The organism is Haladaptatus sp. AB643 (assembly GCF_024136975.1).
Classification (GTDB): domain Archaea; phylum Halobacteriota; class Halobacteria; order Halobacteriales; family Haladaptataceae; genus Haladaptatus.
This window is the reverse complement of record NZ_JAMYJW010000010.1, coordinates 108,835-164,178: the sequence shown is the minus strand read 5'-3', so window position 1 is coordinate 164,178 and position 55,344 is coordinate 108,835. Positions and strand designations below refer to the sequence as shown.

The 55,344-nt window shown below is 61.2% G+C and carries 60 protein-coding genes (2 of these 60 cut by a window edge); 27 read left to right on the top strand and 33 right to left on the bottom strand.

The features are described 5' to 3' along the window. The 11 genes from NKF25_RS18425 to NKF25_RS18375 form a co-directional block, all read right to left on the bottom strand. Positions 1 to 224, bottom strand: the beginning of a protein-coding gene (locus NKF25_RS18425) for an oligosaccharyl transferase, archaeosortase A system-associated (protein ID WP_253228106.1). Its footprint begins 2,824 nt before the window's first position; only the first 224 of its 3,048 coding nucleotides appear in the window; its start codon is at positions 222 to 224; its stop codon lies off the left edge, out of view. Between the two features lie 59 nt (positions 225 to 283). After that, positions 284 to 1,756: a polysaccharide biosynthesis C-terminal domain-containing protein gene (locus NKF25_RS18420; RefSeq protein ID WP_253228105.1), complete on the bottom strand. Its 1,473-nt coding sequence runs from the start codon at positions 1,754 to 1,756 to the stop codon at positions 284 to 286. 31 nt (positions 1,757 to 1,787) lie between these two features. Continuing rightward, positions 1,788 to 3,104: a sulfatase-like hydrolase/transferase gene (locus NKF25_RS18415; protein ID WP_253228104.1), complete on the bottom strand. Its 1,317-nt coding sequence runs from the start codon at positions 3,102 to 3,104 to the stop codon at positions 1,788 to 1,790. Positions 3,105 to 3,109: 5 nt separating this feature from the next. Then, positions 3,110 to 4,033: a hypothetical protein gene (locus NKF25_RS18410; RefSeq protein ID WP_253228103.1), complete on the bottom strand. Its 924-nt coding sequence runs from the start codon at positions 4,031 to 4,033 to the stop codon at positions 3,110 to 3,112. Further along, positions 4,030 to 4,713, bottom strand: coding sequence for a glycosyltransferase (locus tag NKF25_RS18405; protein ID WP_253228102.1), 684 nt, complete (start codon positions 4,711 to 4,713; stop codon positions 4,030 to 4,032). The genes NKF25_RS18410 and NKF25_RS18405 overlap by 4 nt, the downstream gene beginning before the upstream one ends. Then, complete coding sequence (locus NKF25_RS18400) at positions 4,713 to 5,837, bottom strand: glycosyltransferase (RefSeq protein ID WP_253228101.1); 1,125 nt, start codon at positions 5,835 to 5,837, stop codon at positions 4,713 to 4,715. The genes NKF25_RS18405 and NKF25_RS18400 overlap by 1 nt, the downstream gene beginning before the upstream one ends. Positions 5,838 to 5,931: 94 nt before the next feature. Continuing rightward, entirely contained in the window at positions 5,932 to 7,074 is a 1,143-nt protein-coding gene (locus NKF25_RS18395) for a glycosyltransferase (RefSeq protein WP_253228100.1), read from the bottom strand. Between the two features lie 66 nt (positions 7,075 to 7,140). Further along, a complete protein-coding gene (locus tag NKF25_RS18390) occupies positions 7,141 to 7,341 on the bottom strand; it encodes a hypothetical protein (protein WP_253228099.1) in 201 nt (66 codons plus the stop codon). Positions 7,342 to 7,455: 114 nt separating this feature from the next. Further along, positions 7,456 to 8,373, bottom strand: a complete 918-nt coding sequence (locus tag NKF25_RS18385; RefSeq protein ID WP_253228098.1) for a hypothetical protein — start codon at positions 8,371 to 8,373, stop codon at positions 7,456 to 7,458. Positions 8,374 to 8,479: 106 nt separating this feature from the next. Continuing rightward, complete coding sequence (locus NKF25_RS18380) at positions 8,480 to 9,043, bottom strand: hypothetical protein (protein ID WP_253228097.1); 564 nt, start codon at positions 9,041 to 9,043, stop codon at positions 8,480 to 8,482. Between the two features lie 216 nt (positions 9,044 to 9,259). Then, positions 9,260 to 11,047: an SLC13 family permease gene (locus tag NKF25_RS18375; RefSeq protein ID WP_253228128.1), complete on the bottom strand. Its 1,788-nt coding sequence runs from the start codon at positions 11,045 to 11,047 to the stop codon at positions 9,260 to 9,262. Between the two features lie 243 nt (positions 11,048 to 11,290). On the opposite strand from NKF25_RS18375, the gene NKF25_RS18370 reads away from it, so the two are divergent. The 5 genes from NKF25_RS18370 (at position 11,291) to rqcH (ending at position 15,793) form a co-directional block, all read left to right on the top strand. After that, positions 11,291 to 12,157, top strand: a complete 867-nt coding sequence (locus tag NKF25_RS18370; protein WP_253228096.1) for a universal stress protein — start codon at positions 11,291 to 11,293, stop codon at positions 12,155 to 12,157. Between the two features lie 43 nt (positions 12,158 to 12,200). Continuing rightward, entirely contained in the window at positions 12,201 to 12,791 is a 591-nt protein-coding gene (locus NKF25_RS18365) for an SHOCT domain-containing protein (protein ID WP_253228095.1), read from the top strand. Between the two features lie 167 nt (positions 12,792 to 12,958). Continuing rightward, complete coding sequence (locus NKF25_RS18360; protein ID WP_253228094.1) at positions 12,959 to 13,102, top strand: hypothetical protein; 144 nt, start codon at positions 12,959 to 12,961, stop codon at positions 13,100 to 13,102. A gap of 92 nt (positions 13,103 to 13,194) precedes the next feature. Then, the gene (locus tag NKF25_RS18355) at positions 13,195 to 13,659 is read left to right on the top strand and encodes a VOC family protein (protein WP_253228093.1); all 465 of its coding nucleotides are present in this window, start codon (positions 13,195 to 13,197) and stop codon (positions 13,657 to 13,659) included. Between the two features lie 52 nt (positions 13,660 to 13,711). After that, positions 13,712 to 15,793, top strand: coding sequence for a ribosome rescue protein RqcH (gene rqcH, locus NKF25_RS18350; protein WP_253228127.1), 2,082 nt, complete (start codon positions 13,712 to 13,714; stop codon positions 15,791 to 15,793). A 111-nt stretch (positions 15,794 to 15,904) separates the two neighbouring features. Here rqcH and NKF25_RS18345 read toward each other — a convergent pair whose 3' ends face one another. Next, positions 15,905 to 16,795 (bottom strand): DUF6544 family protein, encoded by an 891-nt coding sequence (locus tag NKF25_RS18345; RefSeq protein WP_253228092.1) that lies wholly within the window; start codon positions 16,793 to 16,795, stop codon positions 15,905 to 15,907. Between the two features lie 172 nt (positions 16,796 to 16,967). Here NKF25_RS18345 and NKF25_RS18340 point away from each other — a divergent pair, with 172 nt between their 5' ends. Then, positions 16,968 to 17,660, top strand: a complete 693-nt coding sequence (locus NKF25_RS18340; protein WP_253228091.1) for a DUF4013 domain-containing protein — start codon at positions 16,968 to 16,970, stop codon at positions 17,658 to 17,660. Positions 17,661 to 17,698: 38 nt separating this feature from the next. Here the strand turns inward: NKF25_RS18340 and NKF25_RS18335 are convergent, their stop codons facing one another. After that, positions 17,699 to 18,391, bottom strand: coding sequence for a DUF4013 domain-containing protein (locus NKF25_RS18335; protein WP_253228090.1), 693 nt, complete (start codon positions 18,389 to 18,391; stop codon positions 17,699 to 17,701). 107 nt (positions 18,392 to 18,498) lie between these two features. Between NKF25_RS18335 and NKF25_RS18330 the strand changes: the two genes are divergently transcribed. Then, positions 18,499 to 19,584 (top strand): mRNA surveillance protein pelota, encoded by a 1,086-nt coding sequence (locus NKF25_RS18330; protein ID WP_253228089.1) that lies wholly within the window; start codon positions 18,499 to 18,501, stop codon positions 19,582 to 19,584. 64 nt (positions 19,585 to 19,648) lie between these two features. Then, positions 19,649 to 20,185: a hypothetical protein gene (locus NKF25_RS18325; RefSeq protein ID WP_253228088.1), complete on the top strand. Its 537-nt coding sequence runs from the start codon at positions 19,649 to 19,651 to the stop codon at positions 20,183 to 20,185. On the opposite strand, the gene NKF25_RS18320 is transcribed toward NKF25_RS18325, so the two are convergent. Further along, positions 20,182 to 20,916, bottom strand: a complete 735-nt coding sequence (locus NKF25_RS18320) for an MBL fold metallo-hydrolase (protein ID WP_253228087.1) — start codon at positions 20,914 to 20,916, stop codon at positions 20,182 to 20,184. The two genes, NKF25_RS18325 and NKF25_RS18320, sit on opposite strands and share 4 nt — an antisense overlap. Positions 20,917 to 21,193: 277 nt before the next feature. Between NKF25_RS18320 and NKF25_RS18315 the strand changes: the two genes are divergently transcribed. From NKF25_RS18315 to NKF25_RS18305, 3 genes are all read left to right on the top strand, one after another. Next, a complete protein-coding gene (locus NKF25_RS18315; protein ID WP_253228086.1) occupies positions 21,194 to 21,613 on the top strand; it encodes an SRPBCC family protein in 420 nt (139 codons plus the stop codon). Positions 21,614 to 21,794: 181 nt separating this feature from the next. Beyond that, positions 21,795 to 22,130 (top strand): hypothetical protein, encoded by a 336-nt coding sequence (locus tag NKF25_RS18310; protein WP_253228085.1) that lies wholly within the window; start codon positions 21,795 to 21,797, stop codon positions 22,128 to 22,130. Between the two features lie 61 nt (positions 22,131 to 22,191). Further along, the gene (locus NKF25_RS18305; protein WP_253228084.1) at positions 22,192 to 24,897 is read left to right on the top strand and encodes an ATP-dependent helicase; all 2,706 of its coding nucleotides are present in this window, start codon (positions 22,192 to 22,194) and stop codon (positions 24,895 to 24,897) included. 7 nt (positions 24,898 to 24,904) lie between these two features. Here the strand turns inward: NKF25_RS18305 and NKF25_RS18300 are convergent, their stop codons facing one another. Beyond that, the gene (locus NKF25_RS18300) at positions 24,905 to 25,078 is read right to left on the bottom strand and encodes a hypothetical protein (protein WP_190303737.1); all 174 of its coding nucleotides are present in this window, start codon (positions 25,076 to 25,078) and stop codon (positions 24,905 to 24,907) included. A 232-nt stretch (positions 25,079 to 25,310) separates the two neighbouring features. Between NKF25_RS18300 and NKF25_RS18295 the strand changes: the two genes are divergently transcribed. Beyond that, complete coding sequence (locus tag NKF25_RS18295; RefSeq protein WP_253228083.1) at positions 25,311 to 26,933, top strand: SLC13 family permease; 1,623 nt, start codon at positions 25,311 to 25,313, stop codon at positions 26,931 to 26,933. Positions 26,934 to 26,945: 12 nt separating this feature from the next. Here the strand turns inward: NKF25_RS18295 and NKF25_RS18290 are convergent, their stop codons facing one another. The 6 genes from NKF25_RS18290 to NKF25_RS18265 all read right to left on the bottom strand — a co-directional run bounded on the left by NKF25_RS18290 (position 26,946) and on the right by NKF25_RS18265 (position 34,120). After that, positions 26,946 to 28,175 carry a lactate racemase domain-containing protein gene (locus NKF25_RS18290; RefSeq protein ID WP_253228082.1) on the bottom strand — a complete coding sequence of 410 codons (1,230 nt, stop codon included), beginning with the start codon at positions 28,173 to 28,175 and terminating at the stop codon, positions 26,946 to 26,948. 33 nt (positions 28,176 to 28,208) lie between these two features. After that, positions 28,209 to 30,863, bottom strand: a complete 2,655-nt coding sequence (locus NKF25_RS18285) for an AAA domain-containing protein (RefSeq protein ID WP_253228081.1) — start codon at positions 30,861 to 30,863, stop codon at positions 28,209 to 28,211. A gap of 151 nt (positions 30,864 to 31,014) precedes the next feature. After that, positions 31,015 to 31,209, bottom strand: coding sequence for a hypothetical protein (locus NKF25_RS18280; RefSeq protein ID WP_253228080.1), 195 nt, complete (start codon positions 31,207 to 31,209; stop codon positions 31,015 to 31,017). 46 nt (positions 31,210 to 31,255) lie between these two features. After that, on the bottom strand, positions 31,256 to 32,236 hold the full coding sequence (fen, locus tag NKF25_RS18275; RefSeq protein ID WP_253228079.1) for a flap endonuclease-1: 981 nt from the start codon (positions 32,234 to 32,236) through the stop codon (positions 31,256 to 31,258). A 154-nt stretch (positions 32,237 to 32,390) separates the two neighbouring features. Continuing rightward, entirely contained in the window at positions 32,391 to 33,452 is a 1,062-nt protein-coding gene (locus NKF25_RS18270; protein WP_253228078.1) for a thioredoxin domain-containing protein, read from the bottom strand. A gap of 113 nt (positions 33,453 to 33,565) precedes the next feature. Then, entirely contained in the window at positions 33,566 to 34,120 is a 555-nt protein-coding gene (locus NKF25_RS18265) for a GNAT family N-acetyltransferase (protein ID WP_253228126.1), read from the bottom strand. 88 nt (positions 34,121 to 34,208) lie between these two features. On the opposite strand from NKF25_RS18265, the gene NKF25_RS18260 reads away from it, so the two are divergent. From NKF25_RS18260 to NKF25_RS18250, 3 genes are all read left to right on the top strand, one after another. After that, positions 34,209 to 34,799, top strand: a complete 591-nt coding sequence (locus NKF25_RS18260; RefSeq protein ID WP_253228077.1) for a methyltransferase domain-containing protein — start codon at positions 34,209 to 34,211, stop codon at positions 34,797 to 34,799. A 22-nt stretch (positions 34,800 to 34,821) separates the two neighbouring features. Further along, positions 34,822 to 35,241: a DUF3054 domain-containing protein gene (locus tag NKF25_RS18255; protein WP_253228076.1), complete on the top strand. Its 420-nt coding sequence runs from the start codon at positions 34,822 to 34,824 to the stop codon at positions 35,239 to 35,241. A gap of 72 nt (positions 35,242 to 35,313) precedes the next feature. Beyond that, positions 35,314 to 35,712 carry a TIGR03618 family F420-dependent PPOX class oxidoreductase gene (locus tag NKF25_RS18250; RefSeq protein ID WP_253228075.1) on the top strand — a complete coding sequence of 133 codons (399 nt, stop codon included), beginning with the start codon at positions 35,314 to 35,316 and terminating at the stop codon, positions 35,710 to 35,712. Between the two features lie 24 nt (positions 35,713 to 35,736). Here the strand turns inward: NKF25_RS18250 and NKF25_RS18245 are convergent, their stop codons facing one another. Then, positions 35,737 to 36,378: an SdpI family protein gene (locus NKF25_RS18245; protein ID WP_253228074.1), complete on the bottom strand. Its 642-nt coding sequence runs from the start codon at positions 36,376 to 36,378 to the stop codon at positions 35,737 to 35,739. 87 nt (positions 36,379 to 36,465) lie between these two features. On the opposite strand from NKF25_RS18245, the gene NKF25_RS18240 reads away from it, so the two are divergent. From NKF25_RS18240 to NKF25_RS18230, 3 genes are all read left to right on the top strand, one after another. After that, positions 36,466 to 37,713, top strand: a complete 1,248-nt coding sequence (locus NKF25_RS18240; protein WP_253228073.1) for an OFA family MFS transporter — start codon at positions 36,466 to 36,468, stop codon at positions 37,711 to 37,713. 324 nt (positions 37,714 to 38,037) lie between these two features. Continuing rightward, complete coding sequence (locus NKF25_RS18235; protein ID WP_082837779.1) at positions 38,038 to 38,259, top strand: hypothetical protein; 222 nt, start codon at positions 38,038 to 38,040, stop codon at positions 38,257 to 38,259. A 129-nt stretch (positions 38,260 to 38,388) separates the two neighbouring features. Beyond that, positions 38,389 to 39,387, top strand: a complete 999-nt coding sequence (locus tag NKF25_RS18230; protein WP_253228072.1) for an ornithine cyclodeaminase family protein — start codon at positions 38,389 to 38,391, stop codon at positions 39,385 to 39,387. Here the strand turns inward: NKF25_RS18230 and NKF25_RS18225 are convergent, their stop codons facing one another. From NKF25_RS18225 to NKF25_RS18195, 7 genes are all read right to left on the bottom strand, one after another. Beyond that, positions 39,388 to 39,810: a hypothetical protein gene (locus tag NKF25_RS18225; protein ID WP_253228071.1), complete on the bottom strand. Its 423-nt coding sequence runs from the start codon at positions 39,808 to 39,810 to the stop codon at positions 39,388 to 39,390. A 55-nt stretch (positions 39,811 to 39,865) separates the two neighbouring features. Beyond that, complete coding sequence (locus tag NKF25_RS18220) at positions 39,866 to 40,135, bottom strand: hypothetical protein (protein WP_253228070.1); 270 nt, start codon at positions 40,133 to 40,135, stop codon at positions 39,866 to 39,868. A gap of 47 nt (positions 40,136 to 40,182) precedes the next feature. Then, the gene (locus NKF25_RS18215; protein ID WP_253228069.1) at positions 40,183 to 41,520 is read right to left on the bottom strand and encodes an ATP-grasp domain-containing protein; all 1,338 of its coding nucleotides are present in this window, start codon (positions 41,518 to 41,520) and stop codon (positions 40,183 to 40,185) included. 73 nt (positions 41,521 to 41,593) lie between these two features. Further along, complete coding sequence (locus NKF25_RS18210; RefSeq protein WP_253228068.1) at positions 41,594 to 42,625, bottom strand: presenilin family intramembrane aspartyl protease PSH; 1,032 nt, start codon at positions 42,623 to 42,625, stop codon at positions 41,594 to 41,596. Between the two features lie 78 nt (positions 42,626 to 42,703). Beyond that, on the bottom strand, positions 42,704 to 42,931 hold the full coding sequence (locus NKF25_RS18205; RefSeq protein ID WP_253228067.1) for a Gar1/Naf1 family protein: 228 nt from the start codon (positions 42,929 to 42,931) through the stop codon (positions 42,704 to 42,706). Continuing rightward, a complete protein-coding gene (srp19, locus tag NKF25_RS18200; RefSeq protein WP_066142943.1) occupies positions 42,931 to 43,212 on the bottom strand; it encodes a signal recognition particle subunit SRP19 in 282 nt (93 codons plus the stop codon). The genes NKF25_RS18205 and srp19 overlap by 1 nt, the downstream gene beginning before the upstream one ends. Positions 43,213 to 43,427: 215 nt before the next feature. Beyond that, positions 43,428 to 44,522 (bottom strand): PGF-CTERM-anchored ABC transporter substrate-binding protein, encoded by a 1,095-nt coding sequence (locus NKF25_RS18195; protein ID WP_253228066.1) that lies wholly within the window; start codon positions 44,520 to 44,522, stop codon positions 43,428 to 43,430. 62 nt (positions 44,523 to 44,584) lie between these two features. On the opposite strand from NKF25_RS18195, the gene btuC reads away from it, so the two are divergent. Together btuC and NKF25_RS18185 are read left to right on the top strand one after the other, a co-directional pair. Then, positions 44,585 to 45,694 carry a vitamin B12 ABC transporter permease BtuC gene (btuC, locus tag NKF25_RS18190; RefSeq protein WP_253228065.1) on the top strand — a complete coding sequence of 370 codons (1,110 nt, stop codon included), beginning with the start codon at positions 44,585 to 44,587 and terminating at the stop codon, positions 45,692 to 45,694. After that, positions 45,691 to 46,959 (top strand): ATP-binding cassette domain-containing protein, encoded by a 1,269-nt coding sequence (locus NKF25_RS18185; protein ID WP_253228064.1) that lies wholly within the window; start codon positions 45,691 to 45,693, stop codon positions 46,957 to 46,959. Before btuC ends, NKF25_RS18185 begins: the two co-directional genes overlap by 4 nt. Before the next feature lie 65 nt (positions 46,960 to 47,024). Here the strand turns inward: NKF25_RS18185 and NKF25_RS18180 are convergent, their stop codons facing one another. Beyond that, a complete protein-coding gene (locus NKF25_RS18180; RefSeq protein WP_253228063.1) occupies positions 47,025 to 47,333 on the bottom strand; it encodes a hypothetical protein in 309 nt (102 codons plus the stop codon). A gap of 375 nt (positions 47,334 to 47,708) precedes the next feature. Between NKF25_RS18180 and crtI the strand changes: the two genes are divergently transcribed. From crtI to cruF, 3 genes are read left to right on the top strand one after another with little or no spacing between them, the layout of a single operon-like run. Then, entirely contained in the window at positions 47,709 to 49,196 is a 1,488-nt protein-coding gene (crtI, locus tag NKF25_RS18175) for a phytoene desaturase family protein (protein ID WP_253228062.1), read from the top strand. 34 nt (positions 49,197 to 49,230) lie between these two features. Further along, on the top strand, positions 49,231 to 50,058 hold the full coding sequence (locus NKF25_RS18170) for a prenyltransferase (protein ID WP_253228125.1): 828 nt from the start codon (positions 49,231 to 49,233) through the stop codon (positions 50,056 to 50,058). Between the two features lie 19 nt (positions 50,059 to 50,077). Beyond that, entirely contained in the window at positions 50,078 to 50,908 is an 831-nt protein-coding gene (cruF, locus tag NKF25_RS18165) for a bisanhydrobacterioruberin hydratase (RefSeq protein WP_253228124.1), read from the top strand. Positions 50,909 to 50,918: 10 nt separating this feature from the next. On the opposite strand, the gene NKF25_RS18160 is transcribed toward cruF, so the two are convergent. From NKF25_RS18160 to NKF25_RS18150, 3 genes are all read right to left on the bottom strand, one after another. After that, complete coding sequence (locus NKF25_RS18160) at positions 50,919 to 51,272, bottom strand: spore germination protein GerW family protein (protein WP_253228061.1); 354 nt, start codon at positions 51,270 to 51,272, stop codon at positions 50,919 to 50,921. 302 nt (positions 51,273 to 51,574) lie between these two features. Beyond that, positions 51,575 to 51,889, bottom strand: a complete 315-nt coding sequence (locus NKF25_RS18155) for a hypothetical protein (RefSeq protein ID WP_253228060.1) — start codon at positions 51,887 to 51,889, stop codon at positions 51,575 to 51,577. 36 nt (positions 51,890 to 51,925) lie between these two features. Beyond that, positions 51,926 to 52,798 (bottom strand): winged helix-turn-helix domain-containing protein, encoded by an 873-nt coding sequence (locus tag NKF25_RS18150; RefSeq protein ID WP_253228059.1) that lies wholly within the window; start codon positions 52,796 to 52,798, stop codon positions 51,926 to 51,928. A 100-nt stretch (positions 52,799 to 52,898) separates the two neighbouring features. Here NKF25_RS18150 and NKF25_RS18145 point away from each other — a divergent pair, with 100 nt between their 5' ends. The 4 genes from NKF25_RS18145 to NKF25_RS18130 all read left to right on the top strand — a co-directional run. Continuing rightward, complete coding sequence (locus tag NKF25_RS18145; protein ID WP_253228058.1) at positions 52,899 to 53,240, top strand: hypothetical protein; 342 nt, start codon at positions 52,899 to 52,901, stop codon at positions 53,238 to 53,240. A gap of 83 nt (positions 53,241 to 53,323) precedes the next feature. Next, positions 53,324 to 54,103, top strand: coding sequence for a GHMP kinase (locus tag NKF25_RS18140; RefSeq protein ID WP_253228057.1), 780 nt, complete (start codon positions 53,324 to 53,326; stop codon positions 54,101 to 54,103). Between the two features lie 61 nt (positions 54,104 to 54,164). Next, positions 54,165 to 54,836, top strand: a complete 672-nt coding sequence (locus tag NKF25_RS18135) for a TIGR00266 family protein (RefSeq protein WP_253228056.1) — start codon at positions 54,165 to 54,167, stop codon at positions 54,834 to 54,836. 54 nt (positions 54,837 to 54,890) lie between these two features. Beyond that, a protein-coding gene (locus NKF25_RS18130; RefSeq protein WP_253228055.1) for a heme-copper oxidase subunit III crosses the window boundary here: on the top strand, positions 54,891 to 55,344 show its 5' portion. It continues 377 nt past the right edge of the window; only the first 454 of its 831 coding nucleotides appear in the window; it begins with the start codon at positions 54,891 to 54,893; its stop codon lies off the right edge, out of view.

Sequence of the window (55,344 nt, the reverse complement as noted above, 5' to 3'; positions counted from 1 at the left end):
TGATTGACTGTATACTGTACTTGTCTGAGATGATACCACGCGTCGTTACCGGAGAGGTACACCTTCCCATTGATAAGGAAGTTGTCGTACGATTGGAGGCGTACCCACAACATGAATCCCAGTAACAGTACGAGTACAGGGATGTGGTACCAGTGTTCGATATAGTCGAGGACTGAAGTAGCCGACGTGGAGGTGTCCTCGACCTGTTCGGTGCCTTGGCTCATCTGGTGGAGAATTTGGCAAAACGCGCATAAGCCTTATGATAGTACAACGAGTTATCGGATTACCACTCTAGTACGGGATTCGGGACGAATTGCTCTATTTGGGAGCCTCGGAGGACGCTCCCGATAGTAGAACGGAACAGATCGCTCATTATGATCAGAGATATTGCATATATTCCTGATCCAGTTACAAGATGGATAGTGAGACCAAACCATGATCGGATTGGTACCATCTGATGGATTACCAAAACAGCCATAGACATAATTACTCCCGAACCGAATTGTTGCCATATCGTTCGAGGGATAAGATTCATTCCAGGGATGTATTTTCGAATGATGAGCGATAAGAGGATGTATCGAGCAAGCTCTGCGATGAGTGTCGCTATGACGACACCGATTGGACCAAGACGGAGAACCAATAGGACGCCAATGGCGATATTTATCGCAAGTGTGGTACCGGATACATACATCGCTCTTTCCGGCATATCTAAACCATTGATAACTTGTGTCAGTGGTGCGTTCTGAGATTTGAATACATTATAAGCTGAAATTCCAATTAAAAATGGTGCTGCCGGTGCATATTCCGGTCCATACAGAGTCACAACGAGTTCCTTGGGAAGCACAAGAGTTCCGAAGAAGATCGGGACTGCAAGTACGCTTGCAAACGCTAACGTATTTTCAATATCCTCAGTAATATCCTGCCGTTTGCTTCGATAGAAGCTCACACGCGTCATTAAACCGCTTGCGGCAGCAGTACTAACAAAAAGAGATGGAAGCGTTAACTTTGCGGCTACTTCGTAGTAACCGACTGAAATAGATGATGTTAAGAGAATTCCAAGCAGAAGAACGTCGAATCGGTCGTAAATTGTGCTGAAAAAGCTAGATGGGATACTATACCTTGCATATATTGCTAAACTCCGAAGGATGGAAAGGGAAGGGAAAGTAGGCGATACTGCGAGGAAATAAACCACGACAGGGATCGTAATCAGTGTTCCTCCTGCCAGTCCAAAAACCATACCTGCCGCACCGAACCCGGAGAGTATGAAAAATATCTGTAACGGAAGTGTAAGATAGGAACGAACGGCATCTAACCAAGCTGCCAACCCGATTTGACCTCTCGCCTGAAGTAACTTTTCGAACGGTTCGTACAGTGGTTCTGAAGCAAGTAGAATGAAGAATAACATCGGTGCGTTTTTCAGTCCCGTGTACTTTCGAAGCTGGAACGAGAGAGCGAACGATACAGTCGCAACAACAATGAGCCAAACTGCAACGAATACTACCAGTGCACCAACAACCGAGCTCTCGGAGGATTCGTATTCGGAGAACCGCTTTTTAGCGGCGATCGACCATCCGTGTATCGGTCTATCGGCGATTTTTACGACGCCCAGTAAGAGATAGAATCCTCCGAGCGAAGTAGGGCCTAACAACCGTGCAAACAATATCATCCCGACAAAACCGCTTGCCGCCATTGCGAACTTCGCGACAGTCGCCTTCACGGTTTCTCCGCCAAGATTGACCTCGGATATATCCGTCATTATCGTCTTTAATTGGAATGTACCACGTCTTTTATGCGTACCCGAGATCTTGTAGTTGCCGAAGAACACTATCGTCAATCCCCTTTTCTTGCTTGGCTGATCTCTTATTCAGCGATTCGACGACTTCTTTGAGCCGTCCTTGCGGTCGCTCATGAGTGCCAGATCCGTAGCTCTGAAATCCGTCAGGTGTTTCGTATCCGTAGTAGCTACCATCTATGAGCCCGCTTAGCTCCTCTTGAAGGAAGTCAATGTCGGAAAAACCATGCGCGGCCATGGATTCGTAGTGACGATCGCTGATACCATGATACTCGCTTATGAATTCTCCGTCCTCAACGACATTCCGTAAATCACGCCCTCTTGACGGTGCATCGATACCCGCCTCTGATAGAATCGTTGCGTGTACATCAAGGAGGCTAACGGATTCGTCATATACGTGGCCATTAGATCCATCATATATTGAGAACGGGACGTGTGTGAGTTCAGGGTATACTCCGAACGCGTGTTCCCATGCGTTGTGCTCCCCAAGCAATTCACCATGGTCACTCACGGTTATGATCAAGTCAAAATGGCTCTGAAGTTCTTCAAATATTTTTTCGTACATTACAGAGAGATATCGGGAAGCATCTGAATACCCTTGCTTGATTCGATGTGGATCGTCCTTTGGTCCACCGTTCAATGTTGCGAACAGACCGTTCAACGATGGGGGTTCAACGGTTTGAAATTCGGCAGGGGGATGGTACGGTGTGTGTGCCTCCACTAGGTTCATAAAAAGAAACTCTTGATCGTGGAAATTCGTTTTTCGAACGAAATCCAACGCTGCTGTCGCACCGTCATCACGGGTTTTCTCGCCGATTCCTATGTCACGAAGTTTCAACAGAGCACCACGTTTTAACGACGATATCGTATCACAGTCATCAACGAGACAACGATAAAGTGCCTTCACGTAGCGTTGTGGGCCTTCATGCTGTGTTTCGGCGATAAAACCATCCCAGTCGAAGACGTTCTCGGACATTGCTTTCAGACGCCAGCTTCCAATGAATTCATCAAAACCTCGATGATATTTAAACGCCTTTGAAATATTCACGTTCCCTGAGAATGCTCGCGTTGAGTACCCGTTCTCAGATAACCGTTCAGCAAGCACCGTTTCCTCACAGTCCAACGATTCTGCGTTGGCGTACACTCCTACCTCGCTAGCATATTTTCCAGTGAACATTGATGTATGTGCTGGTACTGTCCAATGGGAGGTGCTAAATGCACGCTCGAATCGATGGCCCGGTAGCCAATCGAAATAGTCATCAAATCTATCCTTTCGTAATGTGTCTAGAACAACAAGTGCAATGTTCGACATAGTGGTCACTTGTAGCCAAGTGATTCGAGTTTTTCGGTTACATTCCCCATTTCATCGTCTGGTTCGATGGTCGGTTCATACGTTTCGTTATCTGATGCACTGGAAACATACCAAGGAACGCGTCTCAGAGATGGTATCGGAACGGGCCACGGATGTCCATATAATCCCCATTCACCCATCAACTCCCCGTGATCTGCGGATATCACTACTTTTTTGGCATCAATATTGTTGAGAAGTACTGCAACGCTGTTGAGAACATATCTTAGATTTTCTTTGTACGATTTCCACACGCGTTTCCTCGCTAATTCTCCGGATCTTAGCCTATCTAACGACGATTCTGGAGACGCAAGAGTCGTATCTGGATTCCCCGTCATTCCTTCGCCTAGCGGATCTGGCACTGACGGCGTGTGTGGTTGCATATAATGAACGATCAACCGATCAACCTCTCTGCTTCTATTTATCTCGATTGCTCTGTCCGTTATCGTCTCTGCCAGAACCGTTCCATGTCCGTCGTCCCAACCGTATTTCCACACTTCATCTAACATGGCGAATTCGTTTGGCTCCGCGTACCGACGTGTGAACACGTTACCAGAGACATATGTAGTCCGACTCACTTCTTCCTGGAAGTCGTCACAAAAGTTTTTATTCATCCATTCTTCTGAGCCGCTCCCAAGAGAAACAAATCCTTCATTTTCACACAAGAAATCGTACTCGTCATCGATTTCCTCGATGAGATCACATCGACACGCATCGAGAACAATCAATAAGTCCCAATCCCGCTCAAATATTGACTCACCCGTCGATGAAAATCGGCCAAGTCGCCGCCATCCTCCGACGTAGAATTGGTACATCGCCTCAGAAACACCTCTTCGAATTCCATCTTCCCGGGTTTGCTTGACGCTAGCTTTGATCCACTCAGATATAGTCATGCAAACCACCCATATCGAACTCGGTCAACGGCGTTCCAAAATCCCCTGCGCCAGAGCCAATCGTTGACTCGACCATGAATGGTGTCTGGAACGATGACTCGCTCATATTTTCGTGGGTATTCCCGTTTCAATCGTTGTTCATTTGATCTGACAATCGTTGAGCGCGACTGTGGTGGATGTCTCATTCGAACGTTTTCTGAGAACAAAAAATCACCAACTTCCTCCAATCTCCATCCGAATTCGGTATCTTCCCTCCAGTACTCGAATTCTTCCCGAAAACCACCAACACGAAGCGCGGCATCGCGACGAACGGCGAGGTTACAGGTCGGATACATTTGCCGCCCGTTGTACGTCAATCCTCCTCCAACGGGTCCCTCAAGACACACTAATGTTTCGTTGTCTGAGAAATGTGCAACGATATTTTTGAGCCAGTCGGACGGCGGCTCGCAGTCGTCGTCGGTGAACGCCACGATATTTCCATTGGCCCGACGGAGTCCAACGTTTCTCGCCTTACAAACACTAATCGTCTTGTCTTCCACCACTATTATCTCGAAATTCGAGTACTCCGAGGATTCGAGATGGGCGATCACATTCGAATGATCGTTCGATGGTATCGTCGGGATGATCACGCTCACGGTAGGGTTTTCCGCAGTAATCGGTCGTAAGACAGGGTCTCCCATTATGAATCGTCTTCCTTTAGATTTTTGATCACATCTCTTAACCGTTGCTGAAAAACCTCGTACTGATATTTTTTCGCTTGGTCTCGAATCGTATCGCCATCATACTCCATCGAATCGAACCCTCGAACGATCTTCCGTATCGAGTCCACGTTCGGCTCGAACAACTCGCCGGTCACGCCTTCCTCGACCTGATATTTCGTGAACCCTTCGTTCACGCCGAGAAGCGGCTTTCCTGCCATCAGTGCTTCGGCACCGACGAGTCCAAAGTCCTCCTGCACCGGCGCGTAGATGACTGCCGTTGAACGTGCTACGAGCGATTCAATGTCCTCGACGAATCCTCTGATTTCAATGTTGTCGTGACCTCGTGCGATGCGTTCAAGCTTCGTCCGGTCCGCACCGTCTCCGGCGATGACGAGACGTTCGTCCAGCTCGGTGAACGCATCTGCGAGCAGCGGCATCCGTTTTTCCGGCGCAAGTCGTGACCACGTCACGAAGTAGCCGTCGTCCCCTTCGTTGCGCCAATCGCCGGTCACGGGGGGATAGACGACTTCCGCCTCACGGTCGTAGTACCGCTCGATGCGGTCCCGAATCAGTTCACTGTTGGCGACGAACGTATCGACGTAATCGTTCGCCTCCTTGTCGAGCGCGCGCCACCACTTCGCGTAGGTCTTCAGCGCGAACCGGACACCAGGGTAGTCGAACGATTCCATTCGGTCCCGGTAGAGGTCGTACAACCACCGTGGCGGGCTGTGCGGATAGTGGACTATCCGCTGGTCGACAGTCGGGACGTAATGTTTCGACAGCGGAGCGCTCTCCAGAATAACATCGTACTCCGTGAGATCGGGATGCGCATCGGTCATGTCCATCGCCACCGAAAGCGTTTCGAGGGGGTTCGATCCCTCGTTTTTCCACGCGAGTAGGCGGCCCGATAGCCCACGCGTGTATTTTTTCTGTTTGATAGGAACCACCCGAACGTCGTTCGGAATTTCGGTACCGGGGTAGACGTACATCGTATAAATCGGCGCATCGAGCGTCCGAGCTGCCTCGATAGCGAATTTTTCCCCACCACCGATTTGGGGGAATCGGTCGTGAAGAATAGCAACCGAGGGTAATTTGTCCGACATTCCTTACGATTTTCCAGTCATCTTAGAATATATAAGCCTTCTTACTCGCTCTCTTAACGATTACTTTCGGATAATTACGTCCTCAGTTGTCGTCTCACTCGAACGCCTCCCGCAATTCTTCGTCTATTTCCCACGTTCCGTCGCCTTCGCCACGTAACAACTCCAAACTCGCGCGGAACAGCGAGACTTGCGTGTCGAAGATGGCGTATATCGGCTGAAACGGGCCGAGTCGATCGCTCCCGCCGAGTTTGACGAACGCACCGAGCACACCGGGGACGACGAGACCGAACGGTCCCGCCGCGACCAGTGCGGCCCCGGTCAGCAGTCCGATTCCGAGCGCGAGTAGCCACGGCGAGACGATCATGAACCACCAGTTGAAAGGAAGCACGACGCCGCCGTATTTTCCGTGTTTCCCGAGCGCATCGCGGTGTTGGACGAGCAGCCGAATCAATCCCATACCGCGGCGATCCTTCTGGAGACGTCGTTTTCGGAAGTCCGAATGTGACGCTTCACTGTAGCGGATCTCCGGGTCGAAGATCACGCGCTTGCCGTTGCGACGAATCTTCAACGCGAGTTCCGTGTCGTCGGCGAGCGACTCCGGGTCGATGGGAACGATGGCGTCGTTCTCGAACGCCGAGAACGGCCCGTGGAATATCAGCGTCGAGTCGAGATGCGATTCGAGCGTCTGGATGTGTGCTTGGACGCCACGATAGCCCGCCTCGACTTCGCTCCCGCCGAGCACGTCCGCGTTCTGCCCGGTCACCGCGGCAACCTCCGGGTCGGCGAGGTTCGCGGCCGCGACGCGAAGCACGTCGTTCGCGGTGTATGAGTCACAGTCGGTCTTGACCACCATCTCGTTCTCGGCGGCGGCGTAAGCGTCGTTGAGCGCGGGTGCGAGTCCGCGCCGCTCGTTCTCTTCGATGAGGTTCAGCGACGGGTGTTCGCGGTCGGCGAAATATTCGCGGATCAACGCGGGCGTCTCGTCGTCGCTCGAATCCACGACGACGAGTTCGACCTTCTCCATCGGGTAGTCGAGTTCGAGCAGGTCGTCTAGTTTCTTCTCGATGATGTCCGCCTCGTTGTATGTCGGAAGAATGATGCTTACGGTCGGTTCAGCCTGCCGTTTCCGGGCGGGTGAGCCGTCCGGGCGAAGGAATCCGTACAGCGCGAGGAAGCAAAAATACGGAATCGCGGCGACGGCGATGACGACCGCCGCAACCTTTGCGAGCCGGTTCATGTCCGATCGTTGGGCGTTTTGTTTTAAACATCTATGGATTGGTGGCGGGTGGTTCGTCCGTCGAAATCAGCGTGTGATTCTGCTCAGATACCACGTCAGTAGAACGCCGAGGATGAGACCGCCGACGATCGCACCGACGAGAACGACCGGCGTCGCCCCGCCGTGAAAGGCGATGAGACCGCCGGACACGCCGACCAGCAGGACGATGGCGATCTTCAGGCGTAACATCGCGGACGAGCGTTCCTCCTTCGAAGTCGGTCCGACCATTATCGCACCCGATCCGTCGGCACTACTGGTATGTCGTCACTCGAATGTACTGCCCGCATGAAAGGAACGGAGCGAGCGAGATGCTTAAATCCTGGCGAGATGGTGCGGACTGGACTACTGTCGATACCGTTCGACGGTCTCGAACAGTTCCTCGAACGCGGGGTGGCTATCGTAGCGAATCGTTCCCGTCCGTTCGTCGTAGTCGATGAGGTGAAGGTCCCACAGTTTCGGCAGGGTTATGTGCCGGAGGTTGGTTTCGAGCGAGCGCTTTCGTAGTTCGTCGGTAGCGGTTAGCTCCTCGATCGTGAGGACACCGTCCGGTGCGTTCATCGCCATTCGAAGCACGTACCGACAGTTCCTGTCAGCGAGAACTTCGAGCCAATCATCGACCACGCCGGAAGGTGCTTGGATCCCGTCGGTAGCGATAGCTCTCTCGGGAATGGCAGGAAGTTCGTCACTGTCCGTGTCGGCGGCGAGGGGTGGCCTCGAATCGTTCGAACCGGCCGAACCGGTCGCGTTCGGCAAATCGGTCGAACCGCTCGGGTTCGTCGAACCGGTCCCAGTACCCGAGGTGTTCGAATCGTCGTTCGACTCGTTCGACGCCCCACCTTTCGACCCGGTGCGAAGCGGTGCGACCATCCCGGCGACGCCGATAACGAGTCCCAACAGCGCGCCGCTCGTTACCATCGTTTGGACGAGGAAATAGGGGTTCGAGATGTGCCACCCCGAGACTTTCGCGGTGACGATGACGCCCGCCGCGAACCCGCCGAGTGCGAGCATTCCCTTGAAACAGGAAACGTCCACTTTTTGGAGCGTTTTCGCATCGATGTCGCTTCGCGTGAGTCGATAGCCCACGTAGATCAGCATCGCTGAGAGCGTCATCTCGATGATAAACTCCGGGAACCACACCGACCCGGAACGAACGAGTGGGTCGATGACGACGACGATGGACAACAGAATGCCGATGAGTGCGATCACTCGGCCGCCGTTTCTTCCATCGGGCACTGCGATGTCGGGGGGAGTCACGCGCATCCGAAGGTCACTGAGTGTCGTACTCGCTCGACACTACTATCGGTTTCGCCACCCATGAGAAATCCAACCTGTTTCGCGCGAGTGAAATACCATTCGGCCCGCCGAACTACTGGAACCCGCGTCCGACCTCGTCCTCGTCGATGAGGTCGTCCAGTTCCTCGTTCAGGAGCTTTTCGGACTCCTCGAACGTCTCCTCCAGATCCGAGACGGTCTCCGGACGGTCGTACCCGTCGAACTCCATCGGTCCGAACGCCGGGCTCTCCAGAGCCTCCATCACGTCGTCGAAGAGGTCGGCACCGGACGTCGGCGCGTCCGCGTGTGCCTTGATGGTCTCTTCGACGCGCTTTGCCCGTGCCTCCATCTCGTCTTTCTCCGGATGTTTCTCCTCTGGATTCTGGACCGCGAACCGTCCGCCACGGTACTCCTTTTCCGGAAGGAAGTTTCCGATTTCGTCATCCAGCTTCCGGGCGACCTGCGTGCCGACGCCTCGGACCTGGTAGGGGTTTTTCGCGTACGTCTTCAAATGGTAGAGGCCTGCCTTCGGATGGCCGAGATACAGATCCTCGCCGACACCACCTGCCCGCTTTCCCCCCGCGGCTCGCCACCCTTCAGGGTCGACTCGGCGGTCAACAACGTCCTGTAAGACATCCTGCCATTCTCGAACCCGCATAGGTACACCGTGTCACGCCGAGGAGATTAACGTGTCGTTTTTTCGGATTCGGAGACGGACGGGGGCTTTCGGGGTAGTATTCTCGGTGATTGCAACCGTGAACCGATCAAAATCACCGGTTCGTAGCGAACCGCTGTGACTCTTCGATCCGTTTCTCCCGGCAGCGACGCTCACGAGAAAACCGAACCCACCCCGTCGTCACAGCCCAACTCGCCGTCACAGCCCGAAATAGAGCGCGATCGTTATCGGCGTCACGATCGCCAAAATGATCTGCAACCACACGCCGACGCGGGCGAAGTCGGTGAATCGGTACCCGCCGGGGCCGTAGACGAACAGGTTGGTCTGGTAGCCGACGGGGCTCATGAACGCGGCGCTGGCGGCGAACATCACGGAGAGGAGGAACGCGAGCGGATTCACCCCGATCTCCCTGGCGGCGTTGATGGCGACGGGGACCATGAGCGCGACGGTGGCGTTGTTGCTGATGATGTTGGTCAGGACGACAGTCGTCACGTAGAACACCCCGAGAACGGCGATGGTCGGGAGAAATCGACTGGAGGTGGCGACCAGTGCGCCGAGGAACGCGGCGGTGCCGGTGTTCTCCATGGCGATGCCGAGCGGGATTACGCCCGCGAGCAGGAAGATGACGGTCCAGTCCACGCCCTCGTACAGTTCGGTCGGCGAGAGCGTCCCGGAGAGGACCATCGCCACGACGCCCGCCAGCGCGGCGACCTGAATCTCGAGGAATCCGAGCGCCGCCAACCCGACGACGGCCGCGAGAATGGCGATGGCGACGGGTATCTTGTCGTAGCGGTAGTCCTCCCGCGGGAGTTCGCGGGCGACGATGAGGTCGCGCGTTTCGGCCACGCGCTCCAGTTCGTCGGCGGGCAGTTGGAGCAACAGCAGGTCCCCGACGGTGAACTCGGCTTCGCGGACGCGCGGCAGGCGAACGTCACCGCGCTGGAGGGCGACGAGCGTCGCGTCGTAACGCCGGAGCGTCGTGCTCGTCGCGATGGTCTCGCCGATGAGCGCGGAATCGGTCGGGACGACGACCTCGATGAGGACGCTTTCCGCACCGTCGTCCGGCATCTCTTCGGTGACTGCGGGTTCGCGTCCCACCGTCGGCAACGGGTTCAACGCCTCGGCTTCGATGAGCGATGTGAGATCGGGCCGACTCGCCGTGATGAGAAAGAGGTCGTCCGGTTCCACAGGCTTGCTGGAAAACGGCGAGAGGACGGTATCCTCCCGGACGACCTCCTTCACTTCGCCGCCGAACCCGGCTTCCGTCGGCACGTCCGCGATGGGCGTCCCGACGAGCGGCGAGTTTTCCGGCGCGACGAGTTCGGCCAGATACTCCTCGACTTCGTACTCCTCCAGGAGCGTCTCGCGGGGCCGAACACGCTCCGGAAGCAAACGTGGCGCGATGAAGACGAGGTAGAGCGCCCCGGTGATGAGGACGACGACGCCCACCGGCGTGAACTGGAAAATGCCGAGCGAGCGCCCCAACAGTTGCTGTGCGAGGCCGCTCGCCAACAGGTTCGTGGAGGTACCGATAAGGGTGAGTGTGCCGCCGAGCATGGCCGCGTAGGAGAGCGGAATCATCAATTTCGACGGCGACGTGTTGCCCCGATGGGCCAGGTCCGAGGCGAAGGGCACGAGCAGGGCGACGACCGGCGTATCGTTGATGAACCCCGACACGGACCCGGCGATGCCGACCGTCGCGAACACCTGTCTGAACTGGCTGTCGCCGACGACACCCGCGACGCGATGGCCGAGCAGTTGTACCGCACCCGTTTGGCGCACGCTCTCGCTGAGGATGAGCATGGCGAGGACCGTGATCGTCGCCTCGTTGGAAAACCCGGAGAGTCCCTCCGTCGGCGACACGTGGGTCCAGTGGCCGAACACCATCAGAACGACGAGGATGATGAGCGACGTCACGTCCACGGGAAACAACTCGGTGACGAAGAGGACGAACGCGAGGAGGATGATTCCCAAGACGACGAGCATACTGTTCGTTATCGGTGGGATTTGGACACCTGTTTGAAGCGGAACCAACATTCATACACCCCCGTGGACGCGTCGCACTGCTCACGTGCCACCCCACTGTTCATTCGACGGAACCGGACAAATCCCTACCTCAATCGTTCACGGTGTGACGACAAAATCCATCGAACAGGCTCGTTGGTGTATCGTGCCGCCCGCATACCGGGGGAAATCGATTGAAGTCCATCGCCGTAGAATCCCACGACGATGGACGATTCGATTCTCATACCGACCGACGGCGCGGAGGCGACGGACGCGGCCATCGAGCACGGGTTACGACTCGCGGCGAAAACCGGCGCGACGGTCTACGCGTTGTACGTCATCGACATGCCGCAACTGGGAGTGGCGAACGCCGACGAGGGGCTTTCCGGCCTCGTCGATCTGCTCGAAGAGGAAGGGAAAGAGGCGACGGCCGCAGTCGCCGAGCGCGCGCGCGAGTACGACGTCCCGGTGACGGAAGCGATGGAGGCGGGCGTTCCCTTCCGGGAAATCCTCGACTACGCCGACGACCACGACGTCGGCCTGATTTCGATGGGGACCGGTAAACACGGTCGCCTCGAATCCTACGTCGTCGGGAGCACGGCGCGCAAAGTGAGTCGACTCTCGGAGTGCCCCGTCTTGACGGTTCGGACGACCGACGAACCGACGACGACGGAGTACGAGAACGTCCTCCTCCCGATCGACGGAACCCAAGGATCGGAGCGAGCGATCGACGAGTGTGCCGAGTTCGCCGCCGAGTACGACGCGTTCGTCCACGTCCTCTACGTCATCGATTCGCGGGTCGCCCGATCAGGGTCGCTCATGGAACTCATGGAGAGCGAGAGCAAGCGCGCGTGCGATGACGCCGTCTCGCGGGTCACGAGCGGGGGTGCGCAGGCCAGACAGGAAACCCGTCACGGACGCCCTGCCGAGCAAATCCTCGACTACGTAGACGACCACGACGTAGACTGCATCGTCATGGGAACCCACGGTCGAACCGGCATCGACCGGTTCGTGATGGGGAGCGTGGCCGAGACGGTGCTCAGACGGGCGACGATTCCCGTGCTCACCGTGCGCGATTCGGGGGAGGAGTGATCGCGCCGATTCGTTTTTATCCAATCACATTGACGGTTCGGTAATGACCGATTCGGAAACCAAGAGCGGATTCCAATCCTTTGGGCTCACCACGCTCTTCGTCTTCGGTCTCGGAGTCGTGACGTTTCTCGCCGGGAATCTGACGCTTGCTGTGGTGTTTTGGATACTCATGGTTCTCCCAGTCACGCTGTCTATTGTAGCAAGAGATTTGGGGGGTGACGAACGATCCGCTCGTTTCACGGATACTCGATACGACGAGTCGAAACGAAATTCCCCGGAATCGGTTTCACCAGAATCGGAATCGTCTGTAACGGGTTCACCGGAATCGTCTTTTCCAAGGTCGTCGCGTCCCACACACGCGACGGACGAGGCACTCGCCCATCTCCGCCGTCAGTACGCCGACGGAGCGGTTAGCGAGGCCCAGTTCGAACGCGGCATCGAACGACTGTTGACGACGGAGACGGAGGACGAGGCGGTCGTCGCGCTCCGGAACCGGTACGCTCGCGGCGAACTCACCGACGAACAGTTCGACCGGAAGTACGACCGACTGCGAGCGACGAGCACCGTCGAAAATGCCGAAGAGTCGATCGAACGGGGCGCGTTCTCCGGGGACGAGTACGAGACGGAATCGTGACGAATACGCAACGGAATCGTAACTCGCAAGGAGACGACAAGACATATAGCCAATCGTTTCGACCGTCTCTCATGGCCGGAATTCACATCGTCATCCCGTGGTTCCTCGCGATTCCGCTCGCCGTTATCTGTGCCGTGTAGATCTATCGGGACGCGAAAGGCCGCGGTATGGAGACAGCCGACATGTGGGCCGTGGGCATGTTCCTCGCCTTTTTCATTCCGCCCATCATCGGTGCCATCATCGTCTACGCCTTCTACCTCCGGAAACGGAAGCCACGGCGAGGGCATCCCTACGCCGTGCCCGGGGAGTAACGAACCCGCGTCGAAGTGGTGGATTCGAGCGTGCTACCCCTTCTCTCGGTCGGACAATCCTTATCCTCCATCCCGGAAAACCTCGGGTCACCATGTCGAATACCGATCACGATATCTATCCGATGCCGCTGTTTCCGCAGTTGACCGTCTCGAACGTCGAGGAATCCACGGCGTGGTACGAGACGCTGGGATTCGAGGTCATCTACTCGATGCCCGTGATGTCCCACGTTCGGTACCGCAAGTACGCCGACATCATGCTCGTCGCGGAGCGGGACGACGGGGACGAGGAATCCGCGTCCGGAGACGCGGATTCCCCGCAAACACCCGCTCGCGGGAACGGCGTCGCCACGTACATCACCGTCGAGGACGAGTCCGTCGACGACGTGGCGGAGCGGGCCGAGGAGAACGGTATCGAGATTTCCGTCCCGCCGCACGAGACGAACTGGAACACGCGCGAAACGACGGTTCACGACCCGGACGGCTACGAACTCGTCTTCTCGGAGCGGGCCGAGACGGACAGGGATTTCGAGGACGTGATGGGGTCGGTCGAGGAGTAGTACTGTGCCGTCGAACGACACGCCTTTCCTGCCGCCCGAGAAATCCACGGGCATGGACAGAAAGCGGGAGCTTTCGAGCATCGACCTCGCCGCGGTCTCGCGGGAGTTGAACTCCTTCGAGGGTGCGAAGGTCGATAAAGCGTATCTCTACGGCGACGACCTGTTGCGCCTGAAGATGCGCGATTTCGACCGCGGTCGCCTCGAACTGCTCGTGGAAGTGGGCGAGATAAAACGCGCTCACACAGTCGCACCGGAACACGTCCCGCCCGCGCCGGGCAGGCCGCCGAACTTCGCCATGATGCTGCGAAATCGCCTCTCGGGGGCGGACTTCGCGGGCGTCGAACAGTTCGAGTTCGACCGCATCCTCCAGTTCCACTTCAAACGCGAGGACGGCGACACGACCATCGTTGCGGAACTGTTCGGACAGGGCAACGTCGCGGTGCTGGACGAGAACAACGAGGTCATCGACTGTCTCGACACCGTACGGCTCAAATCCCGTACCGTCGCGCCGGGGTCACAGTACGAGTTCCCCAGTTCGCGGGTGAACCCGCTCGATATCGACTACGAGGAGTTCGAGTTCCGGATGAACGACTCGGACACCGACATCGTGCGGACGCTGGCGACGCAACTCAACTTCGGCGGCCTGTACGCCGAGGAAGTCTGCACCCGTGCGGGCGTCGAGAAGGCGAAGGACATCGCGGACGCGACGGAGGAGGAGTACGAACGCATCTTCGCCGCTATCGAACGAGTCAAAGAACCGCTGGAGACCGGCGACTTCGACCCGCGCGTCTACTACGAGGACGACGTGCGCACCGACGTGACGCCGTTCCCGCTCGAAGAGTACGAGGACAGGGACTCGGAGGCGTTCGACTCGTTCAACGCGGCCGTCGACGACTACTTCACCAACCTCGATCTATCCGAGAACGAGGACGCGGGCGAACCGCAGAAGCCGGATTTCCAAGCCCAGATAGAGAAACAACAGCGCATCATCGACCAACAGGAGGGTGCGATCGAGGGCTTCGAACAGCAGGCGGACGCCGAGCGCGAGAAGGCCGAACTGCTGTACGCCAACTACGGCTTCGTGGACGAAATCCTCTCGACGGTGCGGAGCGCCCGCGCCGAGGACACGCCGTGGGCCGACATCGAAGCGCGGTTCGAGGAAGGTGCCGAGCGCGGCATCGAACAGGCCGAGGCCGTGCAGGGAATCGACCCGAGCGAGGGAACCGTCACGGTTCGAATCGACGACACCGACGTCACGCTGTTCCCGGACGACGGCGTCGAGAAGAACGCCAACCGCCTCTATCAGGAGGCCAAGCGAATCGAGTCCAAAAAGGAGGGCGCACTGGCCGCCATCGAGGACACCCGCGAGGAGTTGGAGGAGGTCAAACAGCGCGCCGAGGAGTGGGAAGCCGAACCCGAGGAGGAGCGGACGGAACCGGAGAACATCGACTGGCTCTCGCGGGCGTCGATTCCGGTTCGAAAGCAGGAGCAGTGGTACGAGCGGTTCCGCTGGTTCCGCACTTCGGACGGGTTTCTCGTCCTCGGCGGACGCAACGCCGACGAGAACGAGGAACTCGTCAAGAAGTACATGGACCGAAACGACCTGTTCTTCCACTCGCAGGCACACGGCGGCCCCATCACCATCCTGAAAACGTCCGACCCGAGCGAGCCATCGAAGGACGTCGACGTTCCGGACCAAAGTAAACGGGAGGCCGCCCAGTTCGCGGTCTCCTACTCGTCCGTTTGGAAGGACGGCCGCTTCGCGGGTGACGCCTACATGGTCAACCCCGATCAGGTGTCGAAGACGCCCGAGAGCGGCGAATACCTCGAAAAAGGTGCGTTCACGATTCGCGGCGACCGGACGTACTTCGACGACACAGCGGTCGGCGTGGCGGTCGGCATCACCGTCGAACCGAACACGCGGGTCATCGGCGGCCCGCCGTCGGCCATCGAGAAGCAGGCCGAGACCGTCATCGAGGTCGAACCGGGCCAGTACGCCCAAAACGACGCGGCAAAGCGACTCTACCGGGAGTTCCGCGAGCGGTTCGAGGACACGTCGTTCGTCCGCAAGGTGGCGAGTCCGGACCTGATTCAGGAGTTCCTCCCGGCGGGCGGCAGTCGGATGAGAGACTGATTCAGTTTTTGTTCGAAAACGTTTTCGACCGGATATCGATGGAATCGGTTTAGGCGGGATGTGGTCTGTCGCGTAGTTTTACGGTCTCGATGAACGAACAGCGACGCGAACTCACCCCATCGGTTCCGTGTGATGTTCGATCCGTTCGATGCTGGCTCGCCAGTATCTCAGGTCCCCCTCGGGCAGGTTCCACTCGACGGTTGCGTCGGTCGGAATGCGGAGCCCGTTTCGAACCTCGTAGTCGGAGAACCGTCCGGTCCACGGGACGAACGAATCGTCCTCCTGTCGATAGCGCTCGGTCGTGACGCGTTCCACTTCGTCCCGCTCGTTGAAATGAAAGACCAGCGACGCCGATACACCGTCGTGTTCGAGCGTCGCCCTCGCGGAGCGTTCGTCGATTGCCTCCCATTCGACCCCGCTCGCGGGCAATAGCGCGGTCGGGAACCAGACGGCCTCGGCGAGGTATCGGACCAACTCGCCCGCGTTCATGTCGGGACTCGGACCGGCGCTGGCGACGGGAATCGCGGAGAGGAGTCGAGCGCGCAAGACCCCCTGATGGCGTTTGTACAGATCCAGAACGTGGACCGAGAGTAGCGGAAGCATCCCTATCTCGGCGTCCCAGATGAACGCGGGCGGACGGACCGAGAAGTTCTGTGTCGCGTCGAGCGGCCGCCACTGTGCATCCCTCCCGCCGAGGCGAAACTGGCCGCGTTGGTCGAGACGAACCGTCCGGACGTATGGCTGACCCTCCGCGAGCACCGATTCGAAATATCGCCTGACTGGGTCCGGAAGTCCGTCGATGTCCGCTTCGGTGAACACCTGCCGCTCGGGGGCGTTCGCATCCGAGCGTAACTCGTCGAGATGGCGTTGGATTTCGCGGTCGAACCGACGCCGACCGACGATAACGGCGAGGACGGCGACGAGCGTACTCGGGACGATCCACGGAATCGTCCGCTTCACGGTTCCGGACTCGGGGAGCATGTCACGATACCACGGTTTCATCGTCCGTAGTTCTGCTCCCGGGAAATCGAATCGGTGATCGTTCCAACGGTCCGGACTGATCGTTCCAATGCTCCGGACATGTCCTCTTTTCAGAGCAAACGATTAAGCTCTCAGACGGCGTCTAGAACCCTGTATCGGGTGAGCCGGGGGGCTCGACCCGAGGGGGAAAACAATGTTCAACGAAAGCGTTCAGTATCTGAAAGACAGTGACGACGCGGTAACGAAAGTGCTCATCGGGGGGCTACTCGTCATCTTCGGCTTCCTGATCATCCCGGCTATCCTGTTGGAGGGGTACATGATCCGCGTCCTCCGTGAGGTTTCGGAGGGCGACACGGAGGCACCGATGTTCGACGAATGGACGAAACTGTTCGTGGATGGACTGAAGGCGCTGGTCATCACGTTCATCTATCTCCTCGTCCCGACGGTGATCGCCTTCGTCTTCATCGGCGGCGGTGCGGCGCTCGCGAACAACTCCACGTTCGTGGGGGGATTCGTGGCAGTCGTCGGAAGCGTGTTGACGTTCCTGGCCGGAATCGCCGTGTGGTACACGCTGCCCGCCGCGCTCGTCCGGTTCGCCGAGAAGAACACGATGGGGTCGGCGTTCGAGTACGAATCGTACCTGCCCATCCTCCGTGACCGCGACTACGCCACGGGATGGCTCATCGCGCTGGCCGTCGTGGTCGTCACCGTTGTCGTCGTGAGCGCCATCGCCGCGGTTCCGATCATCGGATGGGTGGTCGGCGCGTTCGTCGCCTTCTACGCCCACGTGATGGTGGCGTTCATCTACGGCACCGCCTACGCGGAAGCCGACGAACACCGACTGCGCGAAGGACCGGAAGTCGAAGAGGGACGACCGGCGGTCTAATTCTCCACTATTTAATCGACCGGACTGTTTTTAGCCGATCAATCCATCGACGTCGCGGTCCGTTCGGTCGATTCCTGTCGGGGAGTGACCTCCTTACCGAACGCCGTTCCGAACATGTAGCATCCAGCGAGATAGAGCCAGAAGTAGAAGAACGGTGCCAGTATGACTCCGAACCCGAGCGTGACCGCGACGAAGACCGCGAAAAACATGCCTCCAGCGATCGCCACGAGCAGCGTCAGCACGACGGCGGTGATGTACTCCGTGCTCTTCAGTACCGGACCGAGGGTTTCGAAATCGAACGCCGCGCCGATACTCCCCGTTCGGGCGAGGTTCGTTAACGCAGCGGGGAGGAGATACTGAATCGCGAACGCGAGAACGAAAGTGACGAGGAGGCCGAGCACACCGATGCCGCTAAGCACTCCGGTAGAATCGCCCGAGTTACCGAGACCGATGAGGGTGAACATCACGATCATGATGACGATGGGAACGAGCGCGTACACGAACCCGACGACGAATCCTTTGATCCCGTCCACGAACATCACCCCCCAATCCGTGAAGTCGGGCGGTAGTTCCTCGTCTCGCGACGTCGCCGCCAACACCTGCATCATGTATCCTCCGACGAAGATACCGGGAATGAGGAGGAAGGAGAAGAACGCCAACGTTCCGCCAATGATGATCCGTGCAATTCCGCTGTCTCCCTTCGTCGGGTATCCTATCGCTTCTTCGAGCATCGTGGTCGGATATCAGATGGCAGGGTTTTAATCCTATCTGATAATTTCGCCGACGAACGAACGCCCGAATAGCAGGGCACTTACCGCCGGAAAACACACTCCTACCCATGCAGATACACGACCGAACGTCCCTCGACGGGAACCGCGAGCGAATCACGCTCGTTCCCGAGAGTCTGGACGATCTCTGGCATCTGACGTATCTCCTCGAACCGGGCGACGAAGTGGCGGGTGATACGACCCGCCGTATCCAGCGCGCCGACGACCAGATGCGGGATACGGGCGGCGAGCGCGAACACATGCACATCACGCTGAAGGTGGAGGACGTGGAGTTCCACCGCTTCGCCAACCGCGTTCGCGTCGGCGGGGTCATCACCGACTGCTCGCGGGAGGACCAGTTGGGCCTCCACCACACGCTCAACGTCGAGGAACGGGAGAAGCTTACCATCGTCAAGGAGTGGAAACGCGACCAGTTGGACCGCCTCGACGACGCCGTCGAAGCGACCGATAACCCCGACATCGCCATCGCAACCGTCGAGGAGGGCGAAGCGTACATCCACACCGTCGCCCAGTACGGTGCCGACGAGTACACTTCCTTCTCGGGGACGACCGGGAAGGGCGAGTACGCGGGTGGCCGGACCGAACTGTTCGAGCAGTTGGCGTCGGCGCTGTCGCATCTCGACGTGGACGCCATCATTCTCGCCGGACCGGGCTTTACCAAACAGGACGCCTACGACCACATCGAGGAGAACTACCCCGAACTGACCGAGATGATATCGATGGTGGACGTGAGTTCGGTGGGCGACCGGGGCGTCCACGAGGTGCTGAAACGCGGTGCCGTGGACGAGGTGCAGGCGGAGACGCGAATCGCCGAGGAGGCGGAACTCATCGACCAACTGATGAAACAGATCGGCGAGGGTGCGAAAGCCGCCTACGGGATCGAGGAGGTCAAACAGGCGGCCGATTTCGGGGCGGTCGAGCAACTGCTCATCCTCGACGAACGACTTCGGAAGGAACGCGGCGCGCTCGGCGAGGACGAAGCGGGTGGCGAGTGGGAGATCGACGTGAACGAGATCATCACGGACGTGGAGCGGAAGGGCGGCGAGGTAACCGTCTTCTCCCACGAATTCGCGCCGGGCGAACAGCTTTCGAACCTCGGCGGAATCGCGGCGCTTCTCCGCTATCGGCTGAACTGACCGACGCTGGTTTTTGGGTTCCGGCAAGAACGCTTAACCATCGTCCGCGTGAATTTTCGCGCAGATGTTTCTGTATCTGGCGGGGAAACTGGCTATCGTCGCGGTTTACTACTTCGTCAGGCTGATTCCAGTCGTCGGGCTGAAACTCTCCGACCGGTACGAAGACCAGATGTTCGGTCCGCTCGTCAACGACGTCTCCGTCACCGAGATAACCGCCGAGCGGTCGAACGGTTCGGTTTCCGTCGAACTCGAACTCGACAACGACAGCACGCTCGACGCACACATCGTCGGCGGGTCCGTTCGATGGGGCAACGAACAGGAGGGCGAGACGGTCTGTTCGTTCGTCTGGACCGAGCATTTCGATACGCTGCCGAAGAACGTCGAAGCCACGAAGATCGACGGCAAGGGAAGCGGGACGCTTCGTCTCGAACACTGCGTCGATAGCGACGACGTGTGGATGGACGGCGAACTTCGGTTGCGCCGGGTGTTCACGGTTCGGGGACGGGAGATGCCGCTCGGGGTCGCCAACTTTTCGCTGCCGGAAAAATCGGTTTCGGTCGAATCACACGATACCGCGGAGCAGTCGGCGGTCGAAGGTTAGATTTCGACGGACAGCAGGTCTTCCGCGAACCCGACGTCGCCGTCGTACTCCGCCGCGACCGACTTCAACATCGCTTCGTGCTTGCCGTCCGTGTGCGGGTAGAGGTGGGTGAGATACACGCGTCCGATGTCCGTCCCGGAGAGCGCCTCGCCGAGTTGCGACGGCGTCGGGTGGTTCGACACGTCCACCTCGTCGGGGAACGAACAGTCGTGGACGAGGACGGCGCTGCCGTCGGCGAAGTTCGCCAACCCGGAAAACGCCTCGCTGTCGCCGCTGAACGTGAACTCGTCCTCGAACTTGTACGCCAGACAGTCCATCGAGTGGCGCGTTTCGAACCCTTCGACGCTGAACCCCGCGACGTCGAACTCCTCGTCAGGAGTGATTTCACGCACCTGCAGGTCGATTTTCCCGTCGAGATAGTCGTGGACGGAGAGCAACCCGTCGAGGAGGCGTTTCGTTCCGGTGGGGCCGACGACTTCGAGGTGTTCCTCCCCGGCAAGCCATCGGGCCTTCAGGAGGGGCATGAGGTCCGAGACGTGGTCGACGTGGTGGTGAGTCAGGAGGACGGTCGAGACGTTTTCGTAGCCGACGCCGGACTGCTGGAGGCGGTGGAGGACACCACTGCCACAGTCCACGAGGACGCGACGCCCGTCCTCTTCGACGACGATGCCCGATTGAAACCGACTCCCGGTCGGCATCGCGCTTCCCGTGCCGAGAAACGTGATTCGCATACGTACCCTCTCGTCGGGAGGGTGAAAAAGCTTCAGCAGTGAAAAACGGTAGCAGTGAGGATGGTTAATAGTCACGTATTCACATGGAACAGCCGTAACTCTCCCCTCGAACTGTTCCGATCGACCGATTTCCGACCGACTTCCGTACGATTCCGAACGTATTTTTTATGCGTCTCGATGACGAACTGTACGATGATTCGGGACACCCCGCCACTGTACCCCACCACTGTAGGTGTGGGGCGCGGTGCGGTGGTGTGGTAGTTTCCGAGATTCGATCATGTTCACCGACACGCACAGCGAGGTTTGTTTCGAACGCGGCCCCGACGGTCGTCATCTCGCCGTCTCGCGGGACATCGCCGCATCCCCGGATGCGGCGTGGGAGATTCTGACCGACACGACCTACTGGCCGGCATGGGGACCGTCCGTCACCGGCGTCGATTGTGCCGACCGGGTGATTCGAGCGGGTTCGAGGGGAAGAATCGAAACCGCGTTCGGCATGCCGCTTCCGTTCGAAATCACGTCCTGTGAGGACTTTCGTTGGACGTGGGACGTGGCGAACGTCTCCGCGACCGGCCATCGCGTCGAAGCGCTCGATGGCGGGTGCCGTGTCGTCTTCGAGGTCCCGGTTCTGGCGGCGGCGTACGCGCCCATCTGTCAGCGCGCGCTCGGTGAAATCGAACGACTCGCCGAAGGGTGACTGACGACGGGAAGTAGGAGGACGAATGACTCCCATCCGATTCCCGAACCCCGTCCCGTCGCCGACATGATCCTGGATTGTCAATAGGTCACTCTCTTTTCCCATAGTTTTTATCATACCTATTACCATTCGCACCGATCGTTTACTCGGCTATGTCCAACGACTCTCCTGGCGGAAGTTCGTGCAGGTATCGGCAGTGACGGTGACGGTGACGGTGGTCGGCGGTACGGTTCTCGGTGCGGCGCGTGCCGAATCGGCGGAGAACGGTTGGTTGGAAGTCGAGTCGCCGACGACGAAGACGCTCCACGGTGCGGTCGAGACGGTCGAGGGGCCGTTCGCGGTCGGCGCTGGCGGGACCATCGTGGAACGGACGAACGACGGGAGTTCCGGCGGATCCGGCGGGACGAACAACACGAGCGTCGGAACGAACGAGACGACCAACGCGTCGTCGCTCTCGACTCCGGACACGGATAAGACGGTAAAGCGGTATCGTGAGGGCGTCGTGGAGTTCGAGTAACGATTTCACTTTCACCCCGCTGGCATAACCCTCTTTGCCGCCCGCTACCAACGTGGAACAAATGGATGCGAGAGGGCTGTTGGCCCGCGAGGAGTTGGATTTCGACCCCGAGACGGTCGAAATCGCCGACGAGGGAACCCTCGACCTCCTCGAACCGGCAGTGCGGGAGTGGTGGGTCGAACAGTTCGGCGAGTTCGTCCCCGGGAACGGTGGGTTCTTCACGCCGCCACAGCGCGAGGCGATTCCGCTGATTCACTCCCACGAGAACGCCCTCATCGCGTCGCCGACGGGGAGCGGGAAGACGCTCGCGTCGTTCACCGCCATCGTGAACGAACTGTTTCGCCGCGAGCAGGATTCCGGACTGGACAATTCGGTCTACTGTCTGTACGTTTCGCCGCTGAAATCGCTGGCGAACGACATTCACCGCAACCTCGAACTGCCGCTGTCGGGAATCGAGGACAAGATGGACGACGTGAGCGAGGTCCGCCACGCCATCCGACACGGGGACACCGATTCGGCGGCGCGACAGAAGATGCTCGACGAGACGCCGCACATCCTCAACACCACCCCGGAAACGCTCGCCATCCTGCTCAACTCGCCGAAGTTCCGCGACAAGCTCAGAACCGTCGAGTACGTCATCGTGGACGAAATCCACAGCCTCGCGGACGGCAAACGCGGCACGCATCTCTCCGTCAGCCTCGAACGCCTGGAGAACATCGCTCACTCGCCGACGAGAATCGGTTGTTCCGCGACGGTCGAACCGCTGTCGGACATCGCGGAGTTCCTCGTCGGGAGGGCGGAACCCGGCGGTGAGAGTCGGAAGTGCGAAATCGTGGACACCCGATTCGTCCGCGAGTTCGACCTCGAACTCCAGTGTCCGACCGACGACCTCGTGCACACGCCGCGGGCCGTCGTGCAGGAGCGGTTTTACGACCAACTGCACGACCTCATTCGGTCGCACACCAACACGCTCGTCTTCACGAACACGCGCTCCGGGGCCGAGCGCGTCTTGCAGAACCTGCGCGAGAAGTTCCCCGTGTACGACGAGGAGAACTCGGGTTGTCACCACGGTAGCCTCTCGAAGGAGTCGCGTCAACGGATAGAGGGACAACTGAAGGACGGCGAACTGGACGTGGTGACGACCTCGACCAGCCTCGAACTCGGCATCGACATGCCGCACATCGATTTGGTGGTGCAGGTCGGTTCGCCGAAGAGCGTGGCCTCCCTGCTCCAGCGGGTCGGACGGGCAGGTCACCGCCTCGGGCAGACCGTCATCGGACGCGTCATCGCGCTGGACCGGGACGAACTGGTCGAGTGTGCGGTCATGCTGAAGAAGGCCGAGGAGGGGTTCGTGGACCGCGTGTTCATCCCCGAGAACGCACAGGACGTGGCGGCCCAACAGGTGTACGGGATGGCCATCAACGAGGTGCGCCCGGAGTCGGAGGTGAAGGCCACCCTTCGGCGAGCGTATCCGTACCGGGATTACTCGGACGAAAAGTGGGAGTCGCTTTTACAGTATCTCACGGCTGGCTACGAGGGGATGGAGGACAGGAACGTGTACGCGAAAGTCTGGCGCGACGAGAACGACCCGCCGGACGGCGAGTACCATTACCCCGAGTATCCGGTCGACGAACCGTTGATGGGGAAACGCGGCCGACTCGCTCGCGTCATCTACATGACCAACATCGGGACGATTCCGGACTCGTTCACCTGCGACGTGTTCACCCGCGCGGACAACGAGTGGGTCGGTGATTTGGACGAGGGCTACCTCGACACGCTGGAGAAGGGCGACGTGTTCGTCCTCGGCGGCCAGCACTTCGAGTACAAGTACCGTCGCGGGTCGAAGGTGTACGCCGACCGCACCAGCGCCCGCCCGACGGTACCGTCGTGGTTCTCCGAGCGCCTGCCGCTCTCGTACGACCTGGGCCGCGAGATTGCGTCGTTTCAGGGCGAACTGCTCTCGCGGTTGACCGACCGCGGAAAACCAGCGGTTCGGGTGTGGCTCCGGGAGTTCCCGCTGGACGAGAACAGCGTCCGGGCGCTCGCCCGGATGTTCGACGAGCAGGTCCGGTACGCCGGACCGGAAAGCGTGAGCACGGATACGCGGTTGACGGTCGAAATCGTGATGGACAGGGAGGAGTACGAACGCCACTACTACGTCCACTCGAACTACGGCAGGAAGTTCAACGACGGCCTCTCGCGCGTGGTCGCCTACCGCTGTGCGCAGGCCGCCAACACGAACGTCGGGGTCGCCGTCGCGGACAACGGCTTCACGGTCTCGATGCCGCTGAATCGGAAGGTGGACGTGCCGGGGATTCTCGCGGACATCGACCCCGACGAGGTGCGCGGGGATTTGCGCGCCGCGCTCTCGGGCACCGACCTACTCCAGCGTTACTTCCGCATCAACGCGACGCGCTCGCTGATGATCCTCAAGCGCTACAAGGGCTACGAGAAGTCCGCCAGCGAACAGCAGGTGTCGAGCGAGATGCTGCTCGGGTTCGCCGACGAGTTGGACGAGTTCGCCGTCATGGAGGAAACGTACCGCGAAATCGTGGAGGACAAACTCGCACTCGAATCCGTCGAGGAGATTCTGGGGAAGGTACAGGACGGCGACATCGACGTCGTTCAACACCGCGTCGAATCGCCGACCCCGCGTGCGTTCGGATTGGCGACGCTCATGGCCAGCGACGTGGTGCTCGCGGAGGACGAGAGCGCCGTGCTACAGGAGTTCCACGACCGCGTCATGGACTCGATTGCGGAGGAGTGACTTCTTCCTATCCCTGTCTTCGGGTCAGGATAGTACCGAGCGCGATACCCGCTGCCGAACCGATGGCCATCCACACGGCCAACTCCCCAGTGACGATTCCGACGCCGGTCCCGAGCGGCAGGCCGACGCCGATGCCCCTCCATAGTTCGCCGTGAACGTTAGGCCTCTGTGCTTCTTCCATGTTGGGGCTTCTCCCACGCCGGACATAAACCTCGGCCAATCGGAATAACTTCGATATTCAGTTCGGTGGAGACGTCGCGGAACACGATTACTGAGATAACTTCAGACATCGACGGAAATCTTCGGATCCATACGATATAATCTAAAAGTACAACCGTAAGTTCCGATTCAGTTATAATTCTCACAAATCTGAGAAAGAATTAATCGTGCCGAATCCATGCGTCTGCTTGCCAATGACACAGGCGGATCCACGCAGGCGACTCGTTCTCTTCGTTATCGCGCTTATCGGGACGGCGGTAATCGCCGCCGCCCCGACGCCCGCCGGGCTTTCGGTCCGCGGGCAGTTCGCGTTCGCAACGATGTTCTTCGCGGGCTTTCTCTGGGTGACAGGGACGCTTCCGCTGGCGGTGACGGCGCTATCGATCCCCGTCGTGCTCACGATGTTCGGCGTGTACGCCGATCTCGACGACGCGCTGGCGGGTTTCGCGAACCACCTCATCTTCCTGTTCATCGCCGGGTTCATGCTGGCGAACGCGCTCCAGAAATACGACATCGACCGCCGGATCGCCCTCTGGATAATGTCCGTGATGGGGTCCTCGCCGCGCCGACTCGTCCTCTCCGTAATGCTGGCGACGGCGTTCCTCTCGATGTGGGTGTCGAACACGGCGACGGCGGCGATGATGACGCCCATCGCGCTTGGCGTCCTCTCGCAGGTACTGGGCCGCGAGACGGTCGAAGCGGCGGGTTCGGCAGTCCCAGGAGGGTCGTCCGACTCGTCGCCCGCCCCCGACGGCGGGACCGTCACGGTCGAAGGCGGAGACGAACCGTTCACCAACCTCCACGTCTCGATGCTTCTCGGAACCGCCTACGCGGCCAGCGTCGGCGGCGTCGGGACGCTCATCGGGACGCCGCCCAACGCGGTGCTGGCCTCGCAACTGAACGAGATTCTGGGCTACGAGATCGGCTTCGCCCAATGGCTGATCATCGGCGTTCCGGTCGTCGTCATCACGCTCCCCATCGTCTGGTACGTCCTGACGTATCTCCTCTATCCGCCGCAGATAGACGACGTGAGCGATGCACAACGGATGGCGCGTCAGTACCTCGAAGAGGAAGGCGAGTTGAGTCCGCGCGGTAAACGCGTCGCGCTCATCTTCACCGCAACCGCCCTTCTGTGGGTCGTCGGAGGATTGGGCGACTTCATCGGCGGGTACTTGCCGTCCTCGTGGGCGGTCACGCTGTTCGGCGGCGACGGTACGAGCGTCTTCGGCATCGACGGCCACCAGGGCATGCTGTACTACGTCGTCGTCGGCCTCGCCTCGGTTCCGGCGCTCGTGCTGGCGGACACGATGGAGTGGGACGACCTCGTGGACATCGACTGGGGGACCATCCTCCTGTTCGGCGGCGGCATCGCGCTTGCCGACGCGCTGGCGACGACGGGCGCGACGAAGTGGATATCGAACTCGGTCTTCAAATCGCTCACCGGCGCGCCCATCGTCCTCGTCGTCGGCGTGGTCGTCCTCCTCGTCATCTTCCTGACGGAGATGACCTCGAACACCGCCACGGCGACCATCATCATTCCCATCCTCATCAGCATCGGGAGCGTCTTCGCGGCCACGCTCGGACTGACGGACGTCGCCGCCGCCGTCTTCCTCTCCGTTTCGGGGGCCATCGCGGCGAGTTTCGCGTTCGCGCTCCCCGTCGCGACCCCGCCGAACGCCATCGTCTTCGGGAGCGGCTATCTCAAGCAGGAACAGATGATGCGCGCCGGGGTCGTGTTGAACCTGATAATGACGGTCATCCTCACCGGACTCATCTGGGTGCTGTTCCAGTTCGTCTGGCCGCACGTCCTCTGGTGAGGGAACCTGTTTTCACTCCGCTCGAACCAACAGCGTATCGAGCGCGTTCGGGACGACGAGCACCTCGCTGCCGGGTTCGACGGCGTCCTCGATGGAGTCCCGGGCGTGCATCAGACAGTCCTCGACGATTTCGGGATGCTCGCTCCCGGTCACGTACACGTCGTGATCCCGCAAGACGTGGGCCACGATGAAGGCTCGTTGTGCGCCCGGTTCGTAGCCGGTTCGCATCTCGTCGTAGAGGCTCTCAGGGTCGCTCGCGCCGTCGAGTCGGTCGTAAAATCGCTGTTCGCCTTTTCCCTCGCCAGCGCCTTCGGGCATGTCGGCGGGGACGACGACCCGTCCGCCCGCACGGAGCGGGTTTCGGTCGCCGAGGACGACGTAGGTGGCGGCGCGGGTCGCCTGATAGAGGTTCGCGGCCTTCGCTTCGGGAACGCCCGCGATGACGGCGTCGTAGTCGTCCGCGACCGGAACCGACAGCGCCTCTTTTGCGACTTCGGCGAGGTCGGCGACCACGTCGCGGTGGTATCCGGCACTGGCCCCGAGAATCCCCTGCGGCCCGTGCGTGACGTTCAGACAGAAATCGAGACCGATCACGTCGCCCGCGTCGTTCAGCAGTTCCCGGAACGGGTTGTCCTCGACTCGGCCGAGTCTGACGCCGGACCGGGAGAGCATGTCCGGCCCGTGCGTGTACCGGATGAGCGACTCGCCGCCCGCGCCGATGGCGACGGTTTTCGCCCCGCCGGAAAAGCCCGCGTACTGGTGCGGTTCGACCATCCCGGTCGCAAGGACACGGTCCGCGTCCGCGACGGTCGGATTGAGCTCGATGGGGACCGCTACCCCGTCAGGTGCCTCGACCGTTCCGACCTCCATCACCGCCTCCGCGTCGTGGTTCTCCGCGAGGTCCGCGTGCTCGCCGAGGGCATTTTCGATCTCCTCGTCGGTCATCGGGCGGTGGAGACCGAGGCCGAGGACGACCGAGACGTTTCCGCGCGGCACGTCCGCCTCCGCCAATTCCGCGAGCAACACGTCCAACAGCACGTCGTCCGGCGTGGCCCGCGTCACGTCCGTCACGACGACCGCGACCGTCTCGTCGGGGGACACGAGGTCGTGGAGATTCGGGCCGTGCGGGTCCGCGACCGCTCGCTCGGCGGCGGTCCGAGGGGAAACCGCGGTACCACCCGGCGGAGAAAGAACGGTCACGTCGCAGTCGGGCAGGGAGTAGTCCGGAAGCGAGTCGTCCATGGGTTGCGGTACGAACGCCGGGGGGGAAAGTCCTCAGGTCGCCCACTCGACCATTCGGTCGTAGAGGGGCGACGAGCGCAGGGCGCGCTCGTCGCCGACGAGGACGAGGGATTTCTTGGCCCGGGTCAGCGCGACGTTCACCCGGCGATAATCGTCGAAGATGGGACTGTCCAAGTCGCCCGTGGCGACGAACGAAACGATGATGACCTCCTTGCTCGACCCCTGGAACCGATCCACCGTATCGACCGCGACCGAATCCGGAACCCTTCGAGAAATCTCGGCGACCTGCGCCCGGAACGGCGCGATGACGCCGATGTCCTCGCGGGCGACGCCCGCCTCCACGAACTCCGAGACGAGTTCGGTCACGCGCTCGGCCTCGACGGGGTTCGTGTTCCCCGCCGTGGTTCCGTCCGGGTCGAAGAAGCTGACCCCCGTCCGGAGTTTCGGTGAAAGGGCGTCCGGATCGACCGTCGGGAGGTTCTCGATCCGTTGGGCCGCAACCTCGCCGTTGGCCGGACGGAGCGCGCCGTCGTAGAACTCCCGCGAGGAGAACGCCTGAATCCGCTGTGCCATCCGGTACTGGCGGTCGAGCATGACGGACGCCTCGGGGTACCGTTCGACGAGCCGTTGGAACAGGGACGTCGAGAGGTCAGTTTCTGCCCTCACGACCGGCGGCAGTTGATGATGGTCGCCGACGAGGACGAACCGCTCGGCGAGATTGATGGCCGCGTGCGTGGCGGGTTCGGTCAACTGCGAGGCTTCGTCCACGAGCGCCACGTCGAACGCCTCCTCGCGCATGATCCGGGAGCCGCAGGTCGCCGTCGTGGCGGCAACGACGTTCGCCCCCTTGAGCTCGGCGACGCGCGCGCCGGGGTCGCCGCTCCGCTCCAGACGAACGTCCTGCATGTCCGCGCGGACGCCGGTTTCCGTGCCGACGCGAACGATTTCCGCTTCTCCGAACCCTTGCTCCCGGAGCGCTTCGAGCGCGTTGTCCACGGCGCGGTTCGTGAACGCCGACAGCAGGACGCGGTTGCCGTCCTCCACCAGCGCCCGAATGGTCCGCGCGATGGTGTAGGTCTTCCCTGTTCCAGGCGGGCCGTGGATGAGCGCACAGTCCTTCGCGTTCACCGCGAGGTTGACCGCCTCGTTCTGGGCATCGTTGTTCTCGATGAAGGGTCGGATTCCTCCCTCGAACTCCGGCTCCCCCCTGCCGAACAGCACGTCCTTCCGCCGCTCGTCGCCCTTCAGCAGAGCGTCGTGTAGCGCGGTCAACATCGCGTCGGACGAGAACTCCGAGGGGTACACGTCCAACCTGCGGAGTTCGACGGGTTCGTCCGTCGTGACGACGATTTCGTCCCCGAGCGTCACGACCCGCGCCAGTTCCGCGTGCCCGCTGACCGGGTGACCGTTGCTGGCGAGGACGACGTCACCCTCCCGAATCTTCGAGACGGCATCGTCCGTCTGCCTGGCGCGAAGCTCCCAGCGTTCGCCTTCGATCTGGGTTTGACCTGCGGGTTCCAACCCGATGAGCGCGCGGTCGTCGTCGGCTCGCTCCTCGGCCGTCTGTTCCCAGAGTTTGGCGTACTCGCGGTGGGTCGCCCGCCGCTCCTTTTCGATTTGCTCGTACTTCTCCCGGAAGTACTCACGCTCGTCCTCGGGGATGGGGCGGCCGATTTGGCCCGCCTTCGACTCCTGGTCCAGACGCCCCGAAACGACCATGCAGGTGTCCTTCTCGAAGCAATACTCGCATTTCGCGTTCGCCTCGTACCCCGTCGGAACGCTCATATCGAACTCCGCCGCGGCTATCTCGTTGCGAGTTCGGACGACGAATTCCAGCAGTCCCTTGGCGATGGCGAACTCCTTCGCGGGCGAGAGGTCGCCCGTCTCCTCGGTGCGGTCCAGCGCCGAGTTCTTCGTGTACAGCAGGGTGCCCGTGTCGGCCGGAACGTCGCGCTCTTGCAGGAGAAGGGCGTAGCAGGCCGCCTGGATCTTGTCCTGAAACCGCGGGTCGCGGTTCGTGTTCTTGCCCGTCTTCAGTTCGACCGGCATCCCGCGACGGAGCGCGTCACACCGACCTTTGATGCCGAAGCGCTCGCTGATGAGCGTGTACTCGCTCCGCCAGTCGTCCGTGTCGTCGAGGACGCCCTGTTCCAACCAGCCCTCGATGGCGCTGGCGTTCTGGCGTACCTCGCCCACCACTTCATCCGCTTCGCGTCCGAGCAGGCCGAGTTGCAGACCGACCTCCTCGACGCGCTCTTCGATGGATTCGTCCAATTCCCGACCACGAAGCAGGTCGCCGAACACCTCGTGGACGATGGTCCCTTTGACGACGGGGTAGTTCAGCGGAATCCCCGACAGTTTGTTCAGGTAGTACATCCGGGGGCACTGCACCCACGAGCGAACGTCCGTCACGTTCACGAGGAACGCCGGTTCGACCACGACGTAGGACTCCTTGCTTGTCGCGTGGCTTGTCTCGCCCTGGTACTCGGATTCCTCGACGTCCGTCACCAACAGCTCCATCCCCGCTTCGAGATACTCCGCCGTCTCCGTCCACTTGCCCCACAGCGTCACCGTCTTCGGCACGTCGTCGTCCGGTTGTACGACGACTTCCACGAGGTCGCGCTCCCCGTACTGCGTACTCACGGCCCGCACCTCTCCCGGCTCGGTGACCGTCCCCCGTATATTCACGAACAGTTCGTACTTGCCCTCGCGGAAAAATACTGTCGATTACGACGGGAAGACGAATTGGACGAGTTCGGTGTGGTTTTGAGATTCTTTTCCCGTCTCGTTACGAACGGACGGCGCTCGGTTTTCGCCAAAATCAGTTCCAACTCCGGACTCACTTCCCATCCGAAACGAGGGTCCACGGCGGGTCGATAACCCCGATCATGGTGAGGACGATGGCCGGGAACCAGTAGATGGCGACGATTTCCAGCGTGAGGCTGTCGTACAACAGGAGAAAGCCGAAGAGGAAGACGAAGGGGACGACGAAAATCGACCAGACGGCTAACGTTCGTTGCTGCTCCTCGTCCATTGGCGGGAGGTCGAACGAGGGGGGTAAGAATCCTTCGAAAGCCGGGCTACGTCCACTGGTCGAGACCGGTCTGGGTGATGCTCTCCTCGATGCGCTCGAACCCGCGTGCGACCTCGTCCTCGTGGACTTTCCACTCGTCGACAACGTACTCGCGGGCCGCCGCGATGTCGGGGTCCATCGACGCGTCGAACTCGTACTCGTCGGTCACGTCGGGGTCCAGAAACATCCCGCGGATGATTTCGACGTTCTCGATGTAGGCGTCACGCTCTTCGAGGACGCCGAAGAGGTCGCCGTGTTCCTTGACACCCTTGAGTGCCGTTTTCGGACCGACACCGGAGACGCCCTCGTTGAAGTCGGTGCCACAGAGGATGGCGATATCGACCAACTGCTCCCACGTGATGTCGTGTTCTTCGAGCGTCGCCTCGAAGTCCATCAACTCCGGGTTGCCCTTGCTTGTCAATTGGCGGAGCGTGAGCGGCGCGCCGAGGAGGAGCGCGTCGTAATCCTCCGTTCCGGCGTAATCGACCGCGCCCGTTCGCGCCATGTGCGCCGCCTGTGCTTCCCCTTCGGCGGGGGCCTCGACGACGGGCACGTCGAGCAGGTCGAGCAGTTCCCGCGTCGTTTCCTGAATGACGGGCGTGAGCCGCTGGGTGTGGGCTTCGAGTCGGGCGACTTCGATGGCGTCGCCCTCCTCGCGTGCATCTTCCAATTGGTCCTCCAGTTTCTCGCGCTGTTCGCGTCGGTTCTCGATTTCGTCGCTCTTCAGGTCCGTGACGTGGCCGTCGAAGACGAAGACGGGAACCAGATCGTGTTCGAAGAACTTCGGCAGGCCTTGGACGACGCCGACCAGATTGGCGACCTCGGTGCCGTCCTCGGTGGTGTACACCTCGTCGCTGGTCCACTTGACCGTCGTCGTGAGATAGCGATAGAGCCAGTTGTGGGCGTCGATGGCGACCACCGAGCCTTCGATGTCGTCGAAGCTGACCTCCTCCAGGGATGCGAGTTGCCGCAGTGCGGAATTACCCATTTGGCGACGCTAAGGGCGGGAGCGGCTTGAAAGCTCCCGTCCGGGATGGAAGCGCAAGGAGAATCGGAACGGAACGGGATGAGTTGGTGGGAAAAGGTGAGATGGGAAGAGACGCGAGAGAAGAGTGGAACACCGGGTTCACGACGAACGCCGATCAGTTTCCGGATTTCGTGCCGGTCGTCGTGCTGGTCGAGTTCGTCGTGGTTTTCGTTCCCGTGGTGCTCGTGGTCGAATCGCCGGACGTCTTGGTGGTGCTCGTCGTCCCGGACGTGGTGGTTCCCGAACCGTCACCCTTCGTGGTAGTCGTTCCCGAACCGTCTCCCTTCGTGGTAGTCGTTTTGGAATCGTCCGTCGTGGTCGTCGTTTTCGACCCTTTCCCGAGCGCGGCGTCGAGTTGTGCCTTCGTCTTCTTCGGTGACACAGTCGGCGCGGTCACGGTGTCGCCGACGACGATGCGGGGGACGCGCGTGATCGGGATGTCGTGTACTTGGTCCATCGTTTTCTCGATCTGGGACTGGTACTTGTCCGACTCGATGATCGAGGCGATGTCCGAGCGGTCGCTCACGTCTGCCTTCTCGGCCAGGTTGAGAAGCATCTCCGTCGTCGCCCACCCCGGCGCGCTGTTCTGGTTTTTGAACACGGTACCGAAGTACGTCCAGAACTGGTCGGGGTCCTGATTCCAGACCACCAACCCGGCCCGCGCCGCACGGGGTGAGTCGGGACCGTGGAACCCTTCGCCGTCCTCGTAGGCGACGGCGCGGAACTCGATCGCCACGTCGCCGGGTTTGACGTACTTCTCGATGAGTGTCGGTAGGATGTCGAGGACGAAGTGACGCGTGTAGGGACACTTCCACGCGCCGTAGAACCGAGCCGTCACCGATGCATCTTCCGAACCCATCGTCGCATACTTGTACTCACCTGCCTTTTCCGGGCGTGACACCGCCTGATAGGCTTTCGGTGCGGGTTCGAGGTCTTCGGGGTCCACGGGGTCGACCTCCGATGTGGTTTCCGTTTCGGTCTCCGTTTCGGTCTCCGTCTCCGTCGTGCTCGACGTCGGATCCTGAATGGTCTCCGTCGTCGTCTGTGCGCCGTTCCGTCCGCCCGAATTCTCCGAGGAGGCACCGTTCTTCGAAAACGCCGAGCAACCGGCGAATCCGACCGTCAGGCCCGACCCGATGAGTCCGAGCACTCTTCTTCTATCGTCTCTCACTGTCATACACGAAGCGATACTCAACCTTCGTTAATAGGTCATTAACGGCTGAATGAATGGTGTACTAAACGAAGAGATTCCCCCCGTGAATTCATCGGCCTCCCGATCATTCAATAGGCTCAGGGGTCGACCGATTGTGGTGGCCGACGACCCTCCTTCGCCGCCAGAAACTCCTCCTCGTTCGGGGAGAGATCACGGGCACGATACACGTCCAATCCGTCCTGATAGCGCTCCGTTTCGGGTTTCGGGTGTTCCAAGACCAGTTCCGCCAGTCCCGTCTCCTCGCCGGTGAATCCGAATCCCGCTCGATAGAGCGCGTGGTACGCGTAGGGGTTGTTTACCGCGATTTTAACACGCTGATAATCACGCTCGTGAATCCGCCCCGTCGTGAATCGCGCGAGTTCGGAGCCGATTCCCTCGCCGCGGCGGTCGGCGTGTACCGTCACGTACCGAAGCCACATCGTCCCGTCGTCGGTACGGTCCTCGTTGAACGCGATAGCGGCCACGAGATGGTCGTCGCCGTAGTTCACCGGAAGTCCGGCCGCATCCCGTGAGACGCGGGCGACGGCCTTCCCCGTGTTCGACATCACGAACTTGCCCGCGTAGCTGAACCGTTCGTAATCGAGTCGCAGTTTCGGCCCCTCGTCCGGCCATCCCAGTACCGCGTACTCCATGTTCATCCGTTTCGGCGCGACCCACATCCCTCCATCGGGTCGGTGGTTCCGCCGTCGAATTTTATGCGATGGGTCGCGTTCATCCGATATGTCCCCCACGAACGGCGATATCGGTCACTTCGACCGCATCGCACGACTGTACGACTACTTCTCGCCCGATTCGGATTACGATATTTTGCGCGAAGGCCTCCAACAGGCCGAACGACCCATCGAGCGAATCGCGGACGTAGCGGGCGGAACGGGCCGGGCCGTGCGCGCGTTCGACGTGGACGAGCGCTTCGTCGTCGATGCCTCCTCGGGGATGCTCGAACAGGCACACGCACGCGGACTCGACTGCGTACGCGGGGATGCGACCCGACTGCCGCTCGACGCCGAATCCGTCGATGCTGTCGTCATCTCGGACGCACTCCATCACATCGGCGACGCGAAGGCGACCCTTTCGGAAGTCGAGCGCGTGCTGCGGCCCGGCGGCGTGGTGATCATCCGCGAGTTCAATCCGGCGACGGTTCGGGGCCGGTTGCTCGTCCGTGGTGAACATCTGCTGGGAATGCGGTCGTCGTTTTTCACGCCGGACGAACTGGCTCGTCTCCTACACGCGGCGGACCTCGTCCCGCGAGTTCGGGGCCGTGGCTTCGATTACACCGTTGCGGGTATCAAACGCACATCGGGAACGACATAACCCCGGCCGTGCAACGAACCGTATGAGCAGTGCGTTCGTAACTCGGCGATTCGACCGCTCGGGAACGACGGCCGGACTCTTCATCGGCGATATCGTGGTTCTGTTGGTGCTCTTGGCAGTCGGAAGCCTTCGCCATCACGATCCGATTTTCCAAGAACCACTTTACTTCGCTAACACCGTCGCACCGTTCCTCATCGGGTGGTTGATATCCGCGTTCGTGGTCGGCCTGTACAGTTCCCGCGCCCGCCGGTCGGTTCGAGTCTCGGTGCTGTTCGCGGACGGAACGTGGATCACCGCCGCGCTCATCGGTGCCGCACTCCGCGCGACGTCGTTCTTCCACGGCGAGTCACCGGTCAGTTTCGTCCTCGTGATGCTCGGCTTCGGCATCCTGTTTTTGACCGTCTGGCGAATCTTGGCCGGGGTTACGTTCGCGATTCGCTAACGCAGTCACTTTGCCGTCGCCGAACGCCGTGGCCCGTAGCGTAAAGTGATTCCCGGTTGTCCTCCGTTCCTGATGTCGTCCATTCCATCCGAGTTCCACGAACTGTTCGAGAAGCCCGTCTTCGCGTACTTCGCCACGCTCACGCCGGAGGGACTGCCGCACGTCACCCCGGTGTGGGTCGATTACGACGCCGACGAGGACAGGGTGCTCGTCAACACCGAACGCGGTCGGCGCAAGGAACGAAACGTGCGGGAGAACCCGAAGGTCGGGATGGGAATGACCGACCCGGACAACCGCTATCGGGCGCTGTCCGTCCTCGGCGAAGTCGACGAGATGACCGAGGAGGGTGCCCGCGAGCACATCGACGAACTATCTCAGCGCTACACGGGGGAGGAGTATCAGCCGGAGATTCGGACGACGCGAGTCCTGCTCAAAATCCGTCCGGACGAGGTAATCGCCCACGGCGGGTGACCGGAAACGACGAAAATAGCGTTTTCACGCGGCGACGCGCCGGTACTCGACGTACGAGTATAGCATGAGATAGGCCGCGACGAGAATGACCGGGCCCACCATGAGGTAAATCGCATACCGAGGGACAAACGCGCCGAGGATGGCGATGATTCCCGCGATTTTGAACAGCGGCCCCGCACGCGAGTGGGTCTTCTTCCACACCCTATCGTCCGAGAGCGTCCACGGCGTCCGGACGCCGATGAACCAGTTCCGCTCGACGCGGCTCATCAGCGCGCCGATGAAATAATACAGCACGCCGATGGCTGGCGACAGCACCATCGTGAAGTCGAATCGGTAGCCGAGGTTCCAGAGGACGATCAGCACCTGCATGTACAGCATGAACGCGACGAACAGGACGATGAACAGATCGTAGTACCGCCGGAACTCCGCGATGTTCTCCCGGAGCGGGTCGATCCGCGGAATCGCGGCGAAGAGCACGAACAGTCCCGCGGTCATCGTCGGGACCAGGAACAGTCCCCACAACTTCGGCATCGTGCCGTCGGCGTTCCCGCTCGCGTTCCAGTGGGACGCGATTTGGTCCGGCATGCGGGGATAGTAGTACACGCCCAGGGCGAACGAAACGACGACGAGTGCGAGCGCGACGAAATACGATTTTCTCCCCTTCATGGTGGATAATAGTTCGTATTCCCTCATAAACTTACGCGGGTTTCCCCAAACCCAACTCTGATTGTTATCCGGTTGGTCGGTTGCGCCATGAGTACTACCGATGTCGATTATTCTGCCCGCGCCAAGGACGTGCTCGGGTTCTCCAGATGGTGGCAGGTCGCCGCCGCGGTCGTGATGATGGGGTTGGTCAGTCCGTATCAATACGTGTGGTCGTCCCTCCGCTCGCCGATAGCGAATCGCCTCGCCATCGATCCTGCGGCGCTCGGCGCGGTGTTCACCCTCTTCGTCATCTTTCAGGCGGGGTCACAGTTCCCCGTCGGTTGGTGGCGCGACAGACACGGCCCACGGGCGCTGACGCTCCTCGCGGGAATCCTCGCCGGAGGTGGCTATCTCGCCTTGTCCCGCGCGACGAGCGTCTGGCAGTTGTATCTCTTCTACTCGCTCGGGGCCATCGGGGTCGGTATCGTCTACACCGTCGCGGTGAACACGGCGCTGAAGTGGTTCCCCGACCGGCGCGGTCTGACGACCGGGCTGGGGACGATGGCGTTCGCGGCGGGGAGTGCGCTCGTAGTTCCGTACGTGCGCACCAACGCGACGGCGTCGAGTTACCCGGGCGTCCTTTGGAACATGGGGTTGCTCATCGGTATCGGAATCCTCGTCGGAGCGGTCGTGCTCCGCGACCCGCCCAAGGGATGGCTCGAAGCGACGGCCGACGGCGGCGACGAGGCGACGGAGATGGTTTCGGGCCCGCAGTACACGTGGCGCGAGATGGCCGGAACGTGGCAGTTCTGGGTGATGTACGTGATGTTCGTTTGCGCGAGCGGGGCGGGGTTGATGCTGACCGCGAAGGTCGTCTCCTTCGCCGAGCACTTCGGGCTGGCGGCGATGATTGCAACCGTTTCCGCCATCGTACTGCCGCTTTCGGGTGGCGCGGGGCGGTTGATCGTCGGCGACGCGTCCGACCGGATCGATCGGGAGCGCGCGATGGCGGTCTCCTTTTTCCTGTGCGGCGTCGGTCTGTTCGCCGTCGTCTGGTTCGCCAACGTGAACTCCGACATCGGGTTCGTCCTCGCCGTCATCGTCGCCACGTTCTTCTGGAGTCCACAGTACACGCTGTTCCCGAGCGTCGTCGGCGACTACTACGGAAGGGAACATTCCTCGGCGAACTACGCACTGCTCTACTCGGGGAAGATGTGGGGTGGCGTGTTCGGCGGGGCAGTTACAGGGTTTCTCGTTACGGCGATGGGATGGACGGTCGCGTTCCTCATCGGCGGTGTTCTCGCAATCGTGGCGGCGCTCGGCGCGTTGCTCCTTCGTCCCCCGACGCACGACTGATCGGTGAATACCGCCGTTCGATCGTCGACCATCGACGCCCTATCTCAATTATCCCTGGTAATCCTCCCTCGAGGAATTCAGACAGCACCTATCATGTGCATCGTTAACATGATTTTTTGGCAGAATGAATTACTCTCGAGCATTACTCTCCCCACAGAGAGTGCAGAATTCTCGGTTTTCAGGCCCTGTATCTTGATGGCGTCTCTATAAGTTATGAGAATGTAACCGGTGGTTTCCTTAGAGCATTCTCAATCCATACAGGAATCAGCTGCTTCGCCTATGGGAAACAGTTATATACCTATACCGCATATTATTGAATACATTATGACTGGATACTATGACCTCATTCTTGGCCTGATCCCACTCGCATTGGTCGGTGTAACCGGAGCGTTCAGCATCGCTGGACTCGCGCTAACGACCGCTGTACCCCTTGGAGCGTTCGTTTCCGTGCTCCTCATCGGACACGCACTGTTCGTAAACGGCCCCGTCGATGAAGCATCTGCCCCGAACCCCCAGTCATCCGCGCCAGTCAATTCCGCTGAGTAATTTTCGTCCCTCTTTTCCCTCTCCTTTCTCCGTTCGTTTCACGTTCGCAGTTCATTTTCACCCTTCATTCCCGACGGCTACCGTCTCCGTTCCTCAACGGTTTTGTCGCTGGCTTCCGTTCGTCCAGCCATGACCGAGACGCTGTTTTTGACGAGCGACGACGTCGCTGGACTGGCAGAGATCGACGAGTTTGTCGATGCCGTGCGTGACGGCTATCGTCAGCGAGGACTGGGAGCGCCCGCGAAGCCCCGGACGACGCTGGTGAACGACGAACCGGCGGGGATGCTGACGAGTTACTCCGCAATTCTCCCAGAAACGGGCGCGATGGGCGGCTACATGTATCCCGCCGGGTTCGGCGCGGGCGATGCGTGGTTCATGACGCCGCTGTTCGACGCCGAGACCGGCGAACCCCTCGCGCTCATCGACGGCGCGAGCATGAATCCGTTCAAGACCGGTGCGGCGGGTGCGGTCGGACTCGACGCACTCGCGCGAGAGGACGCAACCTCGCTCGCGCTCATCGGTACCGGGGCGCAGGCACGCGGACAACTGAAAGCGGCGATGACGGTCCGGGACATCGAAACCGTCTGGGTCTACTCGCCGACGAAGGAGAACCGGGAGTCGTTCGCGGGCGAGATGAACGAGGCGTACGACGCCTCGGTCGCCGCCGTCGCCAGCAGTGCCGCGGCCGTCGAGGACGCCGATATCGTCATCACCGCGACGACGGCCAGCGAACCGGTGTTCGACGGCGACCTGCTCAAGGACGGTGCACACGTCACCGCGATGGGTCAGTATCACCCGAAAAAGCGCGAACTCGACGCGACGACGATAGCGCGCTCGACGTACGTCCCCGACCTGCGGGAGCGCGCGACGTCGGACGCGGGGTCGTTCCTCCTGGCGATGGAGTCGGGCGACGTGACGGAAGAGGACATCCACGCCGAACTCGGCGAGGTGGTCGCGGGCGAGAAACCGGGCCGTGAGTCGGCCAAGGAGATCACCGTCTTCGACAGCGGCGGAACAGGCATCGAAACCGTCGCTTCGGCGTACATGCTCTACGAGAAAGCCCGCGAGGAAGGGTTGGGCTCGACGATTTCGTTCTCGCCCGCGAGCGAGGCGCTGACCGGCGAGTAGTTACGACCGCGAACCGACCCACGCGCCGAGCGCGACGCCGTACATCGCGTGTCCGGCGTGGAAAATCATGGATTCGTCCTCTTCGAGAGCCATGTCCAACAGTCGACCGAGCATGACCCGTTCCCCGAAGAGGGAGAGCAGGAGGCCGTAGCCGAGACCGCCGATTATCCCCTCCGTCTCGGTGTCGAGTGCCGAGTTCGATCCCTCCCCAAACGCGACGGCGAAGAGGCTACCGGCGAATCCACCGTACAGGAGATGAAGTGCGATCGAACCGGCCGGATGGTCGTTCGGTTCGCCGCCGAGGAACTTCGCGCAAAACTCGGCTGTCGGCGGGTACGACAGCGAAATCGACTCACGGAACGCCGTCATGACGACGGTACTGAAGAGTCCACCGACGAATCCAGTTGTTGCGTTCGAAGCCATGGAATAGGCTCACGGCGGCGGTACGAATAGTCGTGATGGCACACCGAATCGGCTATTACACCGACCAGCCGAACTGCTCTTTCGCCTTCTCGACCGCGCTTTCGACCTTCTTTTCGAGTTCGTCGATGGAGCGTTCGACGTAGTGGACGCGTTCGCGTGGAACGCGTCGGACCATGTCGTCGCCCTCGTCGTTGACCCCGACCTTGATCAGCCAGTGGTCGTCGAAGTAGACGATGTCGTCGTTCTCGGCTTCTCGTTCGATTACCTCTCCCTCCGGGTCGTCGTAGACGATGGTCGCCGTGCCCGTGTCTGGCATCTCTGGCATCGTTCGTGCCTGCGGAGAGTGAACGGAAACTTTCTTTGGCCGTTTCCCTACTCCTCGCCCGCCCGCCGACGGATGTCGATGCGATAGTCCGAGAGCACGTCCCGTCCGAGGATGAGCGGATGACGCATGTGGCTTCGGTCCTCCACGCTGGCCGTCACCCTGTGCCACCGTTCGCCGATACCGATGTCCACGTCCACCAGCGGCCGCGTCTTGCTCGCCTTCCCGCTGCCGAACTTCACGGCGGCGCTGCTCTTGATGGGACCCGCGCCGACCGCTGACGCGAGGTCGATACCGATGCTCGTTCGGGTCGCACCCGTGTCGGCCTTGGCGATGACCGATTCCGACGTCCGCATTCCGTTGACGACCACCCGTTCCGTGTAGCCGACGGTTCGGTGGCGGTTCGTTCCGCCCGATCGACGTGGTTTACAGGCGGGAACCGAATCGTCCAGCGCTTTCGCGATCTCTCCGACCTGCCCGGGGGCCACCTCGCCACCGGCCCGCTCGATCGCGTACCGGGCGACGTACGGGGCCGCGCTCTTGCCGGTCGCGTCGAACAAGCCGGTGAACCCCGCCGTCGGGTTTATTTCGAGGACGTACCAATCCCCGCGCCACTCCATCACGTCCACGCCCGCCACGTCGAGACCGAGGGCGTGTGTCGCGTCGAGGGCGATGGACCCCACTTCCTTTGGGAGTTCGTCCGTCACGTCCTCCGGGGTGCCGCCACGCGCGACGTTCGTCCGCCAGTCGCCGTTCGGGGCCAACCGCCGCATCGCGCCGACGATCTCGTCGCCGACGACGTACACCCGCACGTCGGACTGTTTGCCCTGTTGGTCCAGAAATCGCTGTAGGAACGTGTGCCTGTGACCGACGACCGGCGTCGGTCGCTCGTTTCGCGCCACCTTCCACGCCGCGTCACCGTGGGTCCCGATACCGGCCTTTTGGAGCATCGATCCGCCGACGTACCGACTCCCCTCGGCAAACGTGGCGGCGGACAATCCCAGATACGAATCCGGCGTTCTCACGCCGTGGTTGGCGAGTCGAACCGCTGTCGCGTACTTGTGAATCGCCGTCAGCACGGCCGAAGGTGGGTTGACCATCGGCCGATGCCCGGCGAGCGTGTTGGCGATTTCGAGGTGTTCGAGCGGATGTTCGGCGGTCGTCAACAGCAGTCGGTTGACGACGATGTCCACGTCGGGGTCGAGTCGCGGTTCGTCCCCGATGATCTGGACGCGGGTGTTTCCCTTTCGAAGCCAGACGGGGACGTGACCTAGATCGTCTATCGCGTTCAGAATCGCCTTCGTCTCCTTGCTGTTGTGAAAACTGAGGACGCCGACACGAACGGATTCGTCGTGTGGAGAAGACCTTCCTTCGCCGAGAGGAGTCATAGCTTTCCTACGCGAGGGATGGGCCTGTCCGTTTCGTCGGTACGAAACCCTGAGAGGTTCGAGAACGGTCGTGTTACAATCCGAGCGCTTTCATCAGCGGAATGCCGCTCGCCAGCGCGCCGACGAGGTAGCCGCCGATCGCGCCGCCGTTTAGGAGCGGCAGTCCGGCGTGTGCTCGGCCCTTCATCACCATCCACAGCAGGACGAGTAGTCCGGCTATCGTTCCGATCATCGCGGTCAGCGCGGGCAGGTTGAGCGCGATTCCGGAGAGGAGCGCGTTCGCCGGGGAGAAGAAGGCCGCGCTGGCGACCATCACGGTCGGCATGACGGCGTCGCCGAGGCCGATGAAGAAGGCGTCTCGATTCGGTTCCCTTTCATCACCGACCGCGTCGCCGAGGCTCTCGGGATCGTCGAACTCGCCGTCCCCATCGCCGACCAGTTCGTCGTCGTTCTCGCTGACCGCGCCTTCGCTCGTCGCCTGCACGGTGTCTTCGAGGAACGAATAGGAGAGCGACAGCGGAATCACGAGGATAACGGGTATCTTCAGGTCCATCACGCCGGAGGCGAGCGTGAGCATGTGTTCCGTGCCGTAGACGCTGATGGCGTCGTAGACGGCCAGCACGGCGAGCAGGAGGATCGCGGGGAGCAAACCGAAGCTGATACCGAACAGCCCCGCCGACCCGGCACCCATCAGGACGCCCGCGGCGTCGATGACGTACCATTCCGGATACACCGCCAGCGCGAGTGAAACGAGCGCGGCGAAGACCCACGCGAGCACGTTGACTTGCGAATCGGCGACCGTCACCGTGACGACCGCCGGAATCACGACGCTGAACACGTACAGCGAAATCATCCCGCTGGTGAGGATGATGACCGCGCGGAGGATCCACTGCACGCCGAGTTTGATGACGACGAGCATTCCCGCCGTGAAGACGAGGATGACGCCGATGTAGACGAGGCTGTTCGTCGGGTCCGACGGGTCGCTGACCGTCTGGTAGCCCGCCGTCTTGAACGGCTTCACCAGCGCCAGCGCGCCGAGCTGCACCGCCAGAAAGATGGCGACGGTCAACCCGGACGCGAAGAACTCCCGCGTTCGATTGTCCATGTCGGGAGATAGAAGTGACCCCTCTTTGTGGTTTTGGGTTCGTCGGATCGATTAGGGGTTTCAGAACCGAACGGAACCTTACCGGGCGTAGAGTTTCGCCCCGACGAGCGTCGGAAGCGGCGTCTCGTCGTCCGGTGACACCGCGACGTAGGGCTGGGACACCGGCCCGAACACGTCCACGACCCGTCCGACCGTCGTCAGTCCTTCGTCCACCACCATCGTTCCGATGTCCGGGTACTCCTCGCTCGGCGAGCGAACGATGGCCAGTCCTTGGGCCGTCCGGACGACCTGTCCGAGTCGCTGCATCACTCGCGCATGGCCGTGACGTATGCGGCGACGGCCTGTACGACGTCGTTCTTCGCGGAATCATCCGCGTTCTGTACCAGCACGCGTCCGCGTTCCTCCCATCCCTCGCGGGAGTACGCCTTGTCGCGTTCGATCACCGTGTCGTAGCCGACTTGCTGTACCGCCCGTGCGATTTCGTCCACCGTCGGTTCCTCGACGGCCATCCCTTCCGGTACCCGTCGCCCTTGTCCGCGAGTCAACCCCGCGTCGATGTAGGCGGGCCAGATGACTATTTCGACCATACCGTCACTCCACAGTCCGGCGTTAAACTCCTTTTCGTGTCACGCCGACGAGGAGGGGTTCGTGGAGGGGGAGTGGTTTTTAGTTGCAATCAGTATGAAATCGGTAGAACTAGCTTACCTGTGATACACGCTACTCCATCCCAGTACTTGCACCCTCTGTAAAACTGCCAAACACGTCTATGCAAAACGGTAACTGCGAAAAACGAAAAATCCGTTCAGAACCGCCGCGTCAACAGTCCAATGAGTCCTAGTGCCACGACCGCAATCGGAATGCCGAATCCGGGTTGGCCACCCGATTCGCTCGTGCTGGTGGACGAACCGGCGGTGGTCGTGGTTGTCCTCGAATCCGAGGCGGTCGACGTCATCGTCTTCTCGGTCGTCGTCGTGACGTTGGCCTTCTGATAGGCCTTCGGGTGGAGCGTCTTTGCCAGTTTGGCTATCGGTTTGACGATCTGCGGGGCGGGCTGGCTGACGTAGTTGGGGTTCAGCGAGACGGTCTGGTTCTTCTTCGCGGCGGGGGTGCTGCTGTAGGCGTCCGGAACCTTCGCGCCCGTCGAGACGATGAACCACTGGGGTTTCTGCTTGACGACGACCTCGTTACTGATGGGCTGGTAGCCGGAGATTCCGGCCTCCGCGGCGACGTTCGTCCCACCAGCCTGCGTGATGATGGTGTCCATGAACGTGCCGTTCCCGGCGGTGTACCCGCCGCTCATCACGTACATGACTGAGGGACTGTCCTCACCCTCGACGGCCTGATGGACGGTCTCGATTCGGTCTTTCATCCACGAGACGGTCTTCTCCGCACCGCCGCACTCGCCCGTGAGCTGGCCGGTGAGGTTCGTCTTGGCGTAGATGTCGTCGATGGATTTGGCCTCGCGGAACTTGTAGACGGTCAGTCCGGCGTTCCGGAGCTTTTTGACCGTCTCGTCGGAGATGACGTTCGGGGCGAGGACGAGATCGGGATTCAGCGAAACGACCCTCTCCGGGACGACGGCGGTCATCCCGGCACCCGAAACGTTCGTCTTCTCGCTCGCGCCGTTGAGGTACGCCGAGTACTTCGACACGCCGACGACCTTGTCCTTGCCGCCGATCTTCCACATCGTCTGGGCCGCGCTCGGCGAGAGCGTGACGATCCGCTTCGGCTCTTCGTTTATCGTCACTTTCGCTCCCGTCGCGTCGGTTTTCGTGACCGGGAACTTGCAGGTGGTCTGTGCGTCAGCAGCGCCCGCGACGCCCGCACCGACGCCAGCCCCGAGGGAGCTGACGACGACAGTAACGAGCAACAGCGCCGATAACAGTTGGTGTCTCATGTAGTCGGCACGTCGGCCGTATTCAATAAATATTTACCTAAAGCAATTTCACTTTCAGATAGATGCGATACGGGACGCGAGTGACGACGTGGTGTGTGGGGTTGGTAGCGGCGCTGGTCGCCGTCGTGTTGGTGAGCGCGGCCATCGGCCCGACGTCGCTCTCGCCGCTCGTCGTCGGAAAGGCGCTGCTCAACGCGCTGGCCGTCCCGACCGGAATCCGGTTTGTGAGCGGGGCGCTCACCGTTCCCGGCGGACTCGTCATCACGTTCCCCTCCTTCGATCTGCAGTACAGCCACCTCTTCTCCTTCGCCGTCCCGGAAACCGCCACGATCATCGTCATGCGACTCCGGATGCCGCGAATCGCTCTCGCCGCCGTGGTCGGATTCGCCCTCGCCACCGCGGGCGTCGTGATGCAGGGCTTCTTCCGGAATCCGATGGCGGACCCCTCCATCATCGGCGTCTCTTCGGGCGCGGCCGTCGGCGCGGTGGCGACCATCGCGCTCTCGATTTCGATCCCGTTCGCGCTCCCCGTCTGTTCGTTCGTCGGCGCGATTCTCGCGGCGTTCGCCGTCTACCTGCTGGCGACCCAGAACGGCAGAACACCCGTCGCAACCCTCCTGCTCGCTGGCGTCGCGATCCAAACGCTCCTCGGCGCGGTCGTCTCCTACCTCCTGCTCCAGAGCGGGCGGAGCCTACGCGAGGCGGTGTTCTGGTTGATGGGCCACCTCAACAACGCGTCGTGGACGAAATTCGGAATCGCGCTTCCCGTCACGGTTCTCGGCTTCGTCGTCCTGCTCTTTTTCGCCCCCGACCTCAACGTCCTCCTGCTCGGCGAGGAGGACGCTCACAACCTCGGCGTCGAAGTCGAACGAACCAAGCGACTCCTGTTGACCGTCTCCAGCGTCGTCACCGCCGCCGCCGTCGCGGTTTCGGGCGTCATCGGCTTCGTCGGCCTCGTCGTCCCGCACATCATGCGCCTGTTGGTCGGTCCGGACCACCGAATCCTGCTCCCGACCAGCGCGCTCGCCGGTGCGGTCTTTCTGGTTGCGACGGACACCGTGGCCCGGTCCGCCGTCGGCGCGGCCGAACTCCCGGTCGGCATCGTCACCGCCTTCCTCGGCGCGCCCTTCTTCCTCTATCTCCTGCGGAAACGCGAGGTGCGCTCGCTGTGATCCGAATCGAGGACGTGGCGATAACGCTCGGCGACAACGAAATCCTCAGCGGTGTCAACGCGACCATCGAGGACGGGCAGTTCGTCGGCCTCGTCGGGCCGAACGGCGCGGGCAAGACGACCCTTCTCCGCGCGATGAACGGCGTTCTCACGCCGGATTCCGGCCGCGTGGTCGTTTCGGACGACGCAATCGACGACCTCTCCTCGAAGGCCGCCAGTCGCCGCGTGGCGACGGTTCCACAGGACACCACGTTATCGTTCGATTTCTCGGTGCGAGACGTGGTCGCGATGGGCCGAAACCCGTATCGCTCGCGGTTCGGCAGCGAACTCGGCGACGGGGCGAACGATGACACGAGCGCCGCAACAGGAACCGACCTCGTCGAGCGTTCGATGGCCCGAACCGAGGTTTCGGAATTCGCCGACCGTTCGATCACCGAAATCAGCGGCGGCGAGCGCCAGCGCGTCCTGCTCGCGCGGGCGCTCGCACAGGACACGCCCGTCCTCCTGCTGGACGAACCGACGGCCAGCCTCGACATCAATCACCAAGTCCGAACCTTCGAACTCGTCCGCGAACTCGTCGCGGACGGGAAAACCGTCGTCGCCGCGATTCACGACCTGAACCTCGCGGCCCACTACTGCGACGAACTCCTGTTGCTCGCGGGTGGATCGGTGCTCGCGTCCGGACCGCCGACGGAAGTGCTGGCCGAGGAGACGCTACGCGAGGCGTTCGACGCCCGTGCGGTCGTTTCCAGCCATCCGGTCACCGGTTCGACGTACGTCACCGCGCTCCCCGACCGACCCGCGCAAAACGGGGGAACGGGGGAAACGGGTGGTCGGATACACGTCGTTGGCGGCGGTGGAACCGTCTCCCGACTGCTCTACCTGCTTTCCGCGGCGGGGTACGAGGTGTCCGTCGGCGTGCTGAACGAGGGGGATTCGGACCTCGAAACCGCCCGGCTTCTCGGACTCGACGTCGTCACCGAAGACCCCTTCGCGCCGATAGGAACGGAAGCGCGGGAAGCCGTCGAGCGACGAATCCGCGAGGCCGACGTGACCGTCCTCGCCGACGTGGAAATCGGAGCGGGAAACCTGGCGAATCTGGAGGCGGTCGCGGAAGCCGACTCGGTCGTCGTCGTGGAAGAACGACCGTTCGCGGAGCGGAACTACGCCGGAAGCGACGCGGCGGTGCAGTATCGATCCCTCTGCGAGCGGGGCGCGGTCGTTGCCCCCGACGACCTCCTCTCCACCGTCTCCAGGGTGATCTGAACGATAGCCGATTCGGATTTTGTCGAGAGGGTACCAGTACCTATTCTTGTCAGCTCACGACCGCGCTACATCCCGTTCGTCCGTCGTTTCTGCAGCAACTCGAACAGCATGAGACCGGCGAAGACGCTCGCCGCGAGCATGACGATGGCCGCGATACCGACCGGGACGGACGGCGCGACGACGACGGCGGTTCCGAGCAGTGCGCCGGACACCAACGCCGTGAAAAACCGTTTGATGCCGGTGAAGGAGGCGAACTCCCGGACTAACGTCGGGTCGAGACCGACGACCCGTGACCAGACGACGTACAGAGAGACGACGAGGAGAAACGAGAGGACGGCGACACCCAACAACAGAAAGAATGCGTCTAACTCCATTCGTTCGACCCTGTTGGTACTCACGGTGTGATACTGGAGTATAAGTCTATCGAACGATATGAAGAGAGATGAAAGCAAGGGAGGGGTGGTGCAGTGTGGGGGTCTACGGTATCTCGGTATGAGAACTTACGTGAGAGGTTTGGTGACACTTTGGAAGGAAGCCATCCTTCCGCCAGAGCCTCTGGCACCGCCGACATACGCGCGCTCACACTGACACACTGACGCGCCCGAGTCAGGAGTTGGGCGCACTTACTTGTAGTACACCCCGTACCTTTGTTATACGCCAGCTAAACCCCCGAACAACCGACCTTATACGGTGATGAAACCCAACAGTCGGGGGGTTGTTTTTATCAGTCTTCCAACCCCAGGTCCTGTATGAATCTCGCTGACTGCTCGGTGGTCGTCGTCGGCAGCGGCTTCGGCGGCCTCTCGACCGCGTGCTATCTCGCCGACGCTGGCGCGGACGTGACGGTTCTCGAGAAGAACGAACAGCTCGGCGGCCGTGCCAGCAGGCTCGAAGCGGACGGCTTCCGGTTCGACATGGGGCCGTCGTGGTATCTGATGCCCGACGTGTTCGAGCGATTCTTCGGCCACTTCGACCGAACGCCGAGCGACTACTACCGACTCCAGCAACTCGACCCGCATTATCGTATCTTCTTCAAAACCGACGACGAAACCACCGACTCCATCGACATCGTTCCCGATTTGGAGCGAAACAAGGAGCTGTTCGAATCGTACGAGGACGGGGCGGGCGAGGCCCTCCAGCGCTACCTCGATAAGTCCGAGGAGAGCTACGACGTCGGGATGGAACACTTCGTCTACACCGACCGCTCCCGGTTTCGGGATTACGTCTCGATGGACGTGGCGAGGAACGCGCGCGGTTTGAACCTCCTCGGGTCGATGCAGGAACACGTCGAGGGCTACTTCGAGAACCCGCGACTCCAGCAGATCATGCAGTACACGCTCGTCTTCTTGGGCGGGTCGCCGAACAACACGCCCTCGATTTACAACCTGATGAGCCACGTCGATTTCAACCTCGGCGTCTACTACCCCGAAAACGGCATCGGCGACGTCGTGGACGGCATCGTCGAACTCGCGGAGGAACTGGGCGTCGAGTTCGAAACCGACCACGAGGTGACGGACATCACGGGCAACGAGGGCGACTTCTTCGTCCACAGCGGCGATTCTCGAATCGCGGCCGACTTGGTGGTCAGCGACGCCGACTACGCCCACACCGAACAGGAACTCCTGCCGCCGGAATCCCGCCAGTACGACGCGGATTACTGGGAATCGAGAACGTACGCGCCCTCGGCGTTCCTGTTGTATCTCGGCGTCGAGGGGGACGTCGAACCGCTCGCCCATCACACCCTCGTCCTCCCCGAGGACTGGAATTCACATTTCGACGAAATCTTCGAGGAACCGGCGTGGCCCGCCGACCCGGCCTACTACCTCTGCGTGCCGAGCAAGACGGACGACTCCGTCGCACCCGAGGGGCACAGCAACCTGTTCGCGCTCGTCCCCATCGCACCCGGACTGCCGGACGGCCCGGCCATCCGCGAGAACTTCCGCGAGAAAGTCCTCTCCGACATCGAGACGAACACCGGCGTCTCGCTCCAGGACCGCATCGTCTTCGAGAAGTCGTTCTCCGTCTCGGAGTTCGCCGACCGCTACAACAGCACGAAGGGGACGGCGCTGGGACTCGCCCACACGCTCATGCAGACCGGGCCGATGCGCCCCCGCCACCGCTCCTCGAAGATTGACGGCCTCTACTTCACCGGGTCGTACACGAACCCCGGCATCGGCGTTCCGATGTGTCTCATCGGCGGCCAGCACACCGCAGACGCCATGATCGAGGATTACTAATTTCGACTATCAACCGATGCTCGACTATCGACCGATGATCCGCTCCCTACTGAAACTGTCGCGGCCGCGATTCTGGCTCTACCTCGCCGGGCCGGTACTGGTGGGCCTCGCCTACGGCGCGTCATCGCTCGGTGATCTGCTCTCGCCGGTTTCGCTCGCCCTCTTCGTCTATTTCCTCCTCCCTGCGAACGTCTTCCTCTACGGAATCAACGACGTGTTCGACGCGGACATCGACGAGGAGAACCCGAAGAAGGACGAGCGGGAAACGCGGTATCGGGGCGACCGGACGGTTCCGGTCGCGGTCGCGGTCTGTGCCCTCCTTGGCCTCGGGTTCCTCCTCGTCACGCCGCCCGCCGCGTGGCCGTGGCTGCTCGGGTTTCTCGTCCTCGGCGCGGAGTACTCCGCACCGCCGCTACGGTTCAAGACGACGCCGATCCTCGATTCAATTTCCAACGGGTTGTACGTCCTTCCCGGCGCGATGGCCTACGCCACGCTGTCCGGGAGTCAGCCGCCGTTCCTCGCCGTCCTCGGCGGGTGGCTCTGGGCGATGGGCATGCACACGTTCTCGGCGATTCCCGACATCGAACCCGACCGACGGGCCGGGATTCGAACCACTGCAACCATCCTCGGCGAGTCGAGAACGCTGGCGTACTGTGCGGCCTGCTGGCTGGCCGCGGCGGGGCTTTTCGCGCTCCTCGACGTACGAGCGGGCGTGCTCCTGCTGGCCTACCCCCTCCTCGTCGTCGTGTGGGTCGCCCGCGACGTGACCATTTCACGGGCCTACTGGTGGTATCCGGCCATCAACACAGTCGTCGGGGCCGTGTTGACGATGGGCGGCCTGTGGGGTGTGCTGCATGGATAGCGGAACCGATTGGCGGGAGATGGACAGGCGGGAAATCGAAACACGGATTTCAGCGCTCGTCCGCGAGAACCGGTTCACCATCGCCGTCGTCTTTCCGCTCATCGGGGCCGTGATGTTCATCGTGGGCACCGAGCCGTGGGTTCCGGCGTGGCTCGCACGGAACCCGTTCCTCATCATCTTCGGCACGGTCGTCATGCGCTCGCCGCTCGTCGCCGGACTGTTGCCGCTCATCGACAGACGGGCGGGTATCGCACTGCTGCTGCTGACGGCGTACACCTACCTCATCGAGTTCGTCGGCGTGACGACGGGGTTCCCGTACGGGCAGTTCCACTACGTCCTCGAACTCGGTCCGATGCTGTTCGGGACGGTTCCGGCGGGGCTTCCCGTCTTCTTCTTCCCGCTCGTGTTGAACAGCTACCTGCTCTGTCTCCTCCTGCTCGGTCCGCGCGCGGACTCGCGGTTCGCCCGCTTTGCGGCCTCGCTCGCCGTCGTCGTCGTCATCGACCTCGTGTTGGACCCGGCGGCCGTCGCGCTCCGGTTCTGGACGTACCCCGGTGGCGGCATCTACTACGGCGTCCCGCTCTCGAACTACTTCGGTTGGGTCGTCAGCGGTGCTATCGCGGTCGGATTGGTCGAACTCGGTTTCGACTGGCGGGCGCTCCGTGACCGTCTCGACTCCTGTGAGTTCATGCTGGACGACATGGTGAGTTTCGTCATCCTCTGGGGGGCGATGAACGCCTACTTCGTCCACTGGCTCCCCGTCGGGGTCGCCGTCCTGTTGTTCGTCGGCCTTCGACGGATCGACCGCTTCGACTTCGCCGTCCTCCGTTCGGTCACCCCGTCCCGCTGAGCCGGAAAAATCAGTTCCCGCGTCCGAGGAGTACACCGAGGACGAGGCCGACGCCGATCGCCATCAGCGTTCGCCGGGATTCGGAAAACCGGACGAACCGCGTACCGTCCGGCGTGATTTCGAGCGCGCCGACCGGTTTCGCCGTCGCGCCGCCACCCATTCGACTGCTTCCCCCGCCGCCGAAACCACCGAACCCGTAGCCGACCTTGGCGATCGGAATAATAGTCCGATTCTTGAGACGAATCGGAGTGCCGTACACGGTTTCGACGCCGACGTTCCGACGGAGTTGCTGGAGAAATGCCTCCAGTCGCTCGAACGCGTCCATGTCGTTCGCAACCGACGGGAGGGTCAAATGGTTTTGCATACTGACAGCCTGCGCGCCGAACCGCGGCTATTTTCCGCTATATAGACCACTTAGCGACGCTTTTTTGCGAGCAGTGTCTCTCACGATCCGTGGCGCACCCAACGTTGACGTGACAAATCCTGCCATCACCCATCGGACAGCACCATACCTGCGGTTGCACCGTTGCCCCTTGTCGTCGCCAACGACTCGCCGTGTGACGGTGTTCGACGTTCACGAGGTTCTTCGGAACCTCGCGCCACACCCACCAATTGTCACACCCCACCCCCTTTTCGATCCCTTTCACTTCATGGACGCTTCACTCGTCACGCTCCGCCGTTTCTCCCGTCCCGCTTTTCCAACCGCTCGATACGCCCCTGGGCGAGCAGTCCGGCACCGAGCAACCAGCACCCGACGCCGACCCCGAGCAAACCGAACGAGAGCCGTGATCGCGGCCCGTGAAGGGCCGTGTCGCTCGGGGCGGTCCGCACGAGCACGGCGAGTGCGGCGGTCACCGTCCGTGTCTGCGAGACGACGTCGGAAATCCCGACGATAACGACCGGAAACGAGACGACGAGGAGCGCCGCTCCCAGTACGGTACAAACCGTCCCGACGGTGCCGAGGGTCGCCCGGTCGAGCATGACAACCCAAGAAGACGGTACGGAGGCTCTTAGCGTTCAGCGTCGGTACGTCCGGCGATACCAGACGGCGAAGCCGAGAACGAGAATCAACGCTCCTCCGGCGAAAAAGAGCAGCCCCGGGGGGATTCCGGCGCTCGCCGCGCTTTCGGCGACCGTCCGCGTTGTGCTCGTCGTACTCGACTGCATCGTGGACGTCAGTTGATCCGAAGCCGTCGTGGTCGCGTGATGCACTGCCGTCGTCGTGTGATCCACCGTTTTACTCAGGGTGGACGTCGCGTTGTCAGCCGCTCCGCCCGCGTTATGGGCGGTCGTGCTCGCGTGCGTCCCGCTCGCGTGCGTCGTATCGGGTGCGCTACCGCCCGCGTTGTTGGCGTGCGTCGTCGCCGCGCTATCGGCACCGTTGTCGGCGTTTCCCCCCGAAGTGCTGTCACTGCCTCCGGAGCTCAGGGTCAACGTTCCGAGAAGCGGTTTGCCGTCGGCGAGTCGCTGAACGACGAGGCTCGCCAGTCCGAGGACGCCGATTCCGCCGAGCAGGTTCTTGAGGGCGGACTGTAGCCCTCCCGTGTCCGATTCGTTCCCGGCGAAGAGGACGAGCGGTTCGGCCGTCGGGGCGTACACCTTCATCTCCCGACCCTTCTCGGAGTAGGCCGTGTCCGCGACTTCGACGAGGTTTCCGTCCTCCAGTTTGCCGAGGTGGTACTGGGCGTTTTGAAGGGAGGTATCGACGCGTTCGGCGATGGTGGCCGGGGTCGCCGGTTCCTCGTAGAGGGTGGCGAGGATGTCCCGGCCGGTTTGTGAGGAGAGGGCGGCAACTAACGCGTCCGCATCTTCGCTGTCGACGCCGACGACCCGCGGGTCGCGGTCCTCGTCCGCGACGGAATCGACGGTGGAGGGCAGGAAGTCGACCATACCCTATCATTCCAAGGGGAGACTATAACTTTGCACGACACAGGTGAATCCGGTATCTTATTAATCCACCCTAAAAATACACCATCCGGTAAGCGAAGGCATGGACGGCGACGAACACTCGTTACGCGCACTGCTTCAGATTCTCGCGGAACCGCGTCGGCGGTACGCATTGTATCATCTCCGACGGCACGACCGGACGACCGTTACGCGCCTCGCGGACAGCGTGGCGGGGTGGATGGATGCTGAACAGGACGAACCGCTCTCCGGGCAGGAACACGTCCACATCTACACCGAACTGCACCACACCGACATCCCTCGACTCGTCGCCGCCGGAATCGTCCACCTCCACGAGGACGAAGAACGGGTCAAAGTCGTCGAATTTCCGGAGATTCTGTCGGACCTACTCGACGTGACGCTCGAATTCGACGACGGGGCGATGTGAACGCCCGCGCTCGATTTATACACCTGCTAATACGAGGTTCCGGTGACGGGGGATTCAAGGCCTACTTTTACATCCATACGAGTATGAGAGCGTTCGCTCCGGGAAGCGTGACGGCGGTGTTCGCACCGGCCGAATCGGGCGACGGATCGAAAGGCGCGAGCATGGCTATCGAGGACGGAATCGTGGCCGACGTTCGGGAGGCCGACCGAACCGAGATATTGCTGGACGGCGAGCGGACCGACTTCGAACCGGTCGCCGGAGTCCTCGACGGGTTGGCCGTGACGGCGCGCGTCGAACTCGAATCGGCGATTCCCATCGGTTGTGGCTTCGGAGCGAGCGGTGCGGCCACGCTCGCAACGGCGCTGTCCGCGAACGAAACGTTCGACCTCGGGCGCTCGCGCGAGGACCTCGTACAGGCCGCACACGTCGCGGAGGTGAACGCTGGAACCGGACTTGGGGACGTGTTCATCCAATCCGCCGGGGGCTTGATGATGGACGACGGCACGGGACGGCGACGGTGGGAACCGACGAACGCCATCGAGTACGTCTCGTTCGGCGGGGTGGCGACCAGCGAGACGCTCGACGACGCCGACATCATGACGAAAATCGAAACCGTCGGCGGGCGAACCCTCGATTTGCTTCCCGGCGAACCGTCGCTCGAACGCCTGACGCGGGATTCCTGGGCGTTCGCACGGGAAATCGGACTGCCGACCGAACGGGTTCGACGCACCGTGGCCGACGTGGAGGAAACAGGCGGCGCGGCGAGCATGGCCATGCTCGGCGAAACGGTCTTCGCCGTCGGCGTCGAGGACGTGCTTCCGAACCGAACAGAGATTTCGTTCACCGGTGCTGGATTGCTATAAAACGGCGGCACAACCGCTCAGGCAAGTAGATTCATATACTGTGATACCCTCATTTTTCCGTATGGAGTACGAAATTACCAACGGACCGAGCAACGCGATCCTCACCGTGACGCTCGACGCGGACGAGCACATCGAGGCGAAGACGGGTGCGATGGTGAGTCGGAGTGAGAGCATGAAGGCGGACGCCCAAATCGCGGGCGGTGACGGCATCTCGGGCATGCTCTCCCGGGCCATCAGCGACGAACGGGAGATGGTCTCGAACACGTTCACGGCGTCGGTCGACGGTGCACACGTCACGCTCGCGCCCGATATGCCGGGCGACATCATCCCGATCGATCTTCGGGAGACCGGGCGCATCAAGGCCCAATCGGGCGCACCGGTCGCGTGGACGCCGGAGGTCGAACACGAAACTGCGGTCAACGAGGCCGGGAACTTCTTCTCGTCGGGCGAACTGACAGTCCTCGCCCTGAAGGGTGACGGCATCGCATTCCTCTCCTCGTACGGATCGCTGTACGAGGTCGATATCACCGACGACGATCCGCTCGTCGTGGACGAGGATCACCTCATCGCGTGGACGGACGGGTTGAACCTCACGCGCAAAACGGACGGCGGGATCAAATCCTCGATCCTCGGCGGCGAGGGGCGCGTGACACACTTCTCCGGGGAGGGGACGGCGTGGCTCCAGACCCGCGACCCGCTCGTGTTCATGCAGTCGATGTCGAACGGGAACTGACCGATCCCGATTGCCGTCGAATTTTTGTCACTCCGTGGTGTGTCTCTACCGGTTATGTCCGAGTCAGTGGCACACGGCGAGTCGTCGGGAACCGACGGTTCGGCGCACCACGAGGGGAGTCGATGGCCCATCATCGGTGCCATCGGGGCGGGAACGATGTATCTCGGCGCGGCGCTCACGATACTCGGTCACGTCACGGACGTGTTCCCCGAACTCGCCGGATGGGTGATCGCTATCGGGGGATTGGCCGTGCTCGTCGTCGGACTCGGCGGGTGGCTCAATCAGGCCTACATACACGACTACTGGCAGGGGCGCGTGAGCAAGACGAAGTACACCTACGAGGCGACGATGGTGACGTTTTTGCTGACCGACATCGCGACGTTCGGCGCAGTGTTCACCTACTATTTCTTCATCCGGGTAAAACCGTGGCCGCCGACGGAACTCCCCGACGTGTTGAGTTCGTTGTTGCTCGTCAACACGGCCGCCCTCGTTCTGAGCAGTTTCACGC

Excerpts from the sequence above, each read along its gene's own strand:
- NKF25_RS18140 (WP_253228057.1), top strand. The coding sequence starts at position 53,324 with ATGAGAGCGTTCGCTCCGGGAAGCGTGACGGCGGTGTTCGCACCGGCC.
- NKF25_RS18270 (WP_253228078.1), bottom strand. The coding sequence starts at position 33,452 with ATGACAGTGAGAGACGATAGAAGAAGAGTGCTCGGACTCATCGGGTCG.
- NKF25_RS18145 (WP_253228058.1), top strand. The coding sequence starts at position 52,899 with ATGGACGGCGACGAACACTCGTTACGCGCACTGCTTCAGATTCTCGCG.
- NKF25_RS18135 (WP_253228056.1), top strand. The coding sequence starts at position 54,165 with ATGGAGTACGAAATTACCAACGGACCGAGCAACGCGATCCTCACCGTG.
- srp19 (WP_066142943.1), bottom strand. The coding sequence starts at position 43,212 with ATGGTCGAAATAGTCATCTGGCCCGCCTACATCGACGCGGGGTTGACT.
- NKF25_RS18320 (WP_253228087.1), bottom strand. The coding sequence starts at position 20,916 with ATGCGAATCACGTTTCTCGGCACGGGAAGCGCGATGCCGACCGGGAGT.
- NKF25_RS18230 (WP_253228072.1), top strand. The coding sequence starts at position 38,389 with ATGACCGAGACGCTGTTTTTGACGAGCGACGACGTCGCTGGACTGGCA.
- NKF25_RS18160 (WP_253228061.1), bottom strand. The coding sequence starts at position 51,272 with ATGCAAAACCATTTGACCCTCCCGTCGGTTGCGAACGACATGGACGCG.
- NKF25_RS18235 (WP_082837779.1), top strand. The coding sequence starts at position 38,038 with ATGACTGGATACTATGACCTCATTCTTGGCCTGATCCCACTCGCATTG.
- NKF25_RS18395 (WP_253228100.1), bottom strand. The coding sequence starts at position 7,074 with ATGAACCGGCTCGCAAAGGTTGCGGCGGTCGTCATCGCCGTCGCCGCG.
- NKF25_RS18370 (WP_253228096.1), top strand. The coding sequence starts at position 11,291 with ATGGACGATTCGATTCTCATACCGACCGACGGCGCGGAGGCGACGGAC.
- NKF25_RS18335 (WP_253228090.1), bottom strand. The coding sequence starts at position 18,391 with ATGCTCGAAGAAGCGATAGGATACCCGACGAAGGGAGACAGCGGAATT.
- rqcH (WP_253228127.1), top strand. The coding sequence starts at position 13,712 with ATGGACAGAAAGCGGGAGCTTTCGAGCATCGACCTCGCCGCGGTCTCG.
- btuC (WP_253228065.1), top strand. The coding sequence starts at position 44,585 with ATGCGATACGGGACGCGAGTGACGACGTGGTGTGTGGGGTTGGTAGCG.
- NKF25_RS18380 (WP_253228097.1), bottom strand. The coding sequence starts at position 9,043 with ATGCGGGTTCGAGAATGGCAGGATGTCTTACAGGACGTTGTTGACCGC.
- NKF25_RS18415 (WP_253228104.1), bottom strand. The coding sequence starts at position 3,104 with ATGTCGAACATTGCACTTGTTGTTCTAGACACATTACGAAAGGATAGA.
- NKF25_RS18375 (WP_253228128.1), bottom strand. The coding sequence starts at position 11,047 with ATGCTCGTCGTCTTGGGAATCATCCTCCTCGCGTTCGTCCTCTTCGTC.
- NKF25_RS18340 (WP_253228091.1), top strand. The coding sequence starts at position 16,968 with ATGTTCAACGAAAGCGTTCAGTATCTGAAAGACAGTGACGACGCGGTA.
- NKF25_RS18300 (WP_190303737.1), bottom strand. The coding sequence starts at position 25,078 with ATGGAAGAAGCACAGAGGCCTAACGTTCACGGCGAACTATGGAGGGGC.
- NKF25_RS18295 (WP_253228083.1), top strand. The coding sequence starts at position 25,311 with ATGACACAGGCGGATCCACGCAGGCGACTCGTTCTCTTCGTTATCGCG.
- NKF25_RS18225 (WP_253228071.1), bottom strand. The coding sequence starts at position 39,810 with ATGGCTTCGAACGCAACAACTGGATTCGTCGGTGGACTCTTCAGTACC.
- cruF (WP_253228124.1), top strand. The coding sequence starts at position 50,078 with ATGGACAGGCGGGAAATCGAAACACGGATTTCAGCGCTCGTCCGCGAG.
- NKF25_RS18265 (WP_253228126.1), bottom strand. The coding sequence starts at position 34,120 with ATGGAGTACGCGGTACTGGGATGGCCGGACGAGGGGCCGAAACTGCGA.
- NKF25_RS18205 (WP_253228067.1), bottom strand. The coding sequence starts at position 42,931 with ATGCAGCGACTCGGACAGGTCGTCCGGACGGCCCAAGGACTGGCCATC.
- NKF25_RS18180 (WP_253228063.1), bottom strand. The coding sequence starts at position 47,333 with ATGGAGTTAGACGCATTCTTTCTGTTGTTGGGTGTCGCCGTCCTCTCG.
- NKF25_RS18385 (WP_253228098.1), bottom strand. The coding sequence starts at position 8,373 with ATGCGCGTGACTCCCCCCGACATCGCAGTGCCCGATGGAAGAAACGGC.
- NKF25_RS18280 (WP_253228080.1), bottom strand. The coding sequence starts at position 31,209 with ATGGACGAGGAGCAGCAACGAACGTTAGCCGTCTGGTCGATTTTCGTC.
- NKF25_RS18260 (WP_253228077.1), top strand. The coding sequence starts at position 34,209 with ATGTCCCCCACGAACGGCGATATCGGTCACTTCGACCGCATCGCACGA.
- NKF25_RS18410 (WP_253228103.1), bottom strand. The coding sequence starts at position 4,033 with ATGACTATATCTGAGTGGATCAAAGCTAGCGTCAAGCAAACCCGGGAA.
- NKF25_RS18330 (WP_253228089.1), top strand. The coding sequence starts at position 18,499 with ATGCAGATACACGACCGAACGTCCCTCGACGGGAACCGCGAGCGAATC.
- NKF25_RS18355 (WP_253228093.1), top strand. The coding sequence starts at position 13,195 with ATGTCGAATACCGATCACGATATCTATCCGATGCCGCTGTTTCCGCAG.
- NKF25_RS18195 (WP_253228066.1), bottom strand. The coding sequence starts at position 44,522 with ATGAGACACCAACTGTTATCGGCGCTGTTGCTCGTTACTGTCGTCGTC.
- NKF25_RS18405 (WP_253228102.1), bottom strand. The coding sequence starts at position 4,713 with ATGGGAGACCCTGTCTTACGACCGATTACTGCGGAAAACCCTACCGTG.
- NKF25_RS18305 (WP_253228084.1), top strand. The coding sequence starts at position 22,192 with ATGGATGCGAGAGGGCTGTTGGCCCGCGAGGAGTTGGATTTCGACCCC.
- NKF25_RS18240 (WP_253228073.1), top strand. The coding sequence starts at position 36,466 with ATGAGTACTACCGATGTCGATTATTCTGCCCGCGCCAAGGACGTGCTC.
- NKF25_RS18215 (WP_253228069.1), bottom strand. The coding sequence starts at position 41,520 with ATGACTCCTCTCGGCGAAGGAAGGTCTTCTCCACACGACGAATCCGTT.
- NKF25_RS18400 (WP_253228101.1), bottom strand. The coding sequence starts at position 5,837 with ATGTCGGACAAATTACCCTCGGTTGCTATTCTTCACGACCGATTCCCC.
- NKF25_RS18360 (WP_253228094.1), top strand. The coding sequence starts at position 12,959 with ATGGAGACAGCCGACATGTGGGCCGTGGGCATGTTCCTCGCCTTTTTC.
- NKF25_RS18250 (WP_253228075.1), top strand. The coding sequence starts at position 35,314 with ATGTCGTCCATTCCATCCGAGTTCCACGAACTGTTCGAGAAGCCCGTC.
- NKF25_RS18365 (WP_253228095.1), top strand. The coding sequence starts at position 12,201 with ATGACCGATTCGGAAACCAAGAGCGGATTCCAATCCTTTGGGCTCACC.
- NKF25_RS18150 (WP_253228059.1), bottom strand. The coding sequence starts at position 52,798 with ATGGTCGACTTCCTGCCCTCCACCGTCGATTCCGTCGCGGACGAGGAC.
- NKF25_RS18325 (WP_253228088.1), top strand. The coding sequence starts at position 19,649 with ATGTTTCTGTATCTGGCGGGGAAACTGGCTATCGTCGCGGTTTACTAC.
- NKF25_RS18420 (WP_253228105.1), bottom strand. The coding sequence starts at position 1,756 with ATGACGGATATATCCGAGGTCAATCTTGGCGGAGAAACCGTGAAGGCG.
- NKF25_RS18170 (WP_253228125.1), top strand. The coding sequence starts at position 49,231 with ATGATCCGCTCCCTACTGAAACTGTCGCGGCCGCGATTCTGGCTCTAC.
- fen (WP_253228079.1), bottom strand. The coding sequence starts at position 32,236 with ATGGGTAATTCCGCACTGCGGCAACTCGCATCCCTGGAGGAGGTCAGC.
- NKF25_RS18155 (WP_253228060.1), bottom strand. The coding sequence starts at position 51,889 with ATGCTCGACCGGGCGACCCTCGGCACCGTCGGGACGGTTTGTACCGTA.
- NKF25_RS18255 (WP_253228076.1), top strand. The coding sequence starts at position 34,822 with ATGAGCAGTGCGTTCGTAACTCGGCGATTCGACCGCTCGGGAACGACG.
- NKF25_RS18245 (WP_253228074.1), bottom strand. The coding sequence starts at position 36,378 with ATGAAGGGGAGAAAATCGTATTTCGTCGCGCTCGCACTCGTCGTCGTT.
- NKF25_RS18345 (WP_253228092.1), bottom strand. The coding sequence starts at position 16,795 with ATGAAACCGTGGTATCGTGACATGCTCCCCGAGTCCGGAACCGTGAAG.
- crtI (WP_253228062.1), top strand. The coding sequence starts at position 47,709 with ATGAATCTCGCTGACTGCTCGGTGGTCGTCGTCGGCAGCGGCTTCGGC.
- NKF25_RS18315 (WP_253228086.1), top strand. The coding sequence starts at position 21,194 with ATGTTCACCGACACGCACAGCGAGGTTTGTTTCGAACGCGGCCCCGAC.
- NKF25_RS18390 (WP_253228099.1), bottom strand. The coding sequence starts at position 7,341 with ATGGTCGGACCGACTTCGAAGGAGGAACGCTCGTCCGCGATGTTACGC.
- NKF25_RS18290 (WP_253228082.1), bottom strand. The coding sequence starts at position 28,175 with ATGGACGACTCGCTTCCGGACTACTCCCTGCCCGACTGCGACGTGACC.
- NKF25_RS18220 (WP_253228070.1), bottom strand. The coding sequence starts at position 40,135 with ATGCCAGAGATGCCAGACACGGGCACGGCGACCATCGTCTACGACGAC.
- NKF25_RS18210 (WP_253228068.1), bottom strand. The coding sequence starts at position 42,625 with ATGGACAATCGAACGCGGGAGTTCTTCGCGTCCGGGTTGACCGTCGCC.